The organism is Nostoc sp., assembly GCF_036918015.1.
In the GTDB taxonomy this organism is placed as follows: domain Bacteria; phylum Cyanobacteriota; class Cyanobacteriia; order Cyanobacteriales; family Nostocaceae; genus Nostoc.
On the sequence record NZ_JBALEO010000034.1, the window covers coordinates 57,672 to 115,342 of the forward strand.

General features: G+C 41.6%; 43 protein-coding genes, 1 tRNA gene and 3 pseudogenes (2 of these 47 cut by a window edge). 18 read left to right on the forward strand and 29 right to left on the reverse strand.

The window, feature by feature from the left end; genetic code table 11:
- From V7K61_RS08145 to V7K61_RS08155, 3 genes are all read left to right on the forward strand, one after another.
- Nucleotides 1-109, forward strand: the 3' portion of a protein-coding gene (locus V7K61_RS08145) for a hypothetical protein (RefSeq protein ID WP_335052565.1). The gene continues 143 nt to the left of window position 1, outside the view; only the last 109 of its 252 coding nucleotides appear in the window; its start codon lies off the left edge, out of view; its stop codon occupies nucleotides 107-109.
- 485 nt (nucleotides 110-594) lie between these two features.
- A complete protein-coding gene (locus V7K61_RS08150) occupies nucleotides 595-1,392 on the forward strand; it encodes a WecB/TagA/CpsF family glycosyltransferase (protein WP_335052567.1) in 798 nt (265 codons plus the stop codon).
- A gap of 251 nt (nucleotides 1,393-1,643) precedes the next feature.
- Nucleotides 1,644-1,715, forward strand: a tRNA-Gln gene (locus V7K61_RS08155).
- A gap of 89 nt (nucleotides 1,716-1,804) precedes the next feature.
- Here V7K61_RS08155 and V7K61_RS08160 read toward each other — a convergent pair.
- Nucleotides 1,805-2,284: a hypothetical protein gene (locus V7K61_RS08160; RefSeq protein ID WP_094349606.1), complete on the reverse strand. Its 480-nt coding sequence runs from the start codon at nucleotides 2,282-2,284 to the stop codon at nucleotides 1,805-1,807.
- Nucleotides 2,285-2,596: 312 nt separating this feature from the next.
- On the opposite strand from V7K61_RS08160, the gene V7K61_RS08165 reads away from it, so the two are divergent.
- A complete protein-coding gene (locus tag V7K61_RS08165) occupies nucleotides 2,597-3,895 on the forward strand; it encodes a hypothetical protein (protein WP_335052569.1) in 1,299 nt (432 codons plus the stop codon).
- A 74-nt stretch (nucleotides 3,896-3,969) separates the two neighbouring features.
- Here the strand turns inward: V7K61_RS08165 and V7K61_RS08170 are convergent, their stop codons facing one another.
- Nucleotides 3,970-5,115: a SpoIID/LytB domain-containing protein gene (locus V7K61_RS08170; protein WP_335052571.1), complete on the reverse strand. Its 1,146-nt coding sequence runs from the start codon at nucleotides 5,113-5,115 to the stop codon at nucleotides 3,970-3,972.
- A gap of 571 nt (nucleotides 5,116-5,686) precedes the next feature.
- Between V7K61_RS08170 and V7K61_RS08175 the strand changes: the two genes are divergently transcribed.
- Nucleotides 5,687-6,193, forward strand: coding sequence for a hypothetical protein (locus tag V7K61_RS08175; protein WP_335052573.1), 507 nt, complete (start codon nucleotides 5,687-5,689; stop codon nucleotides 6,191-6,193).
- A 148-nt stretch (nucleotides 6,194-6,341) separates the two neighbouring features.
- Here V7K61_RS08175 and V7K61_RS08180 read toward each other — a convergent pair whose 3' ends face one another.
- Both V7K61_RS08180 and V7K61_RS08185 read right to left on the reverse strand, forming a co-directional pair.
- Nucleotides 6,342-8,534 (reverse strand): GumC family protein, encoded by a 2,193-nt coding sequence (locus V7K61_RS08180; protein ID WP_335052575.1) that lies wholly within the window; start codon nucleotides 8,532-8,534, stop codon nucleotides 6,342-6,344.
- A 638-nt stretch (nucleotides 8,535-9,172) separates the two neighbouring features.
- Nucleotides 9,173-10,132, reverse strand: coding sequence for a ribonuclease Z (locus tag V7K61_RS08185; protein ID WP_335052577.1), 960 nt, complete (start codon nucleotides 10,130-10,132; stop codon nucleotides 9,173-9,175).
- A gap of 427 nt (nucleotides 10,133-10,559) precedes the next feature.
- Here V7K61_RS08185 and V7K61_RS08190 point away from each other — a divergent pair, with 427 nt between their 5' ends.
- Nucleotides 10,560-12,308 (forward strand): endonuclease, encoded by a 1,749-nt coding sequence (locus V7K61_RS08190; RefSeq protein WP_335052579.1) that lies wholly within the window; start codon nucleotides 10,560-10,562, stop codon nucleotides 12,306-12,308.
- A 203-nt stretch (nucleotides 12,309-12,511) separates the two neighbouring features.
- Here V7K61_RS08190 and V7K61_RS08195 read toward each other — a convergent pair whose 3' ends face one another.
- A complete protein-coding gene (locus V7K61_RS08195; protein ID WP_335052581.1) occupies nucleotides 12,512-12,931 on the reverse strand; it encodes a hypothetical protein in 420 nt (139 codons plus the stop codon).
- A 45-nt stretch (nucleotides 12,932-12,976) separates the two neighbouring features.
- Nucleotides 12,977-13,552, reverse strand: coding sequence for a bifunctional adenosylcobinamide kinase/adenosylcobinamide-phosphate guanylyltransferase (gene cobU / locus V7K61_RS08200; protein WP_334836147.1), 576 nt, complete (start codon nucleotides 13,550-13,552; stop codon nucleotides 12,977-12,979).
- Nucleotides 13,553-13,769: 217 nt separating this feature from the next.
- Between cobU and V7K61_RS08205 the strand changes: the two genes are divergently transcribed.
- The 6 genes from V7K61_RS08205 (at nucleotide 13,770) to V7K61_RS08230 (ending at nucleotide 21,046) form a co-directional block, all read left to right on the forward strand.
- Entirely contained in the window at nucleotides 13,770-14,597 is an 828-nt protein-coding gene (locus V7K61_RS08205) for a hypothetical protein (protein WP_335052583.1), read from the forward strand.
- A gap of 168 nt (nucleotides 14,598-14,765) precedes the next feature.
- Entirely contained in the window at nucleotides 14,766-15,698 is a 933-nt protein-coding gene (locus V7K61_RS08210; RefSeq protein WP_335052585.1) for a glycosyltransferase, read from the forward strand.
- 24 nt (nucleotides 15,699-15,722) lie between these two features.
- Entirely contained in the window at nucleotides 15,723-16,679 is a 957-nt protein-coding gene (locus V7K61_RS08215) for a glycosyltransferase family 2 protein (RefSeq protein ID WP_335052587.1), read from the forward strand.
- 198 nt (nucleotides 16,680-16,877) lie between these two features.
- Nucleotides 16,878-17,459, forward strand: coding sequence for a hormogonium polysaccharide biosynthesis acetyltransferase HpsU (gene hpsU, locus V7K61_RS08220; RefSeq protein ID WP_335052589.1), 582 nt, complete (start codon nucleotides 16,878-16,880; stop codon nucleotides 17,457-17,459).
- Between the two features lie 602 nt (nucleotides 17,460-18,061).
- Entirely contained in the window at nucleotides 18,062-20,458 is a 2,397-nt protein-coding gene (locus V7K61_RS08225; RefSeq protein ID WP_335052591.1) for a hybrid sensor histidine kinase/response regulator, read from the forward strand.
- 111 nt (nucleotides 20,459-20,569) lie between these two features.
- Nucleotides 20,570-21,046, forward strand: a complete 477-nt coding sequence (locus tag V7K61_RS08230) for a hypothetical protein (protein ID WP_335052593.1) — start codon at nucleotides 20,570-20,572, stop codon at nucleotides 21,044-21,046.
- Between the two features lie 36 nt (nucleotides 21,047-21,082).
- Here V7K61_RS08230 and V7K61_RS08235 read toward each other — a convergent pair.
- From V7K61_RS08235 to V7K61_RS08270, 8 genes and pseudogenes are all read right to left on the reverse strand, one after another.
- Nucleotides 21,083-21,480 (reverse strand): annotated as a pseudogene (locus V7K61_RS08235) (nuclear transport factor 2 family protein).
- Between the two features lie 37 nt (nucleotides 21,481-21,517).
- A complete protein-coding gene (locus V7K61_RS08240; protein ID WP_335052595.1) occupies nucleotides 21,518-22,525 on the reverse strand; it encodes a zinc-binding dehydrogenase in 1,008 nt (335 codons plus the stop codon).
- 38 nt (nucleotides 22,526-22,563) lie between these two features.
- A pseudogene (locus V7K61_RS08245) lies at nucleotides 22,564-22,665 on the reverse strand (alpha/beta fold hydrolase); the annotation flags it as partial.
- Between the two features lie 124 nt (nucleotides 22,666-22,789).
- Entirely contained in the window at nucleotides 22,790-23,089 is a 300-nt protein-coding gene (locus tag V7K61_RS08250) for a protealysin inhibitor emfourin (RefSeq protein ID WP_335052597.1), read from the reverse strand.
- Between the two features lie 175 nt (nucleotides 23,090-23,264).
- Nucleotides 23,265-24,344 (reverse strand): M4 family metallopeptidase, encoded by a 1,080-nt coding sequence (locus tag V7K61_RS08255; protein ID WP_335052599.1) that lies wholly within the window; start codon nucleotides 24,342-24,344, stop codon nucleotides 23,265-23,267.
- 412 nt (nucleotides 24,345-24,756) lie between these two features.
- The gene (locus tag V7K61_RS08260) at nucleotides 24,757-25,473 is read right to left on the reverse strand and encodes a class I SAM-dependent methyltransferase (protein WP_335052601.1); all 717 of its coding nucleotides are present in this window, start codon (nucleotides 25,471-25,473) and stop codon (nucleotides 24,757-24,759) included.
- Between the two features lie 236 nt (nucleotides 25,474-25,709).
- Nucleotides 25,710-26,708 carry a nodulation protein NodZ gene (locus V7K61_RS08265; protein WP_335052603.1) on the reverse strand — a complete coding sequence of 333 codons (999 nt, stop codon included), beginning with the start codon at nucleotides 26,706-26,708 and terminating at the stop codon, nucleotides 25,710-25,712.
- A 457-nt stretch (nucleotides 26,709-27,165) separates the two neighbouring features.
- Nucleotides 27,166-29,436 carry a RelA/SpoT family protein gene (locus V7K61_RS08270; RefSeq protein WP_335052605.1) on the reverse strand — a complete coding sequence of 757 codons (2,271 nt, stop codon included), beginning with the start codon at nucleotides 29,434-29,436 and terminating at the stop codon, nucleotides 27,166-27,168.
- Between the two features lie 325 nt (nucleotides 29,437-29,761).
- Here V7K61_RS08270 and patD point away from each other — a divergent pair, with 325 nt between their 5' ends.
- Entirely contained in the window at nucleotides 29,762-30,115 is a 354-nt protein-coding gene (gene patD, locus V7K61_RS08275) for a heterocyst frequency control protein PatD (RefSeq protein ID WP_335052607.1), read from the forward strand.
- 222 nt (nucleotides 30,116-30,337) lie between these two features.
- Here the strand turns inward: patD and V7K61_RS08280 are convergent, their stop codons facing one another.
- On the reverse strand, nucleotides 30,338-30,934 hold the full coding sequence (locus V7K61_RS08280) for a TetR/AcrR family transcriptional regulator (protein WP_335052609.1): 597 nt from the start codon (nucleotides 30,932-30,934) through the stop codon (nucleotides 30,338-30,340).
- 278 nt (nucleotides 30,935-31,212) lie between these two features.
- Between V7K61_RS08280 and V7K61_RS08285 the strand changes: the two genes are divergently transcribed.
- Together V7K61_RS08285 and cysH are read left to right on the forward strand one after the other, a co-directional pair.
- A complete protein-coding gene (locus V7K61_RS08285) occupies nucleotides 31,213-32,802 on the forward strand; it encodes a DHA2 family efflux MFS transporter permease subunit (RefSeq protein WP_335052611.1) in 1,590 nt (529 codons plus the stop codon).
- A 615-nt stretch (nucleotides 32,803-33,417) separates the two neighbouring features.
- Complete coding sequence (gene cysH, locus V7K61_RS08290) at nucleotides 33,418-34,143, forward strand: phosphoadenosine phosphosulfate reductase (protein ID WP_335052613.1); 726 nt, start codon at nucleotides 33,418-33,420, stop codon at nucleotides 34,141-34,143.
- A 112-nt stretch (nucleotides 34,144-34,255) separates the two neighbouring features.
- On the opposite strand, the gene V7K61_RS08295 is transcribed toward cysH, so the two are convergent.
- The 4 genes from V7K61_RS08295 to V7K61_RS08310 all read right to left on the reverse strand — a co-directional run bounded on the left by V7K61_RS08295 (nucleotide 34,256) and on the right by V7K61_RS08310 (nucleotide 41,368).
- Nucleotides 34,256-35,368, reverse strand: coding sequence for a hypothetical protein (locus V7K61_RS08295; RefSeq protein ID WP_335052615.1), 1,113 nt, complete (start codon nucleotides 35,366-35,368; stop codon nucleotides 34,256-34,258).
- A gap of 20 nt (nucleotides 35,369-35,388) precedes the next feature.
- The gene (locus tag V7K61_RS08300) at nucleotides 35,389-36,555 is read right to left on the reverse strand and encodes a trypsin-like peptidase domain-containing protein (RefSeq protein ID WP_335052617.1); all 1,167 of its coding nucleotides are present in this window, start codon (nucleotides 36,553-36,555) and stop codon (nucleotides 35,389-35,391) included.
- 192 nt (nucleotides 36,556-36,747) lie between these two features.
- Nucleotides 36,748-37,290, reverse strand: coding sequence for a hypothetical protein (locus V7K61_RS08305; protein ID WP_335052619.1), 543 nt, complete (start codon nucleotides 37,288-37,290; stop codon nucleotides 36,748-36,750).
- 58 nt (nucleotides 37,291-37,348) lie between these two features.
- Nucleotides 37,349-41,368: an AAA domain-containing protein gene (locus V7K61_RS08310; protein ID WP_335052621.1), complete on the reverse strand. Its 4,020-nt coding sequence runs from the start codon at nucleotides 41,366-41,368 to the stop codon at nucleotides 37,349-37,351.
- Nucleotides 41,369-41,606: 238 nt separating this feature from the next.
- Here V7K61_RS08310 and V7K61_RS08315 point away from each other — a divergent pair, with 238 nt between their 5' ends.
- The 3 genes and pseudogenes from V7K61_RS08315 (at nucleotide 41,607) to V7K61_RS08325 (ending at nucleotide 46,756) form a co-directional block, all read left to right on the forward strand.
- Entirely contained in the window at nucleotides 41,607-42,860 is a 1,254-nt protein-coding gene (locus V7K61_RS08315; protein ID WP_335052623.1) for an exonuclease SbcCD subunit D, read from the forward strand.
- A 129-nt stretch (nucleotides 42,861-42,989) separates the two neighbouring features.
- Nucleotides 42,990-43,115, forward strand: a pseudogene (locus V7K61_RS08320) (type II toxin-antitoxin system VapC family toxin); the annotation flags it as partial.
- A 110-nt stretch (nucleotides 43,116-43,225) separates the two neighbouring features.
- Nucleotides 43,226-46,756, forward strand: a complete 3,531-nt coding sequence (locus V7K61_RS08325; RefSeq protein WP_335052625.1) for an NB-ARC domain-containing protein — start codon at nucleotides 43,226-43,228, stop codon at nucleotides 46,754-46,756.
- Nucleotides 46,757-46,882: 126 nt separating this feature from the next.
- Here the strand turns inward: V7K61_RS08325 and hemL are convergent, their stop codons facing one another.
- The 10 genes from hemL to hemE all read right to left on the reverse strand — a co-directional run.
- Nucleotides 46,883-48,181, reverse strand: a complete 1,299-nt coding sequence (gene hemL / locus V7K61_RS08330) for a glutamate-1-semialdehyde 2,1-aminomutase (protein ID WP_442936302.1) — start codon at nucleotides 48,179-48,181, stop codon at nucleotides 46,883-46,885.
- 86 nt (nucleotides 48,182-48,267) lie between these two features.
- On the reverse strand, nucleotides 48,268-48,837 hold the full coding sequence (locus V7K61_RS08335) for an SOUL family heme-binding protein (protein WP_335052627.1): 570 nt from the start codon (nucleotides 48,835-48,837) through the stop codon (nucleotides 48,268-48,270).
- Nucleotides 48,838-48,905: 68 nt separating this feature from the next.
- On the reverse strand, nucleotides 48,906-49,661 hold the full coding sequence (locus tag V7K61_RS08340) for a DevA family ABC transporter ATP-binding protein (protein ID WP_335052629.1): 756 nt from the start codon (nucleotides 49,659-49,661) through the stop codon (nucleotides 48,906-48,908).
- A gap of 471 nt (nucleotides 49,662-50,132) precedes the next feature.
- Nucleotides 50,133-51,320 (reverse strand): ABC transporter permease DevC, encoded by a 1,188-nt coding sequence (gene devC / locus V7K61_RS08345; RefSeq protein ID WP_335052631.1) that lies wholly within the window; start codon nucleotides 51,318-51,320, stop codon nucleotides 50,133-50,135.
- 148 nt (nucleotides 51,321-51,468) lie between these two features.
- Nucleotides 51,469-52,674 carry an ABC exporter membrane fusion protein gene (locus tag V7K61_RS08350; RefSeq protein ID WP_335052633.1) on the reverse strand — a complete coding sequence of 402 codons (1,206 nt, stop codon included), beginning with the start codon at nucleotides 52,672-52,674 and terminating at the stop codon, nucleotides 51,469-51,471.
- Between the two features lie 121 nt (nucleotides 52,675-52,795).
- Nucleotides 52,796-53,833 carry an oxygen-dependent coproporphyrinogen oxidase gene (gene hemF / locus V7K61_RS08355; protein WP_335052635.1) on the reverse strand — a complete coding sequence of 346 codons (1,038 nt, stop codon included), beginning with the start codon at nucleotides 53,831-53,833 and terminating at the stop codon, nucleotides 52,796-52,798.
- Between the two features lie 123 nt (nucleotides 53,834-53,956).
- Nucleotides 53,957-54,868, reverse strand: a complete 912-nt coding sequence (locus tag V7K61_RS08360; RefSeq protein ID WP_335052637.1) for an alpha/beta fold hydrolase — start codon at nucleotides 54,866-54,868, stop codon at nucleotides 53,957-53,959.
- Between the two features lie 48 nt (nucleotides 54,869-54,916).
- Complete coding sequence (gene hemB / locus V7K61_RS08365) at nucleotides 54,917-55,909, reverse strand: porphobilinogen synthase (RefSeq protein ID WP_335052639.1); 993 nt, start codon at nucleotides 55,907-55,909, stop codon at nucleotides 54,917-54,919.
- Nucleotides 55,910-56,117: 208 nt separating this feature from the next.
- Nucleotides 56,118-57,104 (reverse strand): hydroxymethylbilane synthase, encoded by a 987-nt coding sequence (gene hemC, locus V7K61_RS08370; RefSeq protein WP_335052641.1) that lies wholly within the window; start codon nucleotides 57,102-57,104, stop codon nucleotides 56,118-56,120.
- Between the two features lie 5 nt (nucleotides 57,105-57,109).
- Nucleotides 57,110-57,671, reverse strand: the 3' portion of a protein-coding gene (hemE, locus tag V7K61_RS08375) for a uroporphyrinogen decarboxylase (protein ID WP_335052643.1). 491 nt of this gene lie beyond the right edge of the window; only the last 562 of its 1,053 coding nucleotides appear in the window; its start codon lies off the right edge, out of view; it ends in the stop codon at nucleotides 57,110-57,112.

A 57,671-nucleotide genomic window follows, 5' to 3' on the forward strand; every position in this document is an offset into this window, starting at 1 on the left:
CAAAAACGAGACAGCAGGGAAAGATAAATTTATCTTTCCCTTATTTTTTGGGCTTTTATTTCAGAAACAAATAAAATTTAGAGATTTTTCAATACAGAGACTAAATTAAATCTGTAATAAATTTGGAAATTATAAGAAAAAATTATTAGTCATTAAAATATACTAATTTTAATTCAACCTCTTAAGCGCATATTGACGTATAAAACCCGCAGATTAAGTGGCTAGTTTTTGACATTTATACTTAAGCAATTAAGTAGTATATACTACTTAATATACAGATTCTCTCTAAGAATTTATCGCAATTATAATGCTTGGATGAAATAACCAAAAATTAATTATGAAGGAAGTATGAATTTTGTCAAGCAGTGTGTAAAATCCTTAACATAAAACAGTAAGCTAAAACACAGCAGTAAATAATTCTAGTATTACGGATTAAGCCAAAAGTATACTAAAAAGGCAATTGCACCTCCATGTGTTAACTTCCAACAATGACACAAGCCTACAAAAAGTCAGGAGTCATCCAATCCGAATATTAAATCATTGGGATTGGTCTAGGTAATCTATGAATTGTTTTCTTGGATACAGGAGTTATTGATGGTGGCGAGAGTGCTTCTACCTACTAAAAAAGTGCTTGATTTTCCTATTACTGCTTTACGGTTTGACGACCAGATACAAACAATAGTGAAGTGGGGGAGTAGGCGTGAGAGTAAAACTGTATATGTAGCCAATGTACACATGCTCATCGAAGCCCATTGGAATCCAGAGTTTGCCACCGTATTGCGAAATGCAGATATAGTTACTCCTGATGGTATGCCTCTGGTGTGGATGATGCGAAAAATGGGAGCGCTTTACCAAGACCGTGTGGCAGGGATGGATATTTTTCTCGCATTGTGTCAGCTAACTCAAACACAAAATCTGAGTATTTTCTTTGTAGGTTCCCAAACAGAAATTCTGTCTAGGATGCAAAACAGGTTAGAGAAGGAATTTCCGCAGATAAAGATTGCGGCAATGGAACCTCTACCCTTTCGTCCCCTAACTGAAATTGAAGACGAAGCCTTGGTTCAAAAGATTAACTCTAGTGGTGCTAGCGCTGTCTTAGTGTCTTTGGGATGTCCCAAACAAGAAAATTGGATAGCTCAACATAAGGGCAAAATACAAGCTGTAATGATTGGACTGGGTGGAGTTTTCCCAGTTTATGCCGGAATTCATAAGCGCGCACCCCGCATAGTTCGAGACTTAGGACTTGAATGGCTGTATCGATGGATTCAAGAACCGCGCCGACTTTGCGGCCGCTATGCTAAGACTATTCCCCTCTTTATATGGCTGGCTACTAAGCAACTATTATCATCAAGTCGGATTGCAGGGGTCTTCCTTCACGAGACTGGGGATTAAAGAAAAAGAAATAGGTGAGACTGACTCAAAGCGGTTCATCATCAAGAGAACCAGACTTTAGATGCTAAGGAAAGAATTTTCTGCCTGAAGCACGAAGATTCAAGGGTTCACCTGAAAGTGATGAAAGAAGTCAAGTACAAGGATTCCCACCAATCACTATCCTGCTGTAAAAACCCATTCTCTGAAATCAACTATTAAAGTACTTGACATTAACCCAGGACTAAGTGTTATATTAACCATAGTGAAATTGTTGGGGCGTCGCCAAGTGGTAAGGCAGCGGGTTTTGGTCTCGCCATCCCTGGGTTCGAATCCTAGCGCCCCAGTTAATCTGAAGACAGGCTATTATGCCTGTCTTTTAGAGTATTTAATTGCATTTTTAAGATGTGTCTCAATGCATCTAATTCTGTAAATGTTACTTATCAGGAGATTTGAGAGCTTGATCTAGAGTTTGCCTAGCTAGTTCTGCTTTAGATCGCGCTTCTTGGTAACGCACATTAGCTTGAGCAAAATTTTTGAGAACTTTAAAACCTTCCTTGAGTCGAGTAATTTCCTCTTCTGTCACCGAGTCATCAGTAAACAGAATATCAACAGCTTTGCGAATTTCCAAGGCTTCAGATCGTGACTCCTGAACTTTCAGCTTGAGCGTCGCCAAGTTACTCAGAATCTGGACAGCTTGTGTAATACTATCCTCACCACTAGCAGTATCAATAGTTGACTCTTTTACCTCAATTAATTGTTGAGGACCAAATCCTTCTTCCAGTTCCGTAGGTAGCTTACCTGCATCCATCAGTTCCATTAACTGATCCATTGCTTTATCACGGGCTTTGGCTGAATCTTTTCCAGAAACAGTAAGGATAATTTCTGGGCTTTGAGCGAGAGTGTATTGAACCATATTTGAGTAGAAAATTTGCTGATTTAACCAAGCTGAGGAGAGTAATTATATCATTTTATGTGTCAGATCATTTGTTGATTGTCTAGTCAATTAAAGAGTTGAAGACCGAAGGTTAACACTTGGAATTTTGAATTGTTACCTCTACTAGTTTGTCAAATTCATTTTGACGGTTAGAGAGACGCGATAAATCGCCGTCTCTACAAGGAATTTATCCGTCAATTAGTTCTTAACAGACTACTATCCCTGCTAAGTCGCTCAAAATAAAACTTTATACTTAAGTAAAGGAATAATTTTCAATAGGAGGGGAGAGCAATGGCTCCCAGTCCCACCATCATGCAGGCTGTGGAACAACTGGGCTACCGTGTCACCGTTGGTGATGTGGCAACTCAGGCAGGATTGAACGTCGCTGAAGCTAATCAAAGCTTGTTAGCCCTGGCATCTGATGCTGGCGGACATTTACAGGTAGCGGATTCAGGTGATATAGTTTTCCTTTTTCCACAAAACTTTCGAGCAATTTTGCGTAATAAATACTTCCGGCTACGATTGCAGGAATGGTGGAAAAAAGTCTGGAGTGTACTGTTTTACCTGATTCGCATTTCTTTTGGAATTTTCTTAACTGTTTCCATCGCCCTGATCGCTATTACCATCTTCATGATCGTTACTGCTGCCAATTCAGATCGTGACGGTGGCAATCGGGGCAGTAATTCCGGTGGTGGGGGGTTCTTCTATTTTCCAAATTTATTTTGGTATCTTAGCCCAAATTATGACACCCACTACCAGGAACGGCGACGTGAAAACCGTGAACAAAGCAATCTGAATTTCTTTGAAGCTATATTTTCGTTTTTGTTTGGCGATGGTAATCCTAACGCCAACTTAGAAGAACGTCGTTGGCAAGAAATTGCTACGGTGATTCAGATTAACCGTGGTGCAGTGGTAGCGGAACAAATTGCCCCATATTTGGATGATATTGGCGAGGGATACACAAGAGAGTACGAAGATTATATGCTGCCCGTTCTGACGCGATTCAATGGGCAACCATCAGTAAGTCCAGAAGGGCAAATTGTTTATTACTTCCCAGAGTTGCAGGTGAGTGCAGTTAAAAAGCGCCGTTATGCAATATCAGATCGCTTAGAGGAATTTCCCTGGCGTTTTAGTGCGGCAAGTTCTGGGCAAATTATGCTAAGTGCTGGGTTAGGTGTACTAAATTTTGTTGGTGCTTTAGTATTGGGAAGTTTGTTGAAAGGTGGCATTGTTGCCGCCAAATTAGGTGGACTAGTAGCTTTTGTGCAAGGAATTTATTGGCTGCTATTGGCTTACGGAGTAGGTTTTTTAGGCATACCTTTGCTGCGTTATTTCTGGATTGGGTGGCGTAATCGGAAGATTGCCGATCGCAACCGCGATCGCCTTTCCAGAGCAAGAATATTGGCAAGTCCCGATGCACCTTTGCAACAAAAAATCGACTATGCCCAACAATTTGCAACAGAAAAAGTCATTGGCAATGAAGATTTAGTGTATTCTAGCGAAACTGACTTACTCGACCAAGAAGTTGAACGTTCTGCAAAAATTGACGCTGAATGGCAACGGCGCTTAGAACGTGGGAGTGGGGAATAGGGAGCAGAGGGGAAGGGGAGCAGAGGGGCAGGGGGAGAAGAATTAATAATCAGTCCCCAATGCCCAATCCCTGATTACTTCGCCTGAATTGGTGTTAGAGCTACACCTTGATAATAATGTCCCAAAATTTGCAGGTGGTTCACTCCTTGCCGAGCCAGATTGTACGCCCCCCACTGACTCATACCTAAAGCATGACCATAGCCAAGCCCTTGTAGTACAAAACTACCATCACCTCCTTTGGTGACAGTAAAACGGGTACTTTTTAACTTGAGGGCTGTTCGCACTTCTTCACCCTGTAGCACCTTCGTGCCCTTGTTACCGACAATTTTTAAAACTTTAACACTGCGGAAAGGTGAGTATGTCTCTGGAATCATCGCCGTCACGCTACCCACCTCTGGAAATTTAGCGCTAATTTCACTTGGCGAGAAGGTTTTCACCCAATTACACTCGCGGATATTTTGATCGTAGTCTTGAACAGCACGTAGATAAGGTTCGCTACTTCCCCAAACATCTTCTACGTTTTCGGTGTGTCCCCCAGAACAAGCGTGGAAGACTGAGAGAATAATCCGATTTTTGTAAGTTAGTACCTGCCCTAGTGTGGAATCTACTGCGGCGTAAGTAGCAGGAGATTCACTAATGACACCCTTATAAATTTGCCAGCGATCGGGAGTATTGCCTAAATCGTAAACGGGATTATTCCGTTGTTTTTCTCGTTCATAGAGAGCATAAGTACGGGCTGCGATCGCTTGAGCTTTCAGCGCTTCTTGCGGCCAGCTCGCATCCATTTCGCCACCCAGAACGCTGTAGAGATATTCTTGGTCATCCACCCAATTAACAGCCGTTAAGCCTTTTTCTGTGGGAACAACCAGAGTTCTGCCTCGATACCAGCGATCGCCAATATAAACAAATCCTTTACCAGTTGGCTCAATCCAAAATAAACCAGACTGCCATTTATCTAAAGCCACTCCGCCAGGAACGGCTTGGGCATAATACGCACTCATCGCCGGCAACTGTCCGAGAGTCCGTCCAGTACTATCCTTGACGATCCCAGTGGTGGAACTGCCCACTTTTACCTGATTAACGCCCCTCTCAATTGCCACGCGCAGAATTACAGACGCTTGGGCTGGGGCAACCAAAGCTATCCACAAAAGGATACTTACCCACCAATGACGTACTTTAATCTGGGAAAATAAAGAGCCTAAGTAAAGTTGGAATTTCATACCGATCATCTAATCACACTAGTATCTAATTGACGCTCTGGATTATGGCGTCTACTACTTTAAGATGAGACAGTTCTCCAACGTAGGAGGTTGCCACCTCCTACTAATTATGCATTTTGCTTTAGCTATCAGGTAGAAATCTTCCATCCAAAATTTAAAATCTAAAATTCGGTGAAGGAGTCAGTGATTTTATCCTTGAGCAATTGTTCTCAGCAGTAATTTTACTGACAACCTCTAACCTTTTTTTCCGAACTTACACTGGTAAATGTGTCTATGTTTGGTTCGTGGACTACTAGTTTATCCCTAGTTTTCTCACTTTGTATCTCAGAATTACCCCCCTTAATCCCCCCGATATTTTGGGGGGAAACAAGAAATCTAGTTCCCTCCCCTTTATAAGGGGAGGGTTAGGGTGGGGTAATTCGACTAACTGGTTGTGATTCGATAACTTGTGTATACAAGGTAGCTAAAAAAGGGGGGGATCTCTTATGCGTAAGTCCTAATTTAGTTCAAAAAAAACACAAATTCTACTGGCCAAAGTATCAAACCCATTCTCGACAAAATAGGACACAATATGGTAGCTAATTTACAATCAGAGTCTACTCCCGCGACGATTGGCGATGTGCTGAAGTATGGTGACACCATCTATTTACAGCACATGAACGGCGACTATGCGACTCAATTTAGTAAGGGCAAAACCAGTCGGTATCATTGGCCCAAGCTCGGCAAGAATAAAAAGCTCGGCAAGAATAAAAAGCTCGGCGAGTCTAACAATATAAAATTGCAAATTCTGGCAGATTCAATCGGTGAGCTAACTGATGGTGCAGCGATCCGACTGAAATCCACAGAATCGCTACCGAACCAGCACAATGTCTTAGGTTCTTGGGTAGATAGCCATGATTGTTACTATTGGAGCGATAATTTCCACACCAAAAAGCAAAGCTGGCAAATCAACAAACGCGATCGCAGTGGTGACGATAAAATTCGCCAAGGAGACGATGTTTATCTGACTAACCTCCACTACAAAAATCAACATCTGACAGTGTTGGCGATCATCGTATGGGTGACTATCGCCGATTAACTATGCGTCAGCTTGATAAGGTGTAGTCATCGCAAGTCTCCCCGCAAGGATTGAATCTCACAACCAAATATCAGTGCGATCGCATTTAAAAACCGTCCAAAAGAGGAAGCGGGGATACCGGAAAATTACTCTTTGCGTCTTCTTCGCTCTACGATGCCAATGCCTTTTGAGAATTACTCACTTCATTAGCGATAATTCCAATTAAATTCAATTTACTTAAAATTTCTGTTGCTTGAGTCAGTTCAGTTCGAGTCACTTTCCCCATCCGCTCTACCATGACAATCCCATTGCAAAAAGATGCCACAATCCTAGCATCAACCGTGCCTAAAATAGATGGAGCATCTATCAGTACTAGGTCATAATTTTGCTCAAACACCTCTATTAGTTCTTTCATCCGTTGAGAACTGAGCAACTTCACTGTGTCTTCTGGTTCTGGCCCAGCAGTCAAAATATCAATGGAGGGGTGAATGGGCTGGATGTAATCTTGAAAATTAGTAGTTGTCTCATCAACTAATAACAGAGATAGTCCCCAATCATTGGATAGTTCCAGGATTTTGTGCAAGCTAGGATTATGTAGATTAGCGTCAATTACCAATACCCGTCGATGCATTCGGGCCGCGCTAGCTACAAGCCCTAATACTAAGGTTGTCTTTCCTTCCCCTGGTAGTGCGGAAGTAAACATCAGCGACTTGAACAGTAAAGGATATTTTAATATTTGAATATTTTGGTAGATCATGTCCAAAGTTTCATGGACGGGCAATTTATTACTGGCTTCTATTACAGAAGAATCTGAGCTTCTTCTGATATTCCAAGGCAGGCCAAGCCGCCGTTTTTTGACACCACGTGACGGTAATTTTGGTACCGATCCCAATACACGTAGATTCGTCAGTTTCTTTAAATCTCCGGCACAATAAATAGCGTCATTAAACTTTTCCAAAATCAGGGCTGCTAAAATACCTAAAATCGGCCCAATTACTGCTCCTCCAACCAAAAATAATAATCTGTTGTTACCCATATAAATACCGGGAGAAGGTTCTGCCAAAACTTGCCAGCTATATCCTTCCTGAGAAATTTTCAGTCCTAATGACTGTTGCACCTGGAGTAGTTGTTCAAGGTTTTTGCGGCTAGCTTCTACCTTTGACAGCAGACGATTATACTCTGCTATTAAACTTGGGTATTTGTTTAGCTCAGAGCGTAGTTGCTGTTCTGATTCAACTAGATTTTTTTCATTAGCAGTTAGTCCTAAAACACTTGTTTGTACTAAAACAAACTCATCTACTAGCGTTGGATCAACCCCTAACATTTGTCCTTTGAATAGGGGTTTTTCCTTACTAGTATTACTAATAGTTTTCACCTCTTCTCGCAAGAGAGATAGTTGACTTTGGCGTTGCTGTTTTAATTTTTGTACCGATGGATAATCATCTGTATAGCGGAGCCGCTCCTTAGCCAATGCTAGTTCAGTCTTTTGAATTTCACTTAATAATGCTTGATAGCGGCTTGACTGATTTAAACGAGAAGAAAGAAGTGTATTCTGCTGGGACGAAGACGCTATTAGTTGCTCTAGATTATCGTAGCGAGCGTTTACATCTTGAAGGTTGGCACGAGTGGTTTGTAGCTGTTGTTGAATATCGGCTAGAGATTCTAGTAGAATTTTACTTTGGACTTCGGGATCGAGTAATTTATGCTTTTTGCGAAACTGTTCTAAGTTTTTCTCAGCTTTACTTACCTCTTTTTTTATCTCAGGTAGACGAGTGTTTACAAAAGCTAATCCCTGATTAAGACGTTCTTTTTGCTGCTGTTTGTTGTAGTTTTGATAGACTTTCTGTAGCGCTTGAAGTACTCTTTGTGCTTTTAGTGGATTGTCATCATGAAAAGAAACTTTAAATGCCTGATTAAAAACTTTATTTGCTTCTAGAACTCCCGCTTCTGGAGTTACTTCTAAAGGTGCTTTTCTGTTATTTTCTTTTTGACCATTGATGTCTTGTAAGGTAAGATCGGGATAATCAGAATGTAGTAAATCTACAGCTTTCTGAAGCAACTTAGAACTCAGCATGAGTTTCATCTGAGTAGTGGAATCAACAACTTGAGAATTTGAATCAGTAACCTGAGTATTTGATTGTGCCCCTTCAGATAAATTGGAATTCACCAATATCTGCATATTGCTCTGGTAAGTAGGTTTGGCCATGACAGCCAAGAGGCTAGCAGCTGACATAACTACACAGGAAACTCCAAAGATCAGAAAGCGTCGGCGAAGCAAAATAGTAGATAGTTGTCTGATGTCAACTGCGCTTTGTGCTGAAGTTGTAACCTGTTGCTCTTGATTCAGACTAGTCTTAGCCACTATTAAACTCCTCTAATATCGAAACACTATATTTATTTGGAAGATTTATAATAAATATGAAATGATTTTTTTTACACCTAATAGCTGCGATCGCATACTTAATTCTTCTTCCAACAATGACAAGCTAATTTGGCACAATATTATGCCAACTGGCGCTTTCATGTTCATCAATTCATGCATATAAATTCTTAATCAGTGTTGGAAGTATAAATTTTTAATAAATATTTTATCTAAGGAATAAAAATCTTGACGAAAAATTAATGATTTTTTCTAAGTATTTGAGTATTAAATTATCCGACTCACAATCTTACTATATATATTAAAGTTATTTTGATAACTTGTAATATAAAAAACACATTGATAAAAATATTCAAACCATACTATTTGTATATTTTTGATACATCTAGTTAACCGTAAATTGTTGGTTAAATAGTTGACTTACTCGGAAAACAAAGCTACTGTTTATTTGCTTGATCTTATGATTGAGACTATTAAAATCGAAGATAGAACCTGGTTAATTTTAGATTTTAGATTAGAAGCGTTCAATAGGAAATCTAAAATCTAAAATCGTTCAACTGAGCGTAGCCGTACCTTCCCTACGGACGCTACGCGTAGCGTTCCGCAGGAAAGTCCAAAATTTAAACGCTTACCTTGGTTAACTCTATTTCCCGTCGTCTGGGTACTTCATGAATCATAAAATCGTGAGCCATATCAGTACGGGGAAAAATAGCACGAGCTTCCTTGAGAAGATCCTTTAACTCCAAGGTATTTCCGGGAGCATAGCGGGGACTGAAATGACTCATAATCAGCCGACGTGCCCCAGCAGCTAAAGCTGTTTGCGCTGCCATTGTCGTTGTAGAATGCAACCGCTGGAAAGCCATATCTGCATCTTGATGGGCAAAGGTTGCTTCGTGAATTAATACATCTGCATCATGAGCTAATTGCACTGCACCGTCACAATAAATTGTGTCTGTACAATAGGCAATCTTTCGACCAATTTCTGTAGGGCCGCACAATTGAGTACCATCAATCACCCGTCCGTCCGCAAGGGTAACTGTTTCACCGCGCTTGAGTTGACCGTAAACCCGACCAGGAGGAATTTGCAACGCCTTGGCTTTTTCCACATCAAAGCGTCCGGTTCGGTCTTTTTCGGCTACGCGGTAGCCGAAAGCTGTAATGCGATGATGCAAATTACCACAGCTAACGGTGAAGTCCTCGTCTTCATAAATTACCCCTGGACGGATGGCGTGAACTTTGATTGGGTAAGAAAAGTGTGTGTAAGAGTAACGTGAAGCGGATTGAATGTAATCATTTAATCCAGGTGGGCCATAGATATCAATTCGTTGCACATTACCAGCCAAGCCGCAAGTAGCAAGAAGTCCCATCAAGCCAAAGATATGGTCGCCGTGCATGTGGGTGATAAAAATTCGGGAGAGTTGACTCATTTTGAGTTCACTCCGCATAATTTGATGCTGAGTACCTTCGCCACAGTCAAATAACCAGAGTTCTGCCCTTTGGGGTAATCTCAGAGCGACACTGGAAACATTGCGCGATCGCGTGGGTACACCGGAACTCGTCCCTAAGAATGTTATCTGCACAATGTTCTTTAGTCTTCCTATTGCTCAATTTGCAGCTCTATTTTCTATAGTGCCACGGTTATTGAGCAAAATACTTAGGAATTTGGGCATTGGGCATCCCTTCGGCTTCGCTCAGGGCAAGTGGGTATGGGGCATTAGTTACTAGTCATTCTCGTAATTCAGTATCCACAAGTAACTAAATAACAAGTTGATAAATACCAAATAACTGCTGTATTATTAATTTTGTTATGACTTCTTCTTTGGAATCGAAGTACATCTCTTAATACAAACATAAGCTTGCACTCAATACTTGATTTTGGGCTGAAACAGATAGATTGTTTTTCTTAGCCAAATAGCTTGAGAAAAACTTCAACTTCTTTGCTTCTCATATCTTCGGAATGGCGCTCCAACTGAGTTAAGTCTCTATTTGCAATTAAGGAGAATGTTCATGAGTTCTTTCCGAAAAGTCTTGCAGGCACTTTGCGTTATCGTTTTTCTTGCATTCTGGCTTCCTTCAGAAATGGCTTATGGTGTACAAGTTACATCTTTGCTAGGAAGTCCTACGCAATTAACGATTACCACCTTTAATGTCGAAAACCTCGATCCTAAAAAAGAAAACATCTCTAAGGTTGATGATAGGTCGGCCAGAAACGTCGATGATGATGTAAAAAACGGTAAGTTTACAGCTTTAGCAAACCAGATTGTTACTAATCTTGAAGCACCAGACATTATTGCTTTGCAAGAAGTACAAGACAATGATGGAGCTGAGTTCAGTTCTGTAGTTGATGCTACTCTGACTGCTAACACTCTGATCAGTTCTATCCAATCTGTAGGAGGCCCAGCCTATGAATATCGGGAAATTCCTCCTCAAAACGGACTCGATGGAGGCCAACCAGGTGGCAATATCCGGGTAGGCTTTTTGTTCAATCCTCAACGAGTTAAGCTACAAAAGCTTGAACGCTTTGCGGACGATCCAGCTTTTTCAAAAAGTCGCAAACCTTTAGTGGGTGAATTTACTTTCAACGATATTCCCATCACCCTGATAAACAATCACTTTGCGTCTAAAAGCGGAGGAGCAGATTCTAACTCGAAACGGATAGAGCAGGCAACAATTGTTAACAAATTTGTCGAAAATCGCTTAACTACTGACCCAAATGCAAATATTGTCGTTCTTGGCGATCTAAACGATACTCCAGACTCCCAGCCGATCAAAATCCTTGAAGGAAATCATCTGAAAAATTTGGTAAACAAAATTCCTCAAGATGACCGCTTCTCTTATGTCTTTCGAGGGAATAAGGAACAAATTGACCAAATCCTGATTACCCCAAATTTGTTTAACAATGGAAATCCTGAGATCAATGCTGTTCATGTTAACGCAGGGATTTCTAGAGTAGTCAGCGATCACGACCCTGTAATTGCTCGATTTACTCTATCAGCTATTGGTGAGACTACTCCCATTCCATCAGTCCCAGTTAGCAGTCCTGAACCACCAGTTACACCAGGCACAATTCTTTCTGGTGTTACAGGAGACGATTTACTGGAAAAACTAGATAGCCTTTACTCCCCTCGTGCTAGCCTCGGATATGGTAGCGCCCGTGATTTGCTCTACACCAAAATAGATAACCAAGGTGGCATAGTAACGGACATCTACGCCGGTTACAGTGTTCCGATCGACCCAAATTCAAATAAACCCAGAGAGGAAGCTGCACAACGCAGAATCAATGCTGAACACGTTTGGCCGCAGAGCGTGGGAGCTGAAGGCCCAGCAAAAAGCGATTTGCATAACCTTTTTACTTCACGTGTGGAAGTTAACAGCGATCGCGCCAACTTTCCATTTGCAGATATTCCTGATAATCAAACTACGTCTTGGTATCTCGATGATGATGAACTAAGTTTCAAACCAAGTCCGCAGGATATTGACAAATACAGTGAATTCAAACGGGGGTTTTTTGAACCACGGGAGCCAAAGAAAGGAGATATTGCTCGAGTAATTTTCTATTTCCGCACAGTCTACCCAGAACTGGCGAATGCAAGCTTCTTTGCAGCACAAAAGGATACTCTCTGTAAGTGGCAAGCAGACGATCCAATTGATGCTGGTGAGGTAGCACGCAGTCATGCGATCGCTAAAACACCCCAAGGTAATGATAATCCCTTCGTGTTAGATTCTACCCTGCCACAACGAACCTACTGCAACTAAAAAGTACAGAGGTCTAAAACTCTATCATGGTTGGAAGAGTTTTAGACCTCCGTTTTTGAGAAATTGAGCAGATAGGTTTTTCGACAGTCGTTGAAGTTGCGATTGGTTTTATAGAGAACTCCAAGAAATAAATTATCCCGCTTGAAGTTGCTGACTATTAATTGTGGGATATTTTTTTATTTGGAAGTCCCATAGCAATTTTTTTATGTAATATTCTTTACAAGCCGATCGCGAATTGTTTGGAGTTGGTCTTGAATTTTAATTGGCTCTCGCGGTGCTGGCAATTCAGTATTTGGCCAGTTAGGTAAATCATTGCACGGACATAACAACGCGGGCATTCCGACGTTTCGCGCGGCTACTGGCATACTGCATCGGCCACAAGCTACCATATCCCATGCTGGTGTCAACAATTCAGCAATAGTTTCATGTGTACCCTCTAGGTAACAATCACCCGATTCCGGTGAAATAATTTTTTGCCAGCACTCTTCAAATTCTTCACTATAGCGATCGCCATTTAGCACCGACTGGGGCAAAAAACTTGCCTCGCCGTTGCCCGTAATCACTTTCTTACCCAACTGAAACCAGTAGGCAAGGTATTTTCTAACTTCTTGTTTGGTTGCCATATTACAATTCTAGATTTTAGATTTTGGATTAACTTGAATAAACAGTTAAGAATCTTGACTTCTGAATGTTCCAGCATCTCCTTTATTTGGCAATGGCGAACCAAGGATGCTGAGATTGAGAACATGGCCGCCAGTCACTAAATAAACAGTTTCGCTGAGTGTTGCTAGCTGGCGTACTAAAGAACCGAGGCGATCGCGGAACGCCCTCCCAAGTGGATAAGCTGGTATCACACCCCAACCCACCTCTTCTGCTACGAACAGGATATCAGCAGCAACCAGTTCCACCGTCTCCAAAAACTCTGCAAGGGTATTTTCCCAGCTAGATTCGTCCTGTTCTAAGAGATTGGCAACCCAAGTTCCTAAAGAATCAACTAAAAGACAGGTATAGGGTTTGGCATCAGCAAGGGTAGCAGACAGTTCCACAGGTACAGATAAAGTTACCCAGTCTTGGGGACGACGTTGTTGGTGTTCTAAAATGCGTTGATGCCATTCTTGATCATCTAGGTTATCGGTGGCTGTTGCTACATAAACAACTGCTTTTCCTGACTGCATAGCTAAAGTTTCTGCCCATTCACTTTTACCAGATCGTGCTGGCCCAGTTACTAAGATGATTTTACCCAAAGTTTTTTACTGAGTATTTTAACAATATGCCTACGGTTACAATTCATCACCACATTTTTTTACTTAATAGGTGAGATTTTTGGTTTCAAATAACTTTTAAGGGATAAAATTAGCACCAGCATCATTAGATGCTACAACTGGCAAAAGCCAAAAATCCCAACTACCCCATTCTCAATTATTCAATACTACTGGGGACAGCAAACTTTAGGATGTCTTTATGAACGCAGGCTTAAAACGCATTGAAGCAACTCTACACGATTTAGGGAATCGCGGCACTGACTCTACTGCCGAAACAACTGATTCGACAACAAAACGGCCTTTCTCTTTTAGAATCAGCGTCGGAGCTAACGAACCTACAGAAAGTACACAAATTCCATCCTCTCAGGATGGGGAAGTAAAGTCACAAGGACAAACAGTTGACTTAAATGTAAATACTGAGATTGATTATCCTTCTGACCAAAATTTCTTTCCTCACCATGAATCTGTGCAGACCTTTCAAGCAGAAGAGAATGGTAACAGAACACCTAGCCTACCCAAGTTAAAAACTCCGACCTTTAGTAGCCATCGCCACGGTGCGAATCCAGCATTGGCGATGAATCTATTGCAAGAAATTCAGGAAACTGTCGCTGGTTGGCAAATAGAATTGCAAAATATTTTGAAACAAATTCAGGATATTTACTTAGAAGGGCCAATTGTGAATGGCTGGTTAGAATCCAATCCCACCGAACCAGAACCAGGAGGAACTGCGACACTGCGCCATGCAGAAGTTGACCGCCTGATGAACTACGTAGAAGAAATTTGTGCCACTGGTGGAAAAGTATCTTATCAATCATCTATTACTGGCTATCGCCTCTGTGGTGTAGACGATACTGGTAAAGTTTGGTCGCGTCCATGTCCACCGGATCAGGTTCCCAATGTTAGTATGGCGATCGCTCGTTACCAAAAGTTACGTCAACTGTTAGGGCGCAAGCAATCTTTGGAAACCCGCCTTAGTCAACTGGCGCAAACTCTTGTAGTTTTACACAGTCATATTCAACAAACGTAAAGTTTTAAAGATTATTTCCGAAGAAACTCGGTTGGTAGGTCGGTAACTTTTGGTTTAGATTAACTCTCAGCAGTTATAGCGTTGGATTTAAGATTTTAATCTAAAATCGTTCGACTGAGCGTAGCATTCCGCAGGAAAGCCCCAAATCTCAAATCCAAAATTAAATCTATGCCAGACACTCAAATCTCTGCCATTATCTGTACTCACAATCGAGATACCTATTTAGGGGCTGCAATTGATAGTCTTTTAGATCAGGATTTTGCTGCTGACTTTGAAATTGTAGTAGTTGATAATGGATCTAGCGATCGCACCCGTGAGGTTGTAGAAGAAAGGGCCCACAATCCGCGCCTGAAGTATGTTTTTGAACCCACCATTGGTTTATCTGTCGCCCGCAACACGGGTGCAAAGGTAGCCAGTGGTGATATTCTTGCTTATCTAGATGACGATGCTGTTGCCAGTCAGGGCTGGCTACAAGTTTTATATTCTGCCTATTACAATAACTCTAAGCTAGCGATCGCAGGTGGCAAAGTCACTCTCCTGTGGCCTCCAGGAATTGAACAACCACGGTGGCTATCTCCGGGGCTAGCTGCAAATCTGGGTGCATACGACTTAGGTGACAGTAACATTTACATTGAGCAACCTGGCTCAACACCCAGAGGCTTAAATTACTCCATCCGCCGCAGTTTCCTCGAAGAAATTGGCGGTTTCGATCCTCATCTCGGTCGAGTGGGTAAAAATTTATTATCTAATGAAGAACTGCAAATGACCGAATTCGCCCTACAGCGTGGTTGGCAAGTCGCTTATCTTCCCGAAGCACTCGTCGCTCACAATGTAGCCCCAGAGCGCCTCCAACGCTCCTGGTTTTTAAACCGGGGCTGGTGGCAAGGTATCAGCGAATGCTATCGAGAACAACTCGCTGGTAAAGCTGGGATCGCTCAATTGCAGCGAGGTAGCGAAAGATTTCTGCGAGGCTTGTATAAGGCTTTACAGTATTTCTCCGATCCAGCAGAACGGTTTGACAAACTGGTGTATGCTTACGGTCAGATTGGTTACTTAAATGCTGCTATTCAGGGTCTTTTATCTACATCAAATAAGAAATAACCAGTAACATAATTTCTACTCAATATGTCATCTAAAATACCAGTTTCAGTACTAATTCCGGCAAAAAACGAACAAGCTAACTTGCCTGCTTGCCTTACTAGCCTCAGCAGAGCAGATGAAATATTTGTAGTAGATTCTCAAAGTACCGACAACAGCATTGAAATTGCTAAAAGTTACGGTGTAAATGTCGTACAATTTAACTTCAATGGACGCTGGCCCAAAAAGAAAAATTGGTCTTTAGATAATCTACCTTTTCGTAATGAATGGGTACTAATTGTAGATTGTGATGAGCGCATCACCCCCGAACTCTGGGAAGAAATTGAACAAGCAATTCAAAATGATGAATATACAGGTTATTATCTCAACCGCCGCGTATTTTTCTTAGGGAAATGGATTCGTTATGGCGGTAAATATCCTGATTGGAATCTACGTTTATTTCAGCATAAAAAAGGTCGCTACGAAAATCTAAATACAGAAGATATTCCTAATACTGGTGATAACGAAGTTCACGAACACGTGGTTTTGCAGGGGAAAGTTGGATATCTCAAAAATGATATGCTCCACGAGGACTTCCGCGACCTTTACCACTGGTTAGAACGCCACAACCGATATTCAAACTGGGAAGCCAGTGTTTATTTTAATATTCTTACAGGTAAAGATGAGAGCGGTACTATCGGCGCTAATCTATTTGGCGATGCCGTGCAACGCAAACGATTTCTGAAAAAAGTTTGGGTACGCCTACCATTTAAACCGATGTTGCGGTTTATTTTGTTTTATATAATTCAACGCGGTTTTTTAGATGGCAAAGCAGGATATATATATGGGCGATTGCTGAGTCAATATGAATATCAAATTGGCGTTAAACTTTACGAATTACGCAACTGCGGTGGTCACTTAAATACTGCAACTATCCCGAAGGAGGGAGCAGAGGAGCAGGGGAGCAGAGAAGCACAAGCAAAGCTATTGACCATTGACTCTTAAATATACCAATTTTAGATTTTGAATTTTGAATTTTGGTGAAGCAGCACGGTCTTGGGGGTTTCCCCCATGAGTGACTGCTGTTAGCGCAGCGTTAGCGAGTCATCGAGCGTCACCCGTTCGCGCAGCGTCTCCCCTTGGGAGAAGGGATTAAAGGAAAAATTTAAAATCTAAAATCTAAAATCTAAAATCTAAAATTAAATGACAAATGACCAACCTTTCGTAGATTTACGCAAATATGACCAATCTTGGTTTGATCGAGGGCGTCCAAGTTGGTATGTTTTATTATGGTGGTTTATACAAGCGATCGCCTTTCCCCTCACTCCTCAACCGTTAAATATTCTACGTTGTGCTTTGCTACGATTATTTGGCGCTCGTATCGGCAAAGGTGTATTAATTCGACCTACAGCCCGCTTTACCTACCCCTGGAAAGTCACCATTGGTAACTACAGTTGGATTGGAGATAACGTAGTTTTATATAGCCTCGATCAGATCCATATTGGTGAACATTGCGTAATTTCCCAAAAAAGTTACCTGTGTACTGGTACTCACGATCTCCAAGATCCTGCTTTTGGGTTGAAAACAGCGAGTATTACCATTGAAAATGGTGCATGGGTAGCAGCAGATTGTTTTGTTGGGCCAGGAGTGCAAATCGCAGCTAATGCTGTGATTGGCGCTCGTAGTAGTGTTTTTACTAATATGCCTTCTGGGCAGGTTTGTTGGGGAAGCCCATGTCGTCCTAAAACAGCTCGGCTAAAACTCGATCCCTCCACAACCCCGTAATTTTACAGATTAAACGTAGTAAGGGCGTGCAGCTAGCTGCACGCCCTTAACTATATTGCAATACGGTTCAGTTAAGGCTAAAAACTAAAACTGGCTTTGTTGGGTTGAGGAACGAAACCCAACATTATCAAGGCTTTGTTGGGTAACGCTTAAGCTCAACCCAACCTACTATTCTTCTTAACCCAAATGTATTTGAGATATAGGCATTCTGTGACAATAGTTTACTTTTAATTAAATCTTTTTAATTTCAAGTCCAAAATTTGTCAATATCTAAAAAATTGGCACAAAATATGATATATCAAATCAACCAAGAGATAGTCGAAATAGCAAAGTTTTTTTGCCATTCCAACAAGTAGATGATAAAATACCACCTGCCATAGATATTCATCAACTTGTCAAAGATTTTATTTTAAAGGCAAACAAATTCGATAATTTAAAAAAGTAAGAATTCAGGAGTCAAAATTCAGAATTCAGAATAGTTAAAGAATGAGGATAAAATTTGATACATAAATTTACTAATCATGCTGCATTCCTTTTAAATTCTGACTTCTGACTTCTGGGTGCTGAATTCTTACTTAAAAAAAATTTAATAAGAGGCAAGTATGAATTTTAATAAAAATGAAAAGCCTGTTATTCTAATAGTCGATGATACTCCTGTTAATTTACAAGTATTATTTGATTTTTTAGAGTATTACAGTTTTCAAGTTTTAGTAGCTGAAGATGGTCAAAGTGCCATTCAGATGGCAGCTTATGCTTCACCCGATCTGATTTTATTGGATGTATTAATGCCAGTAATCGACGGTTTCGAGACTTGTAGACTTTTGAAAAAAAATCCAGTCACTCAAGATATTCCTATAATATTTATAACTGCCATGAGTGACAAGGTAGATAAAGTCAAAGGCTTGAATCTTGGCGCAGTAGATTACATTACCAAACCTCTAGAATATCAAGAGGTTTTAGCTAGGGTAAATACCCATTTACGTTTACGAAACCTCACAAAAAAACTCACAGAGCAAAATCAACGTTTAGAGACCGAAATCTTGGAGCGCCTGCGGATAGAGGAAAAACTACGATGTCATTCAGATGCCTTAGATGAGTGGAACAATCGCTATCAAGCACTAATTCAAGCAAGTGGTCAGATTCTCTACGACTGGCACTTGCATACCAATGAGATTAAATATGATGGCAATGTAGAGCGAATATTAGGTTACTCTATGCCTGAGATGTTGGGAGGTTTGAACCGCTGGTTAGAATTGATTCATCCTGACGATCGCAGCTTCTTTAACAAAGAGATTAACCGCGTTTTATCCACAAAAGAGCGATTCCATCTTGAATTTCGCGTATGTCGTAAAGATGGCACTTATATCACAGTTGAAAACAATGGCTATATTTTTTTAGACTCTACAGGTAAAGTTGCGCGGATGGCAAGCTTTGTAATTGATATTACCGAACAGCAAGCTGCGCTGCGCCAACACAAAGATGCAGAACAGAAAATCCGCGAGCAAGCTGCTTTGCTTAACATCACCACAGACGCGATTATCGTTCAAAATTTGATTAACCAAATTCAATTTTGGAATAAAGGGGCTGAACATCTCTACGGTTGGATGGTAGAAGAAGTAGTGGGCAAGAATGCTAATCAGCTTTTTTATCAAAAGCAAAGTTTTTGGCAATTGAAAAACATCCAGGAAACTTTAGCTGAGAGTGGTTCGTGGCAAGGTGAGTTATATCAAGTCACAAAACAAGGCAAAGAAATCATCGTTGCTAGTCGCTGGACACTAGTAAATGATGATGAGGGGCAAGCCAAATCTATTCTGATTGTCAACTCCGACATCACAGAGAAAAAGCAACTTGAAGCCCAGTTTCTCCGGGCCCAGCGGATGGAGAGTCTTGGCACTCTAGCAAGTGGCATCGCCCACGACCTCAATAATGCACTGACACCCATGATGATGACAGTACAACTTTTAGAGGCAAAGCTGCCGGATGAAAACAGTCAGAAATGGCTAACAATTATGGAAACAAATATTAAACGTGCAGCAGATTTAGTTAAACAAGTGCTGTGGTTTTCACGCGGATCTGTAGGTAACTTTAAAACCTTACAGGTACGTAATTCAATTTTAGAAATTGAAAATATTGTTAAGCAAACATTTTCCAGAGCTATTGAAATCCACATTGATGTTCCTGGGCAAAACCTGTGGAATGTCTTTGGTGATGCGACTCAGCTACACCAAGTGCTGATGAACCTCTGCATTAATGCTCGTGATGCTATGCCTCATGGCGGTATCTTAAAGATTTCTGCCAAGAATTTCTGGGTTGATAGCCACTATGCCCGGATGAATATTGATGCCAAGGTGGGTTCTTATGTAATGATTACCGTGCGTGATACAGGTACAGGAATTAAAAGAGAAATAGTAGATAGAATTTTTGAGCCATTTTTCACAACAAAAGAAGTGGGTAAAGGTACAGGGCTTGGTCTTTCAACAGTCCTTGGCATTATCAAAAGCCACAGTGGTTTTGTGAATGTAGTTAGTGAAGTGGGCAAAGGTACAGAGTTTCAAGTTTGCTTACCCGTAACGCAGACAATCGAAGCAGATGGTAAATTAGCTAAAGATCAGAAATTACCAGCAGGGCATGGAGAATTAATTCTCGTTGTTGATGATGAAGCTTCAATTCGAGAGGTTACTCAAACCTGGTTAGAACAAAATGCCTATAAAGTTTTAGTGGCTAGTGATGGGATTGATGCGATCGCACTATATACAAAACATCAACAAGAAATTAGTGTAGTGTTGGTTGATATGATGATGCCATGTATGGATGGGCCAACAACTATCAATGTATTGAAAAAAATTAATCCAGACATCAAAATTATTGGTGTTAGTGGATTAGCATTCAATCATGAAATGATTAAAAACCTTGGTAATAGTGTTAAAACCCTTTTATCCAAGCCCTACACCTCAAGCGACTTGTTAATAAATTTACAGATGCTGATTAGCACAAAGTAGAGTTTGTCATTAGTCATTAGTCATTTGTCATTAGTGAATAACCAATGCCTAAGCAAAATGGTAAGTCGCAGTGGTAATATGTTTTCATGGCTGCTGTAATCCTTGCTATTAATGAACAAACTATTGGATGAAACGCTGTCAATTAAAATTGCTGAACAGATAAACAGCAAAGCTAGTACTCCGTTTGATAATGCTTATAAAGCAGCATTATCTACTGAGGGAGCAAAGTATATTCAGGGATTTTTAGCTTTTGCTGGGAAGCCATATAGACCGATTGAACACAGTTGGATTGAACTAGACGACGCCTCTGATGTCCGCATTATCGATCCCACATTACCTTACTTGAACAAAAATCCCCAAGAAATCTGGTATTTTGCAGCACATAGTCTGACTGTTAAAAAACTGAAAGCCATCCTTGAAGAATCAAAAGAAGATTATCCAGAAGACGATCCATTGCCAATCTATGGCGATCCACCTTATGAATATTATGGTGATGTAATGTTGGGTGGTCAAGACTATCTGGCAGCATATCAAGCCGCAGAGGCTAAGTGCAGAGAAATCAACGAACTCAACCCTGAGAGTAACTAATAAAAATCAATTAAATAATTCATAATTACGACTTATTTAATACGATTTACCATCGCTGCCAAAATATTCCCTATAGCCACAAATTTTGTCTCCACGCACATCAAAAGAAACTGCTACCCGATTTCTGTAAGGCTGTCCGAATAAAAGCCCCTCGTCCCGAAACTCAAAAACAGCAGTCGTTTCATTACTAGTAACACGGTCTAGACCAGTCAGCTTCAACCCAGGATAAAGGATTCAGAAACGTACTCGAAAAATTCTCTAGCTCGTTGTTTGCCAACATTCAAACCGTGGAATTTTCCCATTGGAAACCAAAGAGTAAAGTCTTCTGTGAGCATATCTAACAATGGTTCCCACTCTCCAGTTGCCATACCATGCGTAAGATTCTCAAATGCCTGTTGAGCAACTTTTAAAGTATTCTCTGAATTTTGTGTCATCTCATCCCTGACTGGATATCAACTAATACCGTGTTATTTAAAACCTCACAACTACTTTGCCACAATTCTGACCACTGAGGAGATATTCTACAGCTTCGGGAATTGATTCTATGCTGTTAAAGTGGCTGGGGTCAACGGAAACTTTGAGTTTGTCTGTGTAGAACAGGTTTAATAGGCGATCGCGTCCCTCTGCCATATATTCATTATAATGAGGCATGAGAAAGCCTCTCACAGAAGCAGCTTTCCAAAATAGCTGGTGATAAAGGCGGGGTTGTGTAATTTGTTCTGCCTTTTTTGCGTATTCGGAGATAAAACCAACCACTACTAAGCGTCCCCGCACTGCCAAATTTTCAACACAGGTATCAAAAACCTCTTTACCTACACAGTCAAAAATTAAATTAATCCCATTAGGGTATTCTTGCTTGAGGATTTGATTGAGGTTTTCTGTGCGATAGTTGATAATGCGATCGCACCCTAATTCTCTCAGTAATTTTGCCTTCACCTCAGAACTACAAGTACCAATGACATGATTACCAGCTAATTTTGCCAACTGTACCGCAATATGACCGGTTCCCCCTGCCGCTGCTGTCACTAAAACCACTTCATTACTTTTCATTTCCCCTACTTGTTCCAATGCAACTAAAGCTGATACACCCGTAGGCATTAGTGTTAGTAACTCTGGTGTTGCTTCCCGTACCTTCACTGCTAAGTTTGCATTGATAACCTGATATTCTCGATAACCACCGCCACGTGCCGTAGTTATGACAGCATCACCAATTTGAAAATCTTTGACATTTTCACCCATAGCGACAACTTTCCCCACAGCTTCCACACCCAAATCAAAGGGAGGAATTAAGTTAATATATGGAACGTCACCACGACAAAGCAAGGTGTCAAAGCCACCGTTAACGCCAGCAAATTTGTTTTGGATTACAAGTTCACTAGCAGCAGGTTTGGAAAGAGGAATTTCGACAATTTCAATCGCAGATTTAAAATCTTGATGAAGTTGCTTTGCTATTAACTTTCTGTAGGTTGTTACGTTCATTTCTAAATCAAGGCTTTATCCCACTCTAATTGATAATTTTGTGCCAGAATAGGCATTAATTCGCGGTATTCATCACTACTACGTTGGTTCATGTGTAGTAGTAAAAGAGGCTCTCCTTTGCCACCAATACGGTAAAGAATTTGTCCATCTTCGGTGTCTAAAAAAGCTCGCTTGGTTTATTCATTTATCACACCACAATCAATTTAGAATTTATTTTTGAATTTTGAATTGTTAAGTCAGCCTTAATTTAAGTTTTTCAGCAAATTACCTTTTTTGTGATATGTTTTGCAGCCATTCAATTAGGGGTCTTAAGGTTCCTGGCAATGCTGCCTCACTGACAGTTACCGTATGCTGCTTACCGTTATCTTCTACTGTTAATTTATATTGAAAGCGATCGCTCTGGGGATTTGGCGAAGTAATTAGTTCCGGTAGCCTAAATAAATCAGCAACTTCCACTAGTCGAGGAAGTGTGGCTGCTTCATGTGGCGGAAGAGTGTCTGTATCAACGGTTGTCCTCTTGCTAATTCCGGCAAAGCCACCTGTGCGTTCAAATGATACTCGCATTTTTTGCTCTCCGTTGTGTTATTTAGTTGGGATAAATACTAAGACTGGGAGATGGTAGTTCTCGCCCCCCAGTTTAACAATAACAAACAACAGATTAATCAGTCCTGAGTACTGAGTGAGGGAGTGAAAGGTGTTGAACATTTATTCCTAACTCCTCACTCATCACTCCTAACTTCTAGATAACTCCTACCTTTTGCCAAGCATTCTGCACAGCTTTTTGCTCATTACTATCATTACCGTAGAGTTCGCCAGCAACTTGAATAGTGACGTTAGCAGCCTTTTTAAAATCTGCTTTGGCTTTCAAGCGATCGCGTAAAGCTATATACCATATTTTGCCAGCTTTTTCCCAAGCATATCCACCAATTTCAACAGCCGCTAGATAAAAGGCATGGTTAGGAATTCCTGAGTTTATATGCACTCCAGCATTATCTTCAACACCAGTATATTTATCTTTCATGTGGGCTGGTTGGGGATCTTTACCCAATACCGAATCATCATAAGCTGTTCCTGGTACTTTCATTGACCGGAGGGCAATACCTTTGACAGTCGGTACTAAAAGACCTTCGCCAATCAGCCAATCAGCCTCTTGTGCAGTCTGATTTTTGGACTTTTGTTTCACTAAGGAACCAAAGACATCAGAAAAGGATTCATTTAGTGCGCCAGGTTCGCCATAATACTGTAAACCCGCTTCATACTGAGTTATCCCGTGAGCTAACTCATGCCCAATCACATCAATTGACTTTGTGAAGCGCTGAAACATTTCTCCGTCGCCATCACCATAAACCATTTGGTCGCCGTTCCAAAAGGCGTTGTCGTATTTAACGCCATAATGCACGGTGGAGTCTAAACGTAGTCCTTTGTCATCAATAGAATTGCGATCGAATATTTCATGAAATAAGTCATAAGTAGCACCAGCAGCATCGTAGGCTTCATTCACTGCTACATCACTGCTTGGTGGATCTCCTTCAGCACGCACTAATGTGCCAGGGAGTTGCTGTCCATTTTTGGCATCGTAGATGGTGCGCCGCTTTTCACCCGGTGAAGGTGCAAAGGAGACAGTACCTATGACATCTCTGCGTCCGCGAAGCTGTGCCGAAACATTTAATGTATGAAAAGCCCAACTCCGCTGCTGAGGATTGCCATTTACCACGACATTTTCCAGCATGTGGGGCGGGATAATACAACAAATAGGGCATCTAGAGACAAGTGGATGCTCATACTTAAACCCGGCTGATTTCTTTTTATTTCGAGCCATCCAAGATATTCTCCTTTTGAAACTAAGTGATGGCAAACAGTGGCTTTAACTCCACTGGAGAAAGGAGCAGAAAAACGAATCCAAATCGCGTGTCCCTGGTTTTTTCTGAAGGAAATTTTCTACTCTGTATTTTCGGATAGGTCTGTAGAGGATTGATAGTATCCTCACAGGTACTTTTGATGTGGAAATAGTGTATAAAAACACGAAGCCACCTTAATTGGCGCAAGTTTCAGCTAAAACCCTTGTGTGAGTTAGCAAGACCTCCTTTACAGACCTAATGCGTTTATATATTAGTTCTTATCAACAGAAATAATATTATTTATTGCTGTTTTGTTACTATCAAGTTGTTAATGCTATAAATGCCTATTGGAGACAGGCAATCTCAAATTTAGGCATCCAAAACCTAAAATTTTCACAAACAGCCACCAAATACCGCCAGACCATAATATTTCCAAGGTACTGCAACTGTCTTAAATCCAGCTTTGCTCAACATTTGGAAATGAGCATCTAAGCTAGCTAACTGGTCTTGACTGGAGTAACCTTGAGTGCTGCTTGTGCCAAGCTTCGCACGAATCTCTGTCAAACTAATTCCTTGCTCAACTGCCCATTCCTCTCGTGCCGCCTTGTAAACTTCTGCTAAGGCTGGCGATTCTGGTAAAGTAGGGTCTGCATTCCAAAAACAGCCGTTTTGAGTGAGGCTAGCAGCAATTCGCTCAAATAACTTCAACTTCATCTCATCTTGGAGATGGTGAATTGCCAAAGATGAGACACAAGCATCAAATTTACTACCAATATCCAAGTTTTCTGGATTATTTGCCCAGTTGCCAAAATCTGCTTGTATACCAGTCCAGCGTTGTTCATATCCAGCTGCTGTGATTTTATCTTGGGCAAATTGCAACATTCTAGGTGAGTAATCTAGGGCAATTACTTGGGCATCTGGAAAGCGGTTGAGTATCTTGAGACTAAGTTCGCCTGTACCACAACCTAATTCTAAAATACGCCGACTTGTGGAAGGTAGACAACGGGTAATTACCTCCAACATCTCATTGTATCGCGGTAACAGTTGGCGAATACCAGTGTCAAAATCAGCAGTGTTGGCAAATACCTCTCCGGGAAATAATTGTTGCATAGGGATTGGAACTAATATATACACTAATCAATACTCCCAAGCAATTTTGGGAACACCTTCTAAAGTTGTAACATCATCTAGAATTAAGAATCTATTACGCCTCAATTGATAACCACTATAGTCAAGTCGCTTTACTTCAATTAAAAATTAAAAATTCAATCAGTGGGGCTTGTACCCAAAATTAATTAAAAAACTATTATTCTTAATTTTAATTTTTAACTTTTAATTAAAAAAAGTTACGAAAGAACTGTTTTTTCCCTGAGCCAAGCAATTAAGTTTTTGACTTTTCCTTTTAAACTGTATTGAGAAGTATCAATTGTGTTAGCTTCTGGGATATCAGAAATCAACTTTGCGACTACACCAAAAGTAGAAGTTTGGTTGTATATTAGATAATTACATTTGCTTAATAAATAGATATCTATTAAAGCTTGAACACCATTTTCAAATCTATCTGGACATTCAGGATTCTGATGTAAAGAAGATCCTGACGCGGGATACCACTTATCTGTCACTAAAATATTAGTATATTTATCTCTAAAAGAATCTTCTACTGCGGGATTATCAGTAGCTAAAAATATTAAACTTTTAGGATGTTTTTCAAGAATCTTATCAACAAATTTTAAATACAGATTTTTGGAAGTTTTTCTGTCAGTATATCTAACATGAACGCCAATTACTATATCTTCAAAAGAACTATCTACAGTTTTTTTAATAATTGTTTCAATATTAGGTTGCAAACTCAGATTTTCTCTAATTATCTTTTTTAAAATAGTTTCATTACTCAGACTTTGTAGATAAGCGAAATCTCCTAAAAAATGTCGTCTTAGCTTATAAGTCTCTATTACATACGACCATCTAATCAAAATATCTTCAATATAATCTATGCGAGACATATTAGTAGTATATTTTGCCCATATTTTTGGGTTGTTATATCGCAAATCATCTGGAGATTCGTATGATAGCAGTACTTCATTCACTGATTTATCTAAGCTATTCTTCCAGACACTTGGATAGACAGATTGAGTAGCAGGTATTTCTAAAGCTTGAGTAACATTATGAAGATTAAAAAAGTCAGGAAAAACATTGCTGCGATTATTCGAGTAAACCTCATCGCTCCAATCAACAACTATCTTTCTATTAGTAAGTTGAGCATATAAAATACTGTCTAAGAGAGCGAGAAAACGATTTCCCATCCCTGCTTTGCCTTTGACTAATAAAAACTTCTCTGAAACCATTTTTGATTGCTCCTAACAATTTTAAACTCAAAAAATCGTTGACGAACCCGCCAGGGAAGATTTTATTCATATTTTCTAGATCGCCAGAATAATATCACTCATGATAGGTCAAATCAATAGTTGACGAACCTGCCAGGGAAGATTTTATCTCTTTAGACGGAGTTTATAGCCGCCATATTGAGTTCCCAGACAGGCTGCTAGTACCGCTTCGCGTAATTCGTAATTCGTAATGGGCTACGCCCCGCTACGCTAACGTAATTACCGTTGCGTAAGGGTTTTAGACATTTAAAATGGTCTGTTTATTTCCGCCGTACTGTACTATAGCGGTTATCAGTTTAGTGAGGTACAAGAACCCCACCCCCAACCCCCTCCCCGCAAGCGAGGAGGGGACTATGATGTAGGAAACGCTATAGGTAAGCAAGAGAAGTTTTTTGTTATGGAGATAATGATATCCCTATTACTCGTCAATTTGACCGACGCGGCGAATATTCAGAATGTCGCTCATTTTCTTAATTTGGACGAAGACTTGCTCTAGTTGAGAGCGATCGCGTATATCTATTCCTAAGTCGATCAATGCAGGTTGGCCAGTAGAGGTTTTTACCTGAGCATGACGGACGTTGATCCCTTGGTCACTTAACCGTGACAAAATATCCTTCAGCACCCCAACACGATCCAGAGCTTCAATTTGTACATCTACTGGGTACGTATGCGGACGACCACTATTTTCGGCGCCTGGATTCCACCTAACTGGTACTAAGCGTTCATACTCCACAGTCTCCAGATTATGGCAGCCTTGGCGATGAATTGAAATCCCCCTACCTCGCGTTACCACACCAATAATTGGTTCGCCAGGAATCGGGGTACAACACCCAGCTAGATAATATACCAAACCTTCCACCCCAAAAATTGGCGAATCTGTGGAACGTGAGGTAGTTGGAGGTGCATCTCGCAAAGCTTTTGATGTACTTGCTTCTTTAGGGATAAATGGCGACACAGTGGAAACTGGTTGTTGTCCCTTCGCTACTTCTCGCCAGCGATTTAACACTAGGTTCAAGGTAATTTCTCCGTAACCCAAACCAGCGAGTAAATCTTCCACGCTATGGTAGTTACACTTTTCGGCGACAATCTGCATGGCATCCGACTTCAGCAAACTATCAAAACCAGTTTTACCTAGTTCCTTTTCTAACAATTCCCGTCCACGGGCGACATTTTCTTCCCGGCGCGATCGCTTGTACCATTGTTTAATCCGATATTTTGCCGCCGAAGTTCTGACAAAGTTCAACCAATCTAAACTCGGATGGCAGTTCTTTTGGGTGAGAACTTCTACAATATCGCCATTTTGCAGCCGCGTTGACAGTGGCACCATTCGCCCATTCACCCGCGCCCCTGAACAGTGGTTTCCGACTTCTGTATGAATGCGATAAGCAAAATCTACAGTCGTAGCACCGGGACTTAAAGGAACAACATCCCCCTTAGGAGTGAAGACATAGACATCATCTTCAAATAAATTATCTTTGACGCTATCAAGATATTCTTGGGCATCCTTGAGATCGGTTTGCCATTCCAGCAGTTGCCGCAGCCAAGTAAACTTGTCATCTGTGCCTGTCAAATGGCTAATGCTAGAACCACCTGTTTCTTTATACTTCCAATGGGCGGCAATCCCATACTCGGCGATATGATGCATTTCGATTGTCCGAATTTGCACCTCTAAAGGACGGCCAGTTAATCCAATCACCCCAGTATGCAACGACTGGTAACGGTTAGGCTTTGGCAGTCCAATATAGTCCTTAAATCTCCCAGGAATTGGGCGAAAAGCATCATGAACCACCGCCAACGCCCGATAGCAATCCTGATTGGTTTGAACAATTATTCGCAACGCTGCCAAATCGTAAATTTCATGAAATTCCTTTTGCTGGCGGTGCATTTTTTGATAAATGCTATAAAGGTGCTTGGGACGACCACTGATATCTTGAAAGACGATTCCGGTTTGCTGCAAACGTTCTCGCAAAATATCTGTAGCTTTGGCCAATTTCTCTTCTCGCGCCGTCCGTTTTTCGGAAACATGTTCCTGCATTTCGCGAAAAGCTTCTGGTTCCAAATACTTAAAAGCCAAATCTTCCAGTTCCCATTTAATTCGCCAAATCCCCAAGCGATTGGCTAAAGGTGCAAATATATCTCGCGTTTCCTGGGCACTGCGGCGGCGGCTGGCCTCTGACATATATTGTAAAGTTCGCATATTATGCAAACGATCTGCCAATTTCACCACAATTACCCGAATATCTTGCGCCATTGCCAAAAACATCCGCCGGAAGTTTTCGGCTTGGCTTTCGGTTTTGCTGGTGAAATTGATTTTAGAAAGCTTGGTGACACCTTCAACCAATTGCCGCACTTCTGGGCCAAAGCGTTCTTCTATTTCTTGACTTGTTACTTCTGTATCTTCAACGACATCATGGAGAAATCCAGCTGCTATCATAGCAGCACTGCCTCCCAAGTCACGCAGCAATTCAGCTACAGCAATGGGATGGGCGATATATGGTTCTCCAGATTTGCGGTATTGACCTTGATGGAGTTGGTAAGCAAATTCAAATGCCCGACCAATTAAGACGGCATCATTATGCCTTCGGTCATCATCAAGGGCGCCGCTAGTTGTCGATGACTCCTTCAAACATTTTTTTAACCATTCGGGAATGGCAAGGTCAACTGATGAATTTATCGCTAGACTGCTCATAGAATTTGGGTTTGAATGGATCGGTAGATAAGTGAATGATAAATAAAACTAGCAGCATCGCCCTGAAAAGATGCTGTTGCCTAAAAAAGGGTGGAAAAAGCAGTGTAAGGATGATTCTCCAATTGCAATAGCGCAGTGTTAGCTAGGCAGGAGCGTCTGGTAGTCACCCAGTTTGAGTTTCAAGGATCGTTAAAGAAAGAAAATCCATTGATGGCAAACAAAGCCCCAAATCAAGATTTGAGGCTTCTAGTGTTGATAAGTCTTTAAGAAAGTTTATTGTATAAGAAAAATTACTTGACATTAATACTATCTTAACTAGCACTGGATGTCTTTAAACCGTGAGAAATATCTGGCATTCGTAACTTTATTAGAGCAATTACGCTCCGATGCCACAACTACCCAAATCGTTGCGCCAGAGCTGCGGCAGCGTGTAGCCACGTTGCAGCAATTTTTCGGGCAACAGATTGTGCCTTTGGCTGATGAAAACTGGCGAGTGCAGTCTTATCAAACGGAGATGAGCAAGCAATTGCGCCTGTTGGCAATAGATGTGATGTTTTTGCAAGGAGCGCGGCAAGCATCTACTGCACAAACGAGACTTCAAACGATTAGCGATCGCTTGACAACCCTCATTCAATACTGTGATGCTATTCTGCAACCAGAAGCGGAAGGAGAAAAATAACAATTGTTTACCTTTTTCTCTAATCCCTCCATCATCTCATTTATAACCTATGATGGAAAGTTATTTTGCTAACAAGTTGGGATTGGGGAATTGAAAAGAGGCAGGGGAGCAGAGGAGCAGAGGAGCAGAGGAGCAGAGGACAAGGGGGAATTATTAAACAAATCTCTCCCTTGTCTCCCCCCTCTTCCTTGTCTACCTTGTCTCTTCTTCATGCCCAATGCCCTATGCCCCATTCCCAATACCTTTGAGGAGAAGATTCATGGTGCGGCGCATGTATGCTTCTACTGGCTCGGTTGTGGGTTTGAAGATCAGTGCATAATATAGTGAACCGCTTACAAGGTCGATAATTAAGTCTACGTCTGCATCCTTGTGAATTTCGCCTCTGGACTTGGCACGCTCAAGTATTTTAGAAAAGGCTTCACGTCGGAGTTTTGTATATTTTGTCCAATAGACCTCGGCAAACTGAGGATTGCTAGACGCTGTACTAATAATCAGCGCGAGTGTCTGACGACCAAGGGGACTATCTATTTTTTTGGCGGCATTCTTAATCAGGATATCCATGTCTCCCCAAAAGCTGCCGGTATCGGGGATCGCTAAATCATCTCTGAGACTTTCTATCGCGTCTGCAACTAGTTCTTCTTTGGAAGTGTAACGCCGATAAATAGTCGTTTTACCAACTCCAGCACGAGAAGCGATCGCTTCTATACTCATGCTTTCATATCCTACCTCTGCAAGCAAATCCAAAGTTGCTTGCAGAATAGCTTGGTCGGCGTGGATGCTGCGTGGGCGTCCAGAGGTGCTGTTGATTTGCTTACTCATAAAAATATCATCCCCAAGCAATATCTTTTTGGCCATTTACTTCTACTTTTGGGCATAGAACATAGCTTCTGGGAAAGGAAATAAGCCTCATAACCCAATTCTCATGCACTAAAACAGCAGCAATAACCATCCATCTTTAGCATAGGTATTTCTGCCGCTTTTCACAGAAAACTCTCTTGACCGTTTTTATATGATACGCTACCGTAGCGTATATATACAATACTTAATTTTAGCTTTGGCATTGCTTGACATCTCCCAAATATTATTTGTGCTAAATAATGGCTACCAACATTAAAAGTTCTAGTTTTGACGAATTTGGTTATGTCCACGGCCCATTGAAGTGGGCGATCGCATTTACGGCTTCCCTTGGTGCGATACTAGAAGTAATTGATACTAGTATTGTTAACGTTGCCCTGACAGATATACAGGCTAGTTTGGGTGCAACTGTCAGTGAAGTAGGTTGGGTAGTAACTGGATATGCGATCGCAAATGTCGTCTTAATTCCCTTATCTGCATGGCTGGGAGATTACTTTGGACGCAAAACCTACTTTATCTTCTCGTTGATTGGCTTTACCCTAGCCTCGGTTTTATGCGGTTTGGCATTTAATCTGCCGATGCTAGTTTTTTCTCGAATTCTTCAAGGTTTGTGTGGTGGGGGGTTGCTAGCTAAAGCCCAAGCGATTTTGTTCGAGACTTTTCCACCTGCTGAACAGGGTTTAGCACAAGCAGTTTTTGGGGTAGGTGTAATTGCTGGCCCAGCCATCGGCCCGACTTTAGGAGGATTTTTAGTAGATGGTTTAGGCTGGCGGTGGATTTTCTTTGTTAATATTCCCTTCGGGATCGTTGCAGTGGCGATGTCAGTGGTATTTTTGCCCAAAGACAAAGATAAGAGTGAGACACAAAGCCAAGCCGTCGATTGGTTCGGGATTGGCTTTTTAATTATCGCTATTGGCTGTATGCAAACTTTGTTAGAGGAAGGAGAGAAAGAGGACTGGTTTTCCTCCAGTTTTATTACCACGTTAGCGATCGCCAGTATTATCGGTTTGGGATTGTTTATTTGGTACGAGTTGAAAATAGCCCATCCTGCCGTTGATTTGAGAGTTTTACGTCACCGCTCTTTAGCTGCTGGAAGTGTGTTATCAGCAGTGGTAGGAATGGGGCTTTATGGCACACTCTTTGCTGTGCCGATATTTGCTCAGAGTGTGCTGCACTTTACGGCGACGCAGACAGGACTATTGTTAGCCCCTGGTGCTTTAGCGTCTGCGATCGTGATGGTTTTATTAGGCAAACTGTCTAGTAAAATTGATGCCCGATTTTTAATTGCAATGGGCGCTGTCGGATCGTCTGGGGTCATGTTTCAACTCGCAGCAATTACCCCACAAACTGGCATAGATGATTTATTTTGGCCATTGGTATGGCGTGGGGCTTTTACTGTATTGATGTTTCTGCCTTTGAGTTTGGCAGTTTTAGGCCCGCTACCTAAGCAAGATATTTCTGCCGGCTCTGGTTTCTACAACCTCACCCGACAACTGGGTGGTAGCATTGGCATTGCTCTACTCACCACTTTGCTTGACCGACGAGAAGCTTTTCATCGAGCCATCCTATTAACAAAACTCAGTCCTTATGACCCAGAAACCAGTCAGCGCCTCGACTTACTCAACGGGGCACTCCAAGGTCAAGGCATGGATGCAACAACAGCGCAACAACAAGCATTAGCTTTATTAAGTCAAACAGTAGATACTCAAGCTGCGGTTTTGTCTTACGCAGATTGCTTTCGAGTGGTAGGGATAGGGTTCCTTTGCTCGTTACCTCTGTTGCTATTTCTGGGTAAAGGCGGTGCAGGAGCGAAAGCGCCAGTCGGTCACTAGGAGTAAGGTAAATAGCGATCGCATCCCTATTCTAAATTCTCTGACTGCAAAACTGCGTAATAACACGGCTTCAGAATTATTCTCTGCTGAAAGTGATAGCAGAAAATTAATACACACTGATTGATCTAGATGAAAAAAGTAAAAGTCCCACTCAGTTTTGAGCGGGACTATATGAAGTCTTATTGCTAAAATGAGAAATCTTGATCTTAGAAAAAGTTCATTATTGTAATAACCCCAACGCTGGTTAACACCATCAAAGCGCCCATAATTATAGACTGGCCTAATGGATTGCTGAATTTTGCGTTGTTCATTTAAGTAAAATCCCTTTTATTAATAGTTCCTTAACCATATCAAAATCAGTATATATATCTATAAAAATACTGTAAAACTTAAATTACCGTAAAGTTTCTTAATAAAATCCTCACTTTAGTTTAATGCATTAATTATTACTAAGCATTATATAAGTATTTTTCTTCTTCCCGCTCTTCATTCTCCATTCTCAAAATGTAGTAATTTCCACACAAAATAATTACCTTATCTCCGAGCGGAATACGTGTCTTGATGGAGTAAGATCGATCTTAATCAAGGTAAAAATAATTTGAATAGAAGATTATCATGACAGTCTCCACGGCATCTAAAAACCAAGCGATCGCTTTTGACTTAGACAAATTAAACGAGCAATTTGAAACTGCCACTCCCAAAGACATACTGGCATGGTCTATAGAAAATATCCCAACGGGACTGGTGCAAACAAGCGCCTTTAACGTGGATGACATGATAATTACTCATATTCTTTACACTGAACTGAAGCATCCCGTTCCTGTAATTTTTCTTGACACCTTGCACCACTTCCCTGAAAGCCTAGAATTGGTAGCAAAAGCCATACAAATCTATAACCTGGATTTGCAAACTTTCAAAACTCCAGATGTAGACACTCGTGAAGCCTTTGAAGCCAAGTACGGCGACAAACTCTGGGACAAGGATATTGCCAAATTCCACCACATTACAAAAATTGAACCACTGCTACGAGGTCTAGACGAACTCAACAGCGTCGCTTGGATTACCGGACGCCGCCGTGACCAAGCAGTAACCCGTGCGAATATGCCCATATTTGAATTTGATGGTAAAGGTAAGCTAAAAGTAAATCCTATAGCTACCTGGACACGCAAAGAAAGCTGGCTTTACGTGGCTGAACATGGAGTCATCTACAATCCCCTCCACGACCAAGGTTATCCCAGCATCGGCGACCAACCCATCACCACCAAAGTAGGTGAAGGTGAAGACGAACGCGCTGGACGCTGGCGGGGAAGTGATAAAACAGAATGCGGAATTCATATTTAAGGGGAAGTAGGAAGTAGGGAGTGGGGAGTGGGGAATAGAAGAAAAGAAGAATTTCCCCCGACCTTCCTTATTCTGCGCCTCTGCGGTTAGATAACAGTGTTACACAACAAATTTAGAAGCTAGTTTCTTGACCATTTTGCTGGAAAAGCTGCTCTAGAGAAGCTAATTCAGCTCCTCTCGCTGCGTCAATCTCTGGCAAAGGTCGCTGCATAATTGAATAAAGCGATCGCTTTTGCACTTTTGTAGATTGCAAACCAAGTTCCTTCAATTCCTGTCCAATTTTTAAGATCATATTGCGTCGGTCAGCTTTAACGACATCAGGACTTTGGAGAATAGCTATTTCAATAGCAGGTAAAATAAATTTCTTTACTTTGTCATATTCTCCTGAATAAATAGCATTTTGAGCTTGAGTAACTAGCTCTTTTATAGTTTCTAATGACTCCCAATCTTGCTGTTTGCGCTTTTCTATACGAAACAACATATAACTGTAGCCTTCTAGAGGTTTACCATCACGCTCAAAAGTTTTTGTTGTTCCAGGTGAACCAAGACAGAGGCTATCCTTGACAATACAAAGATTATCGCTGTTTATCTTGTTATCCTGCGCCAAAATTGCAGCAAAATAACCCGCTTTCAAGGAATTGCTACCACCTCCATCAGCTTCAGAAAATGTTTGTTGGTAGCCTAGTTCTAAGCGACGCTCACCAATATCGAGTAAATCTTCAATACCGCGATATACTGGTTCAGCTAGCTTTATAACACTTGAAAGTTGCGCCACAGGTAGCAATTCAGAAAATCTGCCCATCGTTTTAATAAATTTCCCGATGGAGTCATTATTAGCTATGCTAAATAAGCCTGTTTGTAACTCGACTAATCCATCATTGAAGGGAAATAAGGATGTGAGAGGATAGTTGCATTGAATGACTTTATCCAGATTATCTGCTATTGATTTTTCTAATTGTCCAGGTGCAGCTAGATAGGGAATTATTACGGATTTCCCACCGTGATTGAAGCGGACGGCAGCATGAACCACCGGATATCTTTGCTTAAACCATTCTACATCTTTAGCCAAGCGCATCTCCACTAGCCAGATACGACAATAGGCTTCACCTGCAACAATGAGTTTTTCATCGTAGTCTACATCAACTCGATGTTTGGGTAGCGAAAGGGTTTTATATTTTGGAGCCTCACGGCTGAAAGTTTCAGATAAACTCTGGAAAAAGCTCATGAAATTATTCCTCTGTTACATCAAGCTAAATGCTGTGAAATTTGATTCCAAAAAGCACGAATGGGAATACCTGCTGTTGAATCTGGAGTCACAGAACGTCCTATACCGGGATTTCCTTGATGAATTGCAATCAATTCCCATTGGCGATTAAAAATTGGTGCGCCAGAGGAACCGTCATCAGTTTTCACATTATGATCAATGTAATCTTCTCCTACTTGCGTAATTTGTCCAAAGTCGGAAATTATCACCGGGTTTCCTTGTGGATGATGGATAATACGAACATCTTGATCGCTATCTAATATAGATGTTTCATTAATAAAAATAGCTTTTTGTTGCTGAGGATTATCTTTTATTTTGACTAAAGCGTAGTCAGGGTGATTATGATAGCTGACAAAAGTCATATCTAGTTCAAATAAATCATTGTCTAATTGACGGCTGTCAGCATTGTAGTTAAAACGTACCCAAGCTTGTCTAACTTGAGTTTTGCTAAAAATGTGATTGCAGGTTAGTAATATATTTTTACCTACCAATACCGCTGTACCAATACCCTTTCCTTTGGGTGATTCGATCCTACAAACAGTGTTACGAGCCTTTAAAGCGTTGAGATTTTCCCGACCTCGTTCAGCTAATTTAGTGAATAATTCTATATCTTGATCTTCAAACTCATAACTTTCTTTTCGATTTAGTAGATAATTTAATAATTTCACCATTGGGTGATAATCTATTCGCTGATTAGATACTTTATAATCTTTAAATTTTGCTACTAATCTGTTGCTAAATTCTACAGGATTGGTAATAAAAATTATAGGTCTAATAAACGAATCTTCAACACCTGATGAGCTAAATACGCTTCTCCAACTAATTGCATTATCAAACTTCGTAGCAAAGAATTTTTCTAGACTATCCTCTAAATATACAACATCATTTTGCTCTAAAAATATTTCCGGCTTCATGACGTTCTCATTTGTCAGAATTAAAGTATAATTTTCAGTTGTAAATAAGGAATTTTCAAAAAATTGAGGAGCTGTAACAGAAAATGAATCAGCTATAGGTTCTGATGTTTGTTGCTGAAATCTCTCATCTAATTTGAGATTAGATGTTTGCACGTTTTTACTTAAAATTGGGGTTAGGATTATAGAATCTGTATTAACCTGGCTATAAGTGGCTTGATTAAATCTATCTTTCAAAACTTGAATAAATTCTTGTACGGAATAACTTGAGTGAGATCGGTATTGTCTTAATGCTTTTTCTATCGGTTTGGCAACATTTACATAAAGATTATAAATATATTCACGTCGTGCAGTCTTTGTATTCTCTAGCTGCTCTGAATAGAAACTGTACCATTGCCAAAGTGAGCGAAACTGATTGGTGTTTGAGACTTATATTCCTGTTTCTCTAAAAATCTCTATTTTAAACCAAACTTCTTGATATAGCTTTCTGTAGTTTTCATCATTATACTGAATTAAAGAAATAGTATTACTTTCAGTAGCTATCTCTATCATGATTTCTTGTAGTTTTTCTATTTTGGCTTTTAATTCCTCAATTTGTGTTGGTTCTAACTCATTATCTAAAACTTCTTGTGAGGTAACTTTGACATAATTTTTGCATAAAGCAATATCAATTTGATTGCAGAAATTTTGATAAAGGTTATGAATATAACCTCCCCGGAAAGCAGATTTAGTTAACTTAGATTTCCAGTGCCTATACCAATCCCACAGGGAGTGAAAAATGTTTGGATTTTGTATAGGAAATCCTTGGTATTGAAGGTCTTCTATTTGTGATGTTATTTCTTGATAAAGTTCAGTGTACTCGTCTTCTTTATCCTGAATTCGATACTCTTGGGAATTAGTAGCAACTGCAATCATTATCGATTGCAGCTTTTGAATATTTTTTAATAATTCTTTAAGTTCTATTGATTCCATATAAAAAATTACAGGATGCTGCCAATGTCATCTTGAAAGACTACACTAGCACCTTTGTCTATTCCTGATTCAGCAAATGTTTTATGTGTTCTACTAGTAGCTTGATCTGAGTGTTTCTATCGCTATACCACTCGCTAGACCAAATTCTGTAAATGTTCCAACCCAAGCCTTTCAGAATTTCGTGGCGGAGGCGATCGCGCTCCCGTGCTGTAGGATAATTATGATAAATAGTCCCATCACAAACAATACCCAACAACAACTCTTCTGTTTCTTGCCGTCGATTATCTATTATTGCTAGGTCTATGGGATAGGCTGAACGACCTACCCGTTTTTTCACCCTGTATCTTTGCTGTGTTAGAGCTTGATATACATCCTCTTCAAAAATAAAATCATCTTCGGAAAAATTATTATCAAACTGCGTTTCTAATTTTTCACCACCATTTTCGGCATAGGCAAAATACTTTTTCAACAGTGTTATCTCTTCGTTTGGTTTTTTAGGCTGAAAATCTTCTGCTTTAATGGAAGCTACTAACACAAATTTACTTTGAGCGCGAGTTATTGCCACATTTAGCCGCCGCCTTCCTCCTGATTTACTTAGAGGCCCAAAGTTGTGATTTAGATCCTCTTTATTTTCATAAAACCCAAACCCAAAGCTAAAAATAATTACTTCTCGCTGGTCTCCTTGAACTCTTTCTAGTGGTTTAATAAAGAAATTACGCGAATCTTCTTGACAAAATTCTTGTATGTCTGGATAGTTTGAACTGAGTTGCTGTAGTTTGTCTCGAATCGTTTCTGCTTGAGATTCATTTAACGTAATAATTCCTAAAGAAAGTTCAGAAAGATCCTGATGTTCCCGACAATGTTCCAGACAATGCTGTATTGTCAGTTCTGCTACTGTTTGTGCTTCGCGGATATTATATTGTCCACTATCACCTGGGGTGTAGATTCCCTCTGGAACGTATTTAAAATGAACGCCTAGATTAGGATTTTTTGCTGGATTTGGGAAAGTCAAAAGCTCTGAATCATAAAAATTTTGATTTGAGAAGGCAATTAAACTCTCGTGTTTACTGCGATAGTGCCACTTCAGGCTAACTTTATCTAGAAATATCGAAGATTCATCAAGCAAGCTGTCATATATTTCTTGCTCCTCATCTTCACCACCTGAAGCATTGCTTTTAAAGAAATAAGTTGGCGGTAGTTGCTGATTGTCACCAACGACTATTACCTGCTTTGCTCGCATAATGGAAGGTACTGCATCTTCGGTACAAACTTGGGAAGCTTCATCGAAAATTACTACATCGAACTCTACAGCCTCCGGTTCTATGTATTGACTAACAGCAAGTGGACTCATTAGCCAAAAAGGTTTTAAGGTAGTCACAAGTTTAGAAGCTTCTTTAATGAATTGACGGATTTTTTTATGCCCTTTTTTTAATGTGTTTTGTTTTTCGAGTAATTGTATTTGCGTCCTTGCTTCTGGTTCTACAGACCACTTTTGCCAGCGTTCAGCGTGGAGTTGTCTCAAACGCTGTATTGCTACTTGATATTGTTCATTATCAAGCAGAGAAAATTCCTCTAATTTCTGCTCATGCCTTTTTTGGTTAAAATTCCTCAATTCAGCATTATCTAAGATATATTGCAACCATTCCTTATAAATGCCTTTTTGCAAAACTAAAAACCAAAAATCTGGTTGAATATTAGACTCTCTTAGTTTTAACAAAAAATCTTTAGCTCCAATATCTTCTAGTTTCTCTACTAGCTGTTCGCAGTCTAAGCATTGTTGAAACAAAACTAGCTCTTGTTGGGCTTTATTAAGGAAATTTTCTACTTCATATAAAGATTTTCTTTCCAATTCACCAGGTTTTGTCATTGGTTCCTGGTAAAAATGTTGTTTGAGGAATTCAAAGCCTTCTGTTATCAAGTTTCGTGAAGTCTCTAAATTTGTTAATAAAGTCCTAAGTTCTTGCAAATTTTCGGATGAAGAGATAACTACTGCAACTTCCTTTGAAGGCAGTGAATGACTTTGTAGACCTTTCAACCAATTCAATGCTTGCTCAATAGCATCTAAGTCTGGCATTTGAGCTTCAAAGAATGAACCAAAGGCTCGATGATATTGATGTGTAGTATCTTTCAATTTATTCCAAATTTCACGTTGCTGAATTGCATTATCAATATCTTTAATTAATTCTTGGTCAGTCACTCGATTTTTTACTTTTTGGAGGCTAATAAGGCTTCTACGAGTATGCCAGTAACCACATCTTATCCGGCGAAAAATTCCTCTATAATTCTGAAAGCGTTGCTTAAATTTCCTTAGTTCTGGTAAATTCCAGCTTAAAAACTCATTGATGTATTTATTACTAAAATCTGAGCCTATACGTTGAAGTTGACCAATATCATCTTTAAGTTCATCAAAATTTTGTTGCAAAGTATTTAATATTGTTCCTCGCAACCAATTCTTTGGAAAACGTGGAGGTACTTCAATAAGATGAGCTATCGCTGGCTGAAGCTTGTCTAAAGCTAATAAAGTGTTAGCAGGTTCTATATTTAATAACTGCCGCAAACGAGTAGTAGTTATTGTGGCAAGTTGAATTCCTTGTCGCAAGTTGTCAATATTCTGACGTAAGTCCCTGCTAACATCAGAATTCCATCTCCTTATGGGACTACTTGACCATATAGTTTTCTGTCTTCCTCGAAAAAATGGCTCAAATTGTCCCAGGTTATTCAGTAAATCTTTAGCTTCCAACAATAATCTTTTTTCTGACCAATCTTTAAGATTATAGGTATTAAATTCGAGTGTCGTATCTAACTCTCGTTCCAGTTTGAGTAATTCACCATAAAGTTCAAAAGCAGATTTGTTTATTGGCTGGTGCTTATGATGTAAACTTGCAGTGTGGTTATTGAGGCTTTGCCGACAGTCACGCAATTGTTGAAAGAATATATCTCGCTTTCCCTGTTGTGACTCAGTTTCATTTCTTTGTGACAAACGAATTTTAGTTTGATTTAATTCTTTTACCAACTCCTTGGTAGTTGTACCTTTATGGTGTAGTTTTAAACATAAGTCTTCAAGGCTAGGCTCAGAATCTCGTAGTGTCTTGTATACAGCATCTAAGGCAGTCTCCTTTTCTGCAACTAGCAGAACTGTTTTGTTTTTGCCTATCAGTTCAGCAATTATATTGGCAATCGTTTGGCTTTTTCCTGTCCCTGGAGGCCCCTGGACTACAAAACTAAGCCCTGCCTTTGCAGCTTCAATTACTACTTGCTGGCTAGAATCAGCATTACATATCTGATATATCAATTCAGGATTGATTGTATCCAGTTCTTTATCTGTGATAGTTTTAATATCACTACGATTTTCTTGTGCTTCTTGTAGAGCAAGACCTTGCAGAAGCGGGTGATTGGCGATGAGTTCCTGATTTTGTTCCAGATCCTTAATCATCGCTGTTTTAATAGAGTCAAATAAAGTAATATAAGCAGTCTCTTCTAGTTGCCAATCCTGCTTTTCGCCTATAGCAATACGCACTGCATTTATAAATCCTTCATAGCCCAATTTTTGAAGTGTTTCAGCTTCAGGCAAGGTGATATTAAATTCGTCACGTAACTTGTTTACTAAAAGAAAGTTAATGGAAATATCCTCATCAGTAGAACATAGTGTATATTCTGGTGGCTTTTTACCTTTCTTTTGTAATTCCACTGGAATGAGCAACAGAGGAGATACTAACTTATCCTTCTCCTTTTTTTCTTGAGGCTTTGCTGTATCAAACCAGGTCAAAGTAGCAAGGACTAGGAACAGGCTAATGAAACCCTTTTCTTCTATTGTTTTTTTTGCTTCTCTACTCAGTTTATCTAGAAGCTTGATGAGGTCAGCTTCAGTTTGGTTAGTTCTCAACTCCTTAAAGGGAATTGATTCAGATTCATATCCAGCGAGGTTCTCAAATAAGATTAAAGATGGTGTAATAACCTCAATTTTTGGCTTTTTGCTCTTTCGGAAGTCAAGTAGTGGGTTACTGTTACTTGAACCAGCAAGTTTATCTCTCCAATCATTGATTTTTTGCTGAATTACAGGATTTATGCCGTTACTCATTGACTTCCGATTACTAGCAGTTAATCAAAACAAACTTTTTTCTGATACTTAATATTTTAAGTAAAATTCCTTAGAAAATGAATAATTTTGTACAAACTTCATAAATTATTGCAATAAAATATACAAAAATATCAAGAAACACGCATAGATATGGTCAGTAATTGGTAAGTTTGAGACATTTAGATAGTTCTCAATAGCTATTTGTCATTAATATGTAGACAAAGAACAAAGGACAAATATGATTAAAATCCTCCATCTCTCCGATATCCACATGGGAAGCGGCTTCTCCCACGGACGAATTAATCCGGCGACGGGATTAAACACACGATTGGAGGATTTTGTCAATACCTTGTCTATATGTATTGACCGAGCGCTGACAGATACCGTCGATATGGTGATATTTGGTGGCGATGCTTTCCCGGATGCTACACCACCGCCTTATGTACAACAAGCTTTTGCCAGCCAGTTTCGCCGTCTCATGGATGCCAATATTCCCACAGTGCTGTTGGTAGGCAACCACGACCAACATTCTCAAGGACAGGGAGGGGCGAGTTTAAATATTTACCGCACTTTGGGAGTGCCAGGGTTTGTTGTCGGTGATACATTAACTACGCACTGTATTGAAACCCGTAATGGCAAAGTGCAAGTAATTACTCTGCCGTGGCTGACTCGTTCCACCCTGATGACTCGCCAAGAGACTGAAGGTTTGTCTTTGGCGGAAGTCAACCAACTATTAACGGAACGTCTACGAGTTGTGCTAGAAGGGGAAGTTCGCCGTCTTGACCCCGATGTGCCAACTATTCTTTTGGCTCACTTGATGGCTGACAATGCCACCTTGGGTGCAGAACGCTTTTTGGCAGTAGGTAAAGGCTTTACTCTACCCCTATCTTTGCTGACGCGACCTTGTTTTGATTATGTAGCGTTGGGACACGTCCACCGTCATCAAAATCTGAATAAATCCAACAATCCGCCGGTGATTTATCCAGGCAGTATTGAACGGGTAGATTTTAGCGAAGAAAAAGAAGACAAAGGCTATGTCATGCTGGAACTGGAGCGGGGAAGCGCTGAGTGGGAATTTTGTCCCTTAACAGTTCGGACTTTCCAAACCATTGAGGTGGATATCTCAAAAGCAGACGAGCCGCAAGCGTTGTTAATGAAAGCGATCGCTAAATATAATATTCAAGATGCTGTAGTGCGGCTAATTTACAAACTTCGCTCTGAACAGATAGATTTAATTGACAGTTCCTCTCTACATACTGCTTTAAGTCCCGCTCATACCTACACCATTCAAGCAGAATTAGTGAGTCAATTAGCCAGACCCCGGATTCCTGAATTGAGCGCAAGTAGCAGCATCGACCCAATGGAAGCGTTAAAAACTTACTTAAATAATCGCGAAGACCTGAAAGACATCGCAGCATCAATGATGGATGCAGCCCAGAAGTTGCTAGCAGATGAAGTGGAAGTTTGGCTGGAAGCAGCAACTAATGAGTAGGATAAAGCCAATTAATTGACTATACTCCACTCTCCAAACTTAAGTTAATAGATATCGTTACTGAAATTGACCAGCAACGTCATATTTACCAAAGAAGGGGTATAGACTCAATAAATATAAGAAAGACTAATGTATCTTTTAGATACTAACATTTGTATTGAATTGCTGAACGGTAGTCCCAAAGCAGCACCTATATTTAATCGCTACTTCTGCCAAATGCTATCTACAATAGTAGTTTCAGAACCTTACAAAGGTGAGATGCGCTAACCCTATTTACAGGTGGATTATAAGTGGGTAAGAATATTGGGTGAAAAAGTACTTAAGTTCTGTGCTAAATCTATCTTTGTCTGTAGAGGAATTTGAGTATGCTAAGACGCAAGCGCGGAGTTATACTCACTTCTGTTGGTTTACAGAAGTTTGAGGAAGCAAGGCACAAGTTTGAGTTTCGAGATAATTTTGGCAAGAGATTCACTCTTGAAGAGTTAAGCTACCGCACTAACTTAGACCCTCTAACAATTAGAAAAGTTTTGAACCGTAGAAAGGGAGTTGACAAGCGAACACTTGAGGCTCTCTTTCTTGGTTTTGATAGCCGCCTATGCGAAGGCTACTATTCGACCTCAGACCCCAATTGCCGTCAAGATTGGGGGGAAGCTGTTTCTGTATTAGCATTTTACGGACGTACAGAAGAACTCAGTACTCTGGATGAGTGGTTGCTGAAGGATCGCTGTCGATTAGTGACCATTCTCGGAATGGGTGGAGTCGGGAAAACTAGTCTGTCGATCAAATTGGCAGAACTAATGCAGGATAAATTTGATTGTATTGTCTGGCGATCTCTGTATGACGCTCCACCCATTGATACATTCTTGGGTAGCATCATTCAGTTTCTGTCTGACGAGCAAGAAACTGAGGCAGAATTGCCGGAAAGCGTTAATGATAAGATTTCCCTGCTGCTTAACTACTTTAAAGAAATGCGCTGCTTGGTCGTATTCGATAATGTCGATGCTGTATTACGTGGTGGAAGTCGAGCAGGACAATATAACCTTGGATATGAGCAGTATGGCGAACTCCTCAAACGAGTAGGTAAATCAGACCACCAGAGTTGCTTGCTACTCACAACGCGAGAAAAACCTAAAGAGGTCGCCTCTCTAGAAGGAGAAGCCTTACCAGTGCGAACTTTGAGATTGGGTGGACTAAAAGAAGGAGAGGGAGAGGAAATTCTTAAGAGTAAGAGGCTCAAGGGTTTAGAAACTCAATTTAACGCACTGGTCAAACGCTATGGAGGCAATGCCTTAGCCTTAAAAATTGTGGCAACTACGATTCAAGATTTATTTGATGGTCATATTTCTGAGTTTTTAAAAGAGGAAACCAGCGTATTTGGCGATCTTCGTGATTTATTAGAGCAGCAATTTGAGCGTTTATCTGATGAGGGAAAAGATGTAATGTACTGGCTAGCGATTAATCGGGAGCCAGTAACCCTCTCCAAATTACGAGAAGATTTAGTATCGCCTTTTCCCCAACTCAATTTAATTGAAACGCTGGAATCTTTGGGACGGCGATCGCTCATCGAACGAGATACAGCCTACTTCACCCTACAGCCAGTCGTGATGGAGTATGTGACAAGTCGCTTGATTGAGCAAGTTTGTGAGGAGATTGTTAAGCAAGAATTTTCGCTTTTTAGAAGCCATGCTCTGATCAAAGCTACTGCAAAAGACTATATCAGAGAGACTCAAATTCGTCTCATTCTCTATGCCGCGATTAACCGATTAATTCCACTGTTGCAAGGCAAAAAAAACTTGGAATATGAACTGACTCAAATCTTACTCAAACAGCGAGAGAAATCCCCCTTGGAGCCGGGATATGTCGCAGGTAATATTCTTAACTTACTCAATCAGCTAGGAACTAATTTAACAGGCTATGATTTCTCTGGACTAAGCATTTGGCAGGCTGACCTACGAGATGTAAATTTGCAAAATACGAATTTTGCTTACGCCCATCTAGTGAGGTGTACGTTTACTGAAACCTTTGGTGCTATTCATGCGGTAGCCTTTAGTCCTGATGGAGAACTTTTGGCGGTAGGTGACAGTAATGGAGAAATTCATCTGTACCAAGTTAGCGATGTGCAACCACTCTTGATCTGCACGCGACATAAAAGTTGGGTAACATCACTGACGTTCAGCCCTGATGGTAAGATTCTCGCTAGCGGCAGCACAGATTACACAATAAAGCTATGGGATGTTAGTACTGGTCAGTGCCTTCGCACCTTAGAAGGGCATACAAATGAGGTTTGGTCGGTTGCATTTAGCCAAGATAATTGCACATTAGCAAGTGGCAGTGATGACTACACCGTGAAGTTATGGAATAGCAGTACTGGAGAATGCTTCAAAACACTCCAGGGACATCTTAGTTGGGTACTCTCTGTTATCTTTAAGGGAGATACTCAACTGTTGAGTGGTAGTGACGATCGCACTGTTAAAGTGTGGGATATCAAGACTGGACAGTGTATGCAAACGTTTGAAAAACATCATAATAGTGGAATACGGTCAATAACCCTCAGTCCAGATGGTCAGATACTGGCAAGTGGCAGCGAGGATCAAACTATTAGGCTATGGAAAACTCAAACGGGTGAATGTCTCAAAACACTTCTGGGGCATTCAAATCGAGTTTTTTCAGTGGACTTCAGCCCGCAAGGCGACCTTTTGGCTAGCGGTGGGCACGATCATACCGTGAAGTTATGGGGTGTCGATACGGGTGAATGCCTCAAGACCCTACAAGGACATTTCAGTTGGGTCTTTGCAGTTGCCTTCAGTCCCCAAGGTAAGCTTTTGGCTAGCGGTGGACACGATCAAACCGTGAAGCTATGGAGTGTCGATACAGGTGAATGCCTCAAGACTCTACAAGGATATACCAATCAAATACTCTCTGTTACCTTTAGTCCTGTTAGTGCTAGCTTACCAAGCATTGGTCAAATTTTTGCTAGTAGCAGCCGCGATCGCACTGTGAGGTTATGGGATACCGCGACTGGTGAATGCCTCCAAGTGTTAAAAGGACATTCCAACTCGGTTCATTCAGTTATCTTTAATCATGAAGGAAATATCCTAGTCAGCAGTAGTGTAGATAAAACACTAAAAATATGGGATGTTCCTTCAGGTAAAACCTTAAGAACCTTACAAGGACATCGCGCAGCAGTTTTGTCGATTGCCTTTAGTCCAGATAGCCAGACGATCGCCAGTGGCAGTGAGGACTGTACGATAAAATTATGGGACGTTCGGTCAGGTCGAACCTTAAGAACCTTACAGGGACATAACGCTGCGGTTTGGTCAGTTGCCTTCATCTCTCAAGGAGAGATATTGGCGAGTGGCTCCTGGGATCAAACGATCAAGTTATGGGATATTCACACGGGTAACTGCCTCAGAACGTTGGCAGGACACACGAGTTGGATTTGGGCAATTGCGATCGCCCCTGATGGTAATATTCTGGCAAGTGCTAGTCCAGATCGAACAATCAGGCTGTGGAATCCGCACACGGGTGAGTGCCTCAACGTTTTGCAAGCAGACACAAACTGGTTGCAATCGATCGCCTTTAGCCCTGATGGCAAGATACTGGCTAGCACGAGTCACGATCTGACGATCAAGTTGTGGGACGTTTGCACGGGTGAGTGCCTGAAAGTTTTGCACGGACATACAGGCTTGGTTTGGTCAGTTGCCTTTAGTCCAGATAACCAAACCTTGGTTAGTGGCGGTGACGATGAAACGATTAGACTTTGGGATATCGTAGCAGGCAAATGCTTAAAAACCATGAGAGCGAGTAAGCCCTATGAGCAAATGAATATTGTCGGAGTTAAAGGTTTAACTGAAGCGGCAACTGCCACGTTGACCTCTTTAGGAGCAGTTATCTAAGCTCAAACCATTAGACTAGTGGTTCATCGCATTAGTTCTGAGGTGTTAGTGGTGGTCAGATCCCCGACTTTTTCAAGAAGTCGGGGATCTTGCAGCCCATCAAAATTAATGCGATAGACCACTAGTTCACTGAGACATGACTGTTCGGGCTGCTTCGAGGGTGCGATCGATATCTGCTTCGGTATGAGCTAAAGAAGTAAATCCAGCTTCAAATTGAGATGGAGCTAAATAAACTCCATATTCTAACATACCGCGATGGAACCGAGCAAATTTACTTAAGTCAGACTTCTTAGCATCCTCATAATTGCGAACCGGGCCTTCGTTAAAGAAGAAACCAAACATCCCGCTAATCTGACCACCGCAGGCAGCATGACCTGTTTCTTTAGCAATCTCCAGCATCCCGTTCGCGAGTCGCTTCGTAATGCGATCGAGATGCTCGTAAGTTCCAGGTCGTTGCAACAACTCTAACGTCTTAATCCCTGCCGTCATTGCCAGTGGATTGCCCGAAAGCGTTCCGGCTTGATACACGTTTCCGGCTGGAGCAACCATCGACATAATTTCTTGGCGACCACCATAAGCGCCGACTGGCAGACCGCCACCGATCACCTTACCCAAGGTAGTTAAGTCGGGAATGACACCAAACTTTTCCTGCGCTCCACCGTAAGCGATCCGAAAGCCTGTCATCACTTCATCAAATACTAATAGCGCTCCATGCTCTTGCGTCAGTTTTCGCAAACCTTCAAGAAAACCCGCATCAGGTGGAATAAAACCTGCATTTCCAACCACAGGTTCAAGAATTACACCAGCAATTTCACCGGGATTTTGCTCGAATAATACTTTTACTGCTTCTAAATCGTTGAAAGGAGCGGTCAGCGTGTTGCTAGTCACGGATTTGGGCACACCAGGAGAATCGGGCAAGCCGAGAGTGGCAATACCAGAGCCAGCCTTAACGAGAAACATATCGGCGTGTCCGTGGTAGCAGCCTTCAAACTTGATTGCTTTCTCTCGCCCCGTAAAAGCTCGCATCAGACGAAGAACAGCCATACAAGCTTCCGTGCCGGAGTTGACAAAACGCACCATCTCGATACTGGGAACAGCATCGATTACCATCTGTGCCAGTACATTTTCTAGATAGCAGGGCGCACCGAAGCTAGTTCCTTTATGCAGGGCATCGTGCAAAGCAGCAATGACTTCAGGATGAGTGTGACCGCAAATAGCTGGCCCCCAACTGCCGACATAATCGATATATTGATTGCCATCCACATCCCAGATGTAAGCGCCAAGGACGCGATCGAATACGATTGGCTGTCCACCAACAGATTTGAAAGCCCGCACGGGAGAACTAACTCCTCCTGGCATTAATTTTTGGGCAGCAGCAAAGATTTCCTCCGATTGGGTGGTTTTTAAGCGAGTTGTTGCAATCATAATTTTTCTCCTGAGATATTTGACTTGATGCGATCGCGAAAAGCGAGAATCTAGTTATTAAGAGTGACAAGCAAAATGTGCAGATATTATTTCAATTCGAGCATGACTTCATTGTGTCTAAATGCGGGCAAGATGAACGGAGAGTCATAGAAAGCATAAATTGCTTTACCTTTTGTCTCGATACCTTGCCGAGCCAGAAAAGCAGATAATTTGGCTTCGTTTTCTTGCAATTGTTCATCCTCAGCTAGACCGGAGAAACGGATTGCCGCGACTTTGTTGCTGGGAACTTCTTTGATAGTAATGCGAGAGTCTTTTGGTTTTGGCAGCGTTGCTAGCGTATATTCTGAGGGCATCACGAACTGTACCGCCCAAGTAGCCCGATCATTTTCCCCCGCTTCTTGTTGAATCACAGGCGCAGTCATGGCGATTTTTTCACTTGGCTGGGATTGCGTGACAGGCGCAGTCATGGCAATTTTGGTTACAGACGTGTTTTCACCAAATATGTAAGCGGCAAGAATCGAAAATGCAGCCTTGTTTGCTCGATCTCTTTCAGTTTGAATGACTGTTTCAGCAACAATTTTTGGCTCGTATTGCCGGATTTCAATATCATCATAAGATTGCAATACGCAATATTTTGGTTCTTCGGTTTGACTCATAAGACTTTCACAAATAGCTAAAATTAATGCCATTAAAAGAATCAAAAATCACGATCTCACTAGCACAATCAGATAGTTTCTTGTTTTCCCACTTCTTGTACTAACCGTCCATCTTCCATGTGGATAATGCGATCGGCAATATCGAGAATTCGATTATCGTGAGTGACGAGTAAAATAGTGCAACCCTGCTCTTTAGCTAGACGCTGCATGATATCTACAACATCGCGACCCGATTTTTTATCGAGAGCAGCAGTAGGTTCGTCGGCAAGAACAATTTTAGGACGACTGACTAGGGCACGAGCGATCGCAACTCGCTGCTTTTGCCCTCCAGAGAGGCTGTCTGGATAATAATCGATGCGATCGCCCAAACCAACACTTTTCAGAGTATCCGTTGCCAGCCGATCGATATCTTGCTTTAGGTACTCATCATGTAATTCCAAAGACATTCGGACATTCTGCTTTGCAGTTAAGAAAGTTAACAAATTGTGTGCTTGAAAAATATAACCAATCTGTCGCCGCACTTGCATCAGTTGCCGCTTACTAGCCCCAGATATTTCCTGTCCCAAAACTTTCAGGTTGCCTTCCCTAGCGGATCTCAATCCACCTATTAGTGTTAGTAAGGTGGTTTTACCAGAACCGGATGGCCCAGTCATAATCACAATCTCTCCAGAATAAATGTCGAGATGAATATCAAACAAGACTTGCTTGCAGAGTTCTCCCCGACCAAAGTAGTAATCGAGATGGCAAACTGAAATAACTGGTTGTTGGGAAGTGTTTTGAACCTTGAGTTTTGAACTTTGATCGAGACTAATTTTTTGCAACATGAGAGTTCAACCGTAAATTTGGGGACTTCCAAATAAAAAAATATTCAATTATTTATTGTAGGGTGGGCGTCTCGCCCGCCTTTGTTGATTGGGCGGGCAAGATGCCACTGGTGTCAACTTAAGCCAAAAATAGCGTACTGATTGGGTGTTGTTCACCCGCCAGCCAGGGATTGTAAATCCCTGACTAATTGCTCAAGTCTACTGAAGTAGACTGAAAATTTTTGCGCTCTAAAGTCTTCTTCAGAGGACTTTAGCTATGAGACAGGGATTTACAATCCCTGGCGGACGTGCGGTTTCGCGTTAAGTTGACACCAGTGGCAAGATGCCCACCCCACAATATTGGATAATTTATTTCTTGGAGTTCCCTTGGGCTTGGTTCTAGAAAACTGGTAGGGCTAGAAAACTATGAGTTTTGAAATGCGATATTTTTCTAAACTTCAACTCAAAATTCATCACTCGATTGCTCAAAACTTAGAAGATATCAGCCGGATCGGCTGCTCGTAACTTTTGCATAGCGATCGCTCCGGCTCCAATACACATGACGAAAGTCAAAACTAGCACAGTTCCCGCACGAGCTAGTTTCATTGCAGTCGGTAAAAACGTCACAGACTGAAAAAAGATGTAAAATCCACTCGATAGCAAAAAACCTGGAAGAAAGCCCAAAACCGCTAAAGTAAAAGCTTCTTGAACAATAACTCCAATCAGATATATATCGCTGTAACCCATTGCTTTTAACGTTGCATATTCTGGCAAATGATCGGAGACATCAGTATAGAGAATTTGATAAACGATAACTGCTCCGACTAAAAAACCAATTGCAACACCAAGGTTAAAAGTCGGGCCAATAGAGGAGCCTGTAGACCAATATGCACTTTCACGGGCAGTGAATTCAGCCAGGTTTAGTACTAATAAATCATCCGGTAGCTTGGATCGCAAATCAGCCTGAATTTGCTCGATCGAGGCATTTGGTTCTACGTCAACAATACCCAGATCGATTTCGTTTGCTTGGCGTTGGGGAAAGAGCCGCAAAAAGGTAGAATCGCTAGTAATTAGATTGCCGTCAGCAGAAAAAGAAGAACCGAGCTTAAATAATCCAACTATTTGAATTTGATAATCGTTAGCTTGAACAGAAAGCGGATTCTGTTTTTTCAGTAAACTAGGAACGTCCCCAAGCTGAGGAACCAATCCGGCTCTGTCAAACAACGCTCGATTTAATAACTTCAGTTTATTCAGTTGTCCATCGAGTTCTGGTAAGTCAAATGCTGGCTGATTCGGATCGATTCCGTAGACGAAAATTTTACGGCTAGCTCGATTTTCAGGATTTCGCCACGATGCTTGACCCACATATAGCGTCGCCAGGGATTTTACACCGTTAACACCTGCTATTTTATAGAGCTTATTTCTGGAAAAACTTTTGATAGATTGCAAGTTATCAGACAGTTTATTGACTAAAAATAAATCTCCTTTAAGGGTGGTATAAGGGGTAACTTGCGAATCAAAGAGTGCATCTCTAACTCCCAGTTGAAAAAACATCAGAAAATCAGCAAAGGCAATTCCTGCTATTGCAACTAATAAACGACTCTTTTGACGGCTCATTTGCCGCCAAGCAAGTGGGGTTTTGCGGAATAATTTACCAAATATAAATGTTTGGATAGTCAAGTCGCTACGCTCCAATTAAAAATTATAAATTCAAAATTTAAGGAATACATCCTTGGGTGAAGTGAAGACGCGATTCATCGCGTCTCTACAAAATGGTCTATTTGTCGCATTATTTTTGAGAATTAGTATTAATTTTGCCTGTTCCCTCTTATTGGTTGATATTGTTATTCGCCTGAATGGCAACCTGTACTTGCAAGTTAGTTAAGTTCGCAACTCGTTTACTATCTTGGGGAGCGAGTGCAATTCTCACTTCAATAACTTTGCGATCGAGATTTTCTCCAGGTTCGCCGCTAGTTACTTCTTGTTGAATCACTTGTAGCCCAATGAGCCGAACAGTTCCGCGTAACTCTGGGGAGAACGACTCACTCGAAATCGTTACCTGTTGACCTTCACGAACTTTGCCAATATCAGTTTGATATATCTCTGCGATCGCTTCCATTGAGCTAGTTTGTCCAAGTTCGGCAATGCCTTTCTCACCAACAACTTCTCCGGGTTTGGCCTTAATATCGAGAATGCGACCTGCTATGGGGGCGCGAATATAAACTTCAGCGAGATCGGCTTCAGCTTTTTTGACTGCGGCGATCGCTTTATTAACCTCAGCATCAGCTGCTTGCACGTCTACCGGACGTACCTCAGCAATCTTATTTAGGGTTGCCTTAGCTTGCTCGATCTGCTGCCGTAGAGTATCTACACTCTTATTTTGGTTAGCTCTCGCTTCGGTAAGCTGTGCTTGCGCTGTTTCCAGAGCAAGTTGTTTTCGATCTACTTCTACAGCAGAAATCGCTCCGTTTTGGTAAAGCGAGGAATAGCGATTATACTCACTATTGGCAGTTTTGACTTCGGCTTGCCAGCGAGAGATGGTGGCTTCTCTAGTAGCTATTTCGCCCTTTAACTCTTCTTCCAGGCGATCGATTTCAGCTTTTTGGGCGGCAATCTCTCCAGATTTTGCACCAGCTTGCACCTTGGCTAACTCTGCCTGGGATACTTTGACTTGTGCTTGTGCTTCCAGTAGAGCATTTTGCAAACGATCGCGCGAATCCATAATGGCGATCGCTTGACCTGCTTTAACGCTACCGCCCCGCTGTACGAGTAGTTGGGCGACGCGATCGTTGCTTAAGGTAGCAGGTACGGATACTTTGATGACTTCCGTTGCTGGTTCTATCCGTCCTAAAGCGGTAATTTCCTCAATCTTTGGTCTGGTTTGCACAACTTCAACGGGTTTGCTGGTTGGTTTTGATTGAGAATTTGATTGAGAAATACCGTAGAAAGCGATAATTCCTGTAAGGGCGGTACCACCGACAACTACAGCCAGTGTCCATTGCTTTGAAGGTTTCGAGAGCAATTGTAAATTCATGTCAATCCTTCAAATTTCAGTGAAGACTTTAGTAAAATTGTCCTTGGTCATTTGTCATTTGTCCTTTGTAAATACGAATGACAAATGACAAATGACATTTCTTATGTTTTGACGGCAAAAGTTAAACCAGAAGCGATGTCAGGCTTGCCCAATCTTGAGGCTTTAAGAATACTTGGTATAATTCGGCTTCTGGGGTGTTTGGTTCGGGTTGATAGCCGTACTCCCAACGCACTAATGGAGGTAAAGACATCAAAATTGACTCGGTGCGTCCGTTAGTTTGCAGTCCGAAAATCGTGCCGCGATCATAAACTAAATTGAATTCAACGTAGCGTCCACGCCGATATAATTGAAAATTACGTTCGCGATCGCCATACTCCATTGACTGCCGCCGCTTGACAATTGGCGTGTAAGCAGGTAGAAAAGCTTTACCACAATCCTGCACGAATGCAAATAATTCTTCCCAATTGCGGGATGCTGGTATGCCAACGCGATCGCTGGTAACTGCTGCTGCACCTTTAGGATCGGGGCCTCGATAAAGCTGACCTTGACCATCCTGATAGTCAAAAAAGATCCCACCAATGCCCCGCATTTCTTGACGATGTTTGAGATAAAAATACTCGTCGCACCAAGGTTTAAACACTGAATAATATTCGGGATCGTGCGCGTCACAAGCCTGTTTTAATGTGTAATGAAAATGGGCTGCATCTTCAGCAAATGGATAGTAAGGCGTTAGATCGATGCCGCCGCCAAACCACCAAACCGGGCCAGCTTCAAAGTAGCGGTAGTTGAGATGAACAGTTGGCACATAAGGATTGCGCGGATGCAATACCATTGAAGTTCCGGTGGCATAAAACTGATGTCCCTCCGCCTCTGGACGTTGTGCCAAGATTGAAGGCGGCAGGTGAGAACCCCAGACTTCAGAAAAGTTGACCCCACCTTGCTCGAATACTGCACCGTCGCGGATGACGCGGGATCTGCCGCCGCCCCCTTCAGGTCGTTCCCATGTATCTTCTTGAAACGTTCCTCCGCCATCTAGCTGTTGCAAACCCTGAGAGATTTCGTCTTGCAACTGTCGCATCAATTGACTGACTCTAATCTTGGCATCAACTGGGGGTAGAGATTTGGATTGAATTGCTTGAGGAGTTAAAGTAGTCTTCATAAGATCAACCTATTTTTCCTATTTCCTAATAACGAACATTTGAGGAAATTCAATAAATTGTGAAAGTTTGTAGTGGCTCTGAAGCACGTTGATACATTAAAAACAGTGAAGTTTCTCAAAAATTTACTGTGCTAACACAGGCAAAAACTTCCTAATTAATCCGATAATTACTTCCGGCACTTCCAGTTCTGGATTCAACCCTACATCTTCTAGTTCTATAAATGCTTGGATTGCTTGTGGATTTAGATTTGCAAGGCGACGCCCTACTTCGGGCCCTGTAAACTTCGCTTGGCTTCCCCAAATAAAGATGGTAGGTGTTGTCAATTTTGGAATGTATTCTGATAGATCGAAGGATGAGCTACCTTGTAAAAATGACAGGGCAGCATATTCGGCATTTGGCTGCTGCGCCGATTGCACAAAAGCTTCTACAATTTCGGGAGAAAGACGATTGGGTTGAGCAAACACTCGCTCAAAAAAGTCACGAATGCCAAAGCTGCTGACTTGTCCTGCGTAAAGAACGCGATCGAGAATAGGAATACTAGCAATTTGAGCGAAAAAGCTATTGCTGTAGTATTGTCTGAAGTCTTTGATACCTGAAGGAAGTGTGAGAATAAGTGACTTAAACAGGTCAGGACGTTCGATTGCCGCTCGGATTGCAAATGCTCCAGTTAGGGAAGAAGCAATTATTGTTACAGGGCCTTCGCACGTCTTCTCGATGAACTCAATTAGCATCAGGATGTAGTCCTTCGGGAGATAATTTTGTTCGGGATGATCCGATCGCCCCCAGCCAATTAAGTCGGGTGATAACACTCTATACTCCCCTGCAAATGCTGGATACACCTTCGACCACCCGTAAGCAGATGCTCCACCTCCAATCCCGTGGAAGAATATTAAAGTTTCGCGGTCGCGTAGCGTGCCCGATGGCGTATCGCCCATTCCATCGGTTGCCCAAAGTTCACCTTGGTTAGTGTAATAGGCGATTTTTCCCAAGCTGGTTAAAACGGAGCGTTGAACAAAACCGAGTGGAATGAACATGAGAAATTCCTCCTCTACATCGACAACATGAAATCAAAATTAGAAAGTTTAATTGCCAAGTTTCGCTAACCAACGAGCAGCATCTTTGGCGTGATAAGTCAAAATCAAGTCAGCGCCAGCCCGTTTAAAGCCAGTCAATGTTTCTATTACTACCCGTTCTTCGTCAATCCAACCGTTGAGAGCAGCGGCTTTAACCATCGAGTATTCGCCAGAAACGTTGTAAGCAGCAACGGGTAAGTTGCTTGCTTCCTTAACGCGCCAGATAATATCCATGTAGGCCAAGGCTGGCTTGACCATTAACATATCTGCACCTTCGGTAATGTCGAGTTCGATTTCTCTTAAGGCTTCACGACCGTTACCGAAGTCCATTTGGTAAGTTCTGCGATCGCCAAATTGCGGTGTTGAGTCGGCGGCATCGCGGAAAGGCCCGTAATAAGCCGAGGCATACTTGGCGGCGTAAGATAATATTGGCGTATCTTGGTAGCCTGCTTCATCTAAACCCGAACGAATGGCTTGCACGAAACCATCCATCATTCCAGATGGCGCGATGATATCTGCACCCGCTTTGACTTGTGAAACTGCCGTTTTTTTCAGCAATTCCAGCGTTGGATCGTTGAGAACGCGCCCGGTTAAATCTCCTACTTCTAAATAACCGCAGTGACCATGACTAGTGTATTCGCACAAGCAAGTATCGACGATCACGATTAAGTTGGGTACGGCTTCTTTAACGGCAGTAGCAGCTTTTTGCACGATCCCGCAATCGTGCCAAGCGCCCGTTGCATCTGAATCCTTATCTTCAGGAATGCCAAATAAAATAATAGCTGGAATGCCGAGATCGTAGACTTCCTTCGCTTCTTCGACGATTTTATCTACAGAAAGTTGGTAAACTCCAGGCATGGATTTGACTTCGTTGGCGATCGCCTCACCCGGTACGGCAAAAAGAGGGTAGATTAAATCGCTGGTTGTCAAGACGTTTTCGCGCACCATCCGCCGCAATTGGGGATGGCTTCTTAGCCGACGCGGGCGATGAATTGGAAACATAGTATTAAAATCAACGATGAAAGGCTTTACTTAGCCAATAGACTTCTTGCAAAAGTGGGGTAAAGGGTAAGGGGTAAAGGGGAAAGCGGCGAGCGAAAAAATCCTTTCCCTTTAATCGTATTTTTCTGTCTCTCCTCTGCCTCCCTGCTCCCCTGCCCCTCTGCCCCTCTGCCTACACACCGACAGGATTTTTTTGAGTTGCAACTCCCTAACTGCGCTGGACTGTCTGGAAAATTTCAGCCAAAATCTCTGTAGCTCCCTGTTGCCGCAATTTATGAGCTAATTGAATACCTAAATTTTCTGCCTCGCTAGCAGTGCCCGTAACAGAATCTTTGACTAGACGTTTGCCATCGACGCTGGCGACTAACCCTGTTAATGTCAGTGTATTTTCGTCTAGCTGCGTATCAACACCGATTGGTACTTGGCAACCGCCTTCTAGTTCTCGCAAGAAGGCACGTTCGGCTAAAACGCGATCGCGGGTAGGGATGTGTTCGATTGCTTTGAGTATTGACAGCACTTGCAAATCGTCAGCGCGGCATTCAATCCCTAACGCTCCCTGTCCGACAGCATAAAGAGAAAGTTCGGTTGGCAAAATTTGATGAATGCGATCGCTCATTCCCAATCGCTGCAACCCTGCTGCTGCCAAAATCAGCACATCGTACTCTCCATCATCCAACTTTGCCAAGCGCGTATTTAAGTTGCCGCGCACATCCTTAAAAGTAAAATGGGGGAAGTGATAACGCAATTGGGCAAGGCGGCGCAGGGAAGAAGTGCCGATCACTGTGCCTTCTGGCAGCGTATCGATTTGCTTATCTTTGTGCTTTTGATGCACAACTAAAGCATCTGCTGGGTTTTCCCGTTCTGTTACGGCTGCTAAGGCTAACCCCTCTGGCAAGCAAGTCGGCAGATCCTTGAGAGAGTGAACCGCAAAGTCAATCTCCTGATTGAGCATTCCCAATTCGAGTTCCTTGGTGAATAATCCCTTATCGCCAATCTTAGCTAAGGCCACATCCAAGATGTTGTCGCCTTGGGTGGACATGGTGTGGACTTCAAAGGAAATATCGGGAAAATGCTTTTGGAGTTGTTCTCGAACCCAGTAAGTTTGCACGAGTGCGAGTTGGCTTTTACGAGAACCGATGCGGATGGTGCGAACGGGACTGGAAATGTTAGATGAAGCGGGTTGCACTGAAGTCATAGCTTTTAGTTGAGATTGTTTGACGCGTAGTTGAGCTGTTTGACTGTCTCGAAAAAGAAAGCAACATTCTCTTCTGGAGTGTTCGGTAAAATCCCGTGACCGAGATTGAGGATGTGCTTCTGATTCCCCGCTTTGCGGATCGTGTCCAGAATGCGATCGCGGATTAGTTCTTTAGTACCGAACAACACGCACGGATCGATATTTCCTTGGACTCCAATATTTGCGCCGAGTCGCTGCCGCGCTACTGCCATATCTACAGTCCAGTCTACGCTAATGATATCGACACCCGATTGCGCCATTAACTCTAGGATTCCAGCACTGTTGTTGATATACAAAATCAGGGGCGTGTCCGGGTGCGTTGCCTTAACCTGTTGCACGACTCGTTGCAGGTAAGGTAGAGAAAACGTTTGGAAATCTTCAGGGCTGAGTTGTCCCGCCCAAGAGTCAAACAGTTGCACGATTTGGGCACCGGCATCAATTTGGTAGCGGGCGTAAACCGCGATCGCATCTGCCAGTTTCCCTAAAAATTGATGCAGCATCGCCGGTTGGCAGAAAGCCATCCTTTTG

Excerpts from the sequence above, each read along its gene's own strand:
- V7K61_RS08305 (WP_335052619.1), bottom strand. The coding sequence starts at position 37,290 with ATGGAATCAATAGAACTTAAAGAATTATTAAAAAATATTCAAAAGCTG.
- V7K61_RS08335 (WP_335052627.1), bottom strand. The coding sequence starts at position 48,837 with ATGAGTCAAACCGAAGAACCAAAATATTGCGTATTGCAATCTTATGAT.
- V7K61_RS08315 (WP_335052623.1), top strand. The coding sequence starts at position 41,607 with ATGATTAAAATCCTCCATCTCTCCGATATCCACATGGGAAGCGGCTTC.
- V7K61_RS08260 (WP_335052601.1), bottom strand. The coding sequence starts at position 25,473 with ATGCAACAATTATTTCCCGGAGAGGTATTTGCCAACACTGCTGATTTT.
- hemB (WP_335052639.1), bottom strand. The coding sequence starts at position 55,909 with ATGTTTCCAATTCATCGCCCGCGTCGGCTAAGAAGCCATCCCCAATTG.
- hemF (WP_335052635.1), bottom strand. The coding sequence starts at position 53,833 with ATGAAGACTACTTTAACTCCTCAAGCAATTCAATCCAAATCTCTACCC.
- V7K61_RS08295 (WP_335052615.1), bottom strand. The coding sequence starts at position 35,368 with ATGAGCTTTTTCCAGAGTTTATCTGAAACTTTCAGCCGTGAGGCTCCA.
- V7K61_RS08170 (WP_335052571.1), bottom strand. The coding sequence starts at position 5,115 with ATGAAATTCCAACTTTACTTAGGCTCTTTATTTTCCCAGATTAAAGTA.
- V7K61_RS08210 (WP_335052585.1), top strand. The coding sequence starts at position 14,766 with ATGCCAGACACTCAAATCTCTGCCATTATCTGTACTCACAATCGAGAT.
- V7K61_RS08190 (WP_335052579.1), top strand. The coding sequence starts at position 10,560 with ATGAGTTCTTTCCGAAAAGTCTTGCAGGCACTTTGCGTTATCGTTTTT.
- V7K61_RS08340 (WP_335052629.1), bottom strand. The coding sequence starts at position 49,661 with ATGTTGCAAAAAATTAGTCTCGATCAAAGTTCAAAACTCAAGGTTCAA.
- V7K61_RS08360 (WP_335052637.1), bottom strand. The coding sequence starts at position 54,868 with ATGTTCATTCCACTCGGTTTTGTTCAACGCTCCGTTTTAACCAGCTTG.
- V7K61_RS08265 (WP_335052603.1), bottom strand. The coding sequence starts at position 26,708 with ATGGTTTCAGAGAAGTTTTTATTAGTCAAAGGCAAAGCAGGGATGGGA.
- V7K61_RS08280 (WP_335052609.1), bottom strand. The coding sequence starts at position 30,934 with ATGAGTAAGCAAATCAACAGCACCTCTGGACGCCCACGCAGCATCCAC.
- V7K61_RS08350 (WP_335052633.1), bottom strand. The coding sequence starts at position 52,674 with ATGAATTTACAATTGCTCTCGAAACCTTCAAAGCAATGGACACTGGCT.
- V7K61_RS08150 (WP_335052567.1), top strand. The coding sequence starts at position 595 with ATGGTGGCGAGAGTGCTTCTACCTACTAAAAAAGTGCTTGATTTTCCT.
- V7K61_RS08165 (WP_335052569.1), top strand. The coding sequence starts at position 2,597 with ATGGCTCCCAGTCCCACCATCATGCAGGCTGTGGAACAACTGGGCTAC.
- V7K61_RS08160 (WP_094349606.1), bottom strand. The coding sequence starts at position 2,284 with ATGGTTCAATACACTCTCGCTCAAAGCCCAGAAATTATCCTTACTGTT.
- V7K61_RS08250 (WP_335052597.1), bottom strand. The coding sequence starts at position 23,089 with ATGCGAGTATCATTTGAACGCACAGGTGGCTTTGCCGGAATTAGCAAG.
- V7K61_RS08255 (WP_335052599.1), bottom strand. The coding sequence starts at position 24,344 with ATGGCTCGAAATAAAAAGAAATCAGCCGGGTTTAAGTATGAGCATCCA.
- V7K61_RS08175 (WP_335052573.1), top strand. The coding sequence starts at position 5,687 with ATGGTAGCTAATTTACAATCAGAGTCTACTCCCGCGACGATTGGCGAT.
- V7K61_RS08285 (WP_335052611.1), top strand. The coding sequence starts at position 31,213 with ATGGCTACCAACATTAAAAGTTCTAGTTTTGACGAATTTGGTTATGTC.
- V7K61_RS08215 (WP_335052587.1), top strand. The coding sequence starts at position 15,723 with ATGTCATCTAAAATACCAGTTTCAGTACTAATTCCGGCAAAAAACGAA.
- patD (WP_335052607.1), top strand. The coding sequence starts at position 29,762 with ATGTCTTTAAACCGTGAGAAATATCTGGCATTCGTAACTTTATTAGAG.
- hemC (WP_335052641.1), bottom strand. The coding sequence starts at position 57,104 with ATGACTTCAGTGCAACCCGCTTCATCTAACATTTCCAGTCCCGTTCGC.
- V7K61_RS08270 (WP_335052605.1), bottom strand. The coding sequence starts at position 29,436 with ATGAGCAGTCTAGCGATAAATTCATCAGTTGACCTTGCCATTCCCGAA.
- V7K61_RS08310 (WP_335052621.1), bottom strand. The coding sequence starts at position 41,368 with ATGAGTAACGGCATAAATCCTGTAATTCAGCAAAAAATCAATGATTGG.
- V7K61_RS08205 (WP_335052583.1), top strand. The coding sequence starts at position 13,770 with ATGAACGCAGGCTTAAAACGCATTGAAGCAACTCTACACGATTTAGGG.
- V7K61_RS08230 (WP_335052593.1), top strand. The coding sequence starts at position 20,570 with ATGAACAAACTATTGGATGAAACGCTGTCAATTAAAATTGCTGAACAG.
- V7K61_RS08325 (WP_335052625.1), top strand. The coding sequence starts at position 43,226 with ATGCTAAGACGCAAGCGCGGAGTTATACTCACTTCTGTTGGTTTACAG.
- V7K61_RS08195 (WP_335052581.1), bottom strand. The coding sequence starts at position 12,931 with ATGGCAACCAAACAAGAAGTTAGAAAATACCTTGCCTACTGGTTTCAG.
- hpsU (WP_335052589.1), top strand. The coding sequence starts at position 16,878 with ATGACAAATGACCAACCTTTCGTAGATTTACGCAAATATGACCAATCT.
- V7K61_RS08240 (WP_335052595.1), bottom strand. The coding sequence starts at position 22,525 with ATGAACGTAACAACCTACAGAAAGTTAATAGCAAAGCAACTTCATCAA.
- hemL (WP_442936302.1), bottom strand. The coding sequence starts at position 48,181 with ATGATTGCAACAACTCGCTTAAAAACCACCCAATCGGAGGAAATCTTT.
- V7K61_RS08225 (WP_335052591.1), top strand. The coding sequence starts at position 18,062 with ATGAATTTTAATAAAAATGAAAAGCCTGTTATTCTAATAGTCGATGAT.
- cysH (WP_335052613.1), top strand. The coding sequence starts at position 33,418 with ATGACAGTCTCCACGGCATCTAAAAACCAAGCGATCGCTTTTGACTTA.